General features: G+C 64.8%; 41 protein-coding genes and 2 tRNA genes. 30 read left to right on the forward strand and 13 right to left on the reverse strand.

Annotated elements, in window-relative coordinates; all coding sequences use genetic code 11:
• The 5 genes from OC184_RS10930 to OC184_RS10950 all read left to right on the forward strand — a co-directional run.
• Positions 1–221, forward strand: a 221-nt coding sequence (locus OC184_RS10930; RefSeq protein WP_265507233.1) for a hypothetical protein, incomplete at its 5' end; no start/stop codon positions are given.
• A 386-nt stretch (positions 222–607) separates the two neighbouring features.
• On the forward strand, positions 608–814 hold the full coding sequence (locus OC184_RS10935) for a cold-shock protein (protein WP_119887522.1): 207 nt from the start codon (positions 608–610) through the stop codon (positions 812–814).
• Between the two features lie 98 nt (positions 815–912).
• Positions 913–1,728, forward strand: a complete 816-nt coding sequence (locus OC184_RS10940; RefSeq protein WP_265507234.1) for a TIGR00282 family metallophosphoesterase — start codon at positions 913–915, stop codon at positions 1,726–1,728.
• Positions 1,729–1,834: 106 nt separating this feature from the next.
• Complete coding sequence (locus tag OC184_RS10945) at positions 1,835–3,619, forward strand: SLC13 family permease (RefSeq protein ID WP_265507235.1); 1,785 nt, start codon at positions 1,835–1,837, stop codon at positions 3,617–3,619.
• Positions 3,620–3,739: 120 nt separating this feature from the next.
• Positions 3,740–3,967 carry a hypothetical protein gene (locus OC184_RS10950; RefSeq protein WP_265507236.1) on the forward strand — a complete coding sequence of 76 codons (228 nt, stop codon included), beginning with the start codon at positions 3,740–3,742 and terminating at the stop codon, positions 3,965–3,967.
• A gap of 60 nt (positions 3,968–4,027) precedes the next feature.
• On the opposite strand, the gene OC184_RS10955 is transcribed toward OC184_RS10950, so the two are convergent.
• Positions 4,028–5,809, reverse strand: a complete 1,782-nt coding sequence (locus OC184_RS10955; protein WP_265507237.1) for an SLC13 family permease — start codon at positions 5,807–5,809, stop codon at positions 4,028–4,030.
• Between the two features lie 136 nt (positions 5,810–5,945).
• Here OC184_RS10955 and OC184_RS10960 point away from each other — a divergent pair, with 136 nt between their 5' ends.
• Together OC184_RS10960 and OC184_RS10965 are read left to right on the forward strand one after the other, a co-directional pair.
• Positions 5,946–6,689, forward strand: a complete 744-nt coding sequence (locus OC184_RS10960; RefSeq protein ID WP_265507238.1) for a YebC/PmpR family DNA-binding transcriptional regulator — start codon at positions 5,946–5,948, stop codon at positions 6,687–6,689.
• A 129-nt stretch (positions 6,690–6,818) separates the two neighbouring features.
• Complete coding sequence (locus OC184_RS10965; protein ID WP_265507239.1) at positions 6,819–7,727, forward strand: DMT family transporter; 909 nt, start codon at positions 6,819–6,821, stop codon at positions 7,725–7,727.
• Between the two features lie 4 nt (positions 7,728–7,731).
• Here the strand turns inward: OC184_RS10965 and OC184_RS10970 are convergent, their stop codons facing one another.
• Genes OC184_RS10970 through puuE form a run of 3 tightly spaced genes read right to left on the reverse strand, consistent with a single transcriptional unit; the run spans position 7,732 to position 10,558 of the window.
• Complete coding sequence (locus OC184_RS10970) at positions 7,732–8,220, reverse strand: hypothetical protein (RefSeq protein ID WP_265507240.1); 489 nt, start codon at positions 8,218–8,220, stop codon at positions 7,732–7,734.
• Between the two features lie 56 nt (positions 8,221–8,276).
• Complete coding sequence (locus OC184_RS10975) at positions 8,277–9,125, reverse strand: bifunctional allantoicase/(S)-ureidoglycine aminohydrolase (RefSeq protein ID WP_265507270.1); 849 nt, start codon at positions 9,123–9,125, stop codon at positions 8,277–8,279.
• 26 nt (positions 9,126–9,151) lie between these two features.
• A complete protein-coding gene (gene puuE / locus OC184_RS10980) occupies positions 9,152–10,558 on the reverse strand; it encodes an allantoinase PuuE (RefSeq protein WP_265507241.1) in 1,407 nt (468 codons plus the stop codon).
• A gap of 213 nt (positions 10,559–10,771) precedes the next feature.
• Here puuE and OC184_RS10985 point away from each other — a divergent pair, with 213 nt between their 5' ends.
• Positions 10,772–12,073, forward strand: coding sequence for an NCS2 family permease (locus OC184_RS10985; protein WP_265507242.1), 1,302 nt, complete (start codon positions 10,772–10,774; stop codon positions 12,071–12,073).
• A gap of 13 nt (positions 12,074–12,086) precedes the next feature.
• On the opposite strand, the gene bhcR is transcribed toward OC184_RS10985, so the two are convergent.
• The gene (gene bhcR, locus OC184_RS10990) at positions 12,087–12,899 is read right to left on the reverse strand and encodes an HTH-type transcriptional regulator BhcR (protein ID WP_265507243.1); all 813 of its coding nucleotides are present in this window, start codon (positions 12,897–12,899) and stop codon (positions 12,087–12,089) included.
• A gap of 212 nt (positions 12,900–13,111) precedes the next feature.
• On the opposite strand from bhcR, the gene uraH reads away from it, so the two are divergent.
• Together uraH and OC184_RS11000 are read left to right on the forward strand one after the other, a co-directional pair.
• Positions 13,112–13,465, forward strand: coding sequence for a hydroxyisourate hydrolase (uraH, locus tag OC184_RS10995; protein WP_265507244.1), 354 nt, complete (start codon positions 13,112–13,114; stop codon positions 13,463–13,465).
• A 1-nt stretch (position 13,466) separates the two neighbouring features.
• Positions 13,467–14,720, forward strand: coding sequence for a urate hydroxylase PuuD (locus OC184_RS11000; RefSeq protein WP_378927109.1), 1,254 nt, complete (start codon positions 13,467–13,469; stop codon positions 14,718–14,720).
• A gap of 129 nt (positions 14,721–14,849) precedes the next feature.
• On the opposite strand, the gene OC184_RS11005 is transcribed toward OC184_RS11000, so the two are convergent.
• Positions 14,850–15,743: a LysR family transcriptional regulator gene (locus OC184_RS11005; RefSeq protein WP_265507245.1), complete on the reverse strand. Its 894-nt coding sequence runs from the start codon at positions 15,741–15,743 to the stop codon at positions 14,850–14,852.
• Positions 15,744–15,849: 106 nt separating this feature from the next.
• Here OC184_RS11005 and xdhA point away from each other — a divergent pair, with 106 nt between their 5' ends.
• The 4 genes from xdhA to guaD are packed head-to-tail and all read left to right on the forward strand — an operon-like array spanning position 15,850 to position 21,625.
• Positions 15,850–17,298 (forward strand): xanthine dehydrogenase small subunit, encoded by a 1,449-nt coding sequence (gene xdhA, locus OC184_RS11010; RefSeq protein ID WP_265507246.1) that lies wholly within the window; start codon positions 15,850–15,852, stop codon positions 17,296–17,298.
• A 3-nt stretch (positions 17,299–17,301) separates the two neighbouring features.
• Positions 17,302–19,611, forward strand: coding sequence for a xanthine dehydrogenase molybdopterin binding subunit (xdhB, locus tag OC184_RS11015; protein WP_265507247.1), 2,310 nt, complete (start codon positions 17,302–17,304; stop codon positions 19,609–19,611).
• Positions 19,608–20,339, forward strand: coding sequence for a xanthine dehydrogenase accessory protein XdhC (gene xdhC / locus OC184_RS11020; RefSeq protein ID WP_265507248.1), 732 nt, complete (start codon positions 19,608–19,610; stop codon positions 20,337–20,339). Before xdhB ends, xdhC begins: the two co-directional genes overlap by 4 nt.
• Positions 20,327–21,625: a guanine deaminase gene (gene guaD / locus OC184_RS11025; RefSeq protein WP_265507249.1), complete on the forward strand. Its 1,299-nt coding sequence runs from the start codon at positions 20,327–20,329 to the stop codon at positions 21,623–21,625. Before xdhC ends, guaD begins: the two co-directional genes overlap by 13 nt.
• A 230-nt stretch (positions 21,626–21,855) precedes the next feature.
• Here guaD and OC184_RS11030 read toward each other — a convergent pair whose 3' ends face one another.
• On the reverse strand, positions 21,856–22,773 hold the full coding sequence (locus OC184_RS11030) for an NAD(P)/FAD-dependent oxidoreductase (protein WP_265507250.1): 918 nt from the start codon (positions 22,771–22,773) through the stop codon (positions 21,856–21,858).
• A 196-nt stretch (positions 22,774–22,969) separates the two neighbouring features.
• Here OC184_RS11030 and OC184_RS11035 point away from each other — a divergent pair, with 196 nt between their 5' ends.
• Genes OC184_RS11035 through malQ form a run of 4 tightly spaced genes read left to right on the forward strand, consistent with a single transcriptional unit; the run spans position 22,970 to position 32,247 of the window.
• Complete coding sequence (locus OC184_RS11035) at positions 22,970–24,961, forward strand: alpha-1,4-glucan--maltose-1-phosphate maltosyltransferase (protein WP_265507272.1); 1,992 nt, start codon at positions 22,970–22,972, stop codon at positions 24,959–24,961.
• Positions 24,961–28,248, forward strand: a complete 3,288-nt coding sequence (gene treS, locus OC184_RS11040; protein ID WP_265507251.1) for a maltose alpha-D-glucosyltransferase — start codon at positions 24,961–24,963, stop codon at positions 28,246–28,248. The genes OC184_RS11035 and treS overlap by 1 nt, the downstream gene beginning before the upstream one ends.
• A complete protein-coding gene (glgB, locus tag OC184_RS11045; protein WP_265507252.1) occupies positions 28,245–30,449 on the forward strand; it encodes a 1,4-alpha-glucan branching protein GlgB in 2,205 nt (734 codons plus the stop codon). Before treS ends, glgB begins: the two co-directional genes overlap by 4 nt.
• Positions 30,442–32,247, forward strand: a complete 1,806-nt coding sequence (gene malQ / locus OC184_RS11050) for a 4-alpha-glucanotransferase (RefSeq protein WP_265507253.1) — start codon at positions 30,442–30,444, stop codon at positions 32,245–32,247. Before glgB ends, malQ begins: the two co-directional genes overlap by 8 nt.
• 279 nt (positions 32,248–32,526) lie before the next feature.
• On the opposite strand, the gene OC184_RS11055 is transcribed toward malQ, so the two are convergent.
• The 5 genes from OC184_RS11055 to tyrS form a co-directional block, all read right to left on the reverse strand.
• The gene (locus tag OC184_RS11055; protein ID WP_265507254.1) at positions 32,527–32,793 is read right to left on the reverse strand and encodes a hypothetical protein; all 267 of its coding nucleotides are present in this window, start codon (positions 32,791–32,793) and stop codon (positions 32,527–32,529) included.
• A gap of 53 nt (positions 32,794–32,846) precedes the next feature.
• On the reverse strand, positions 32,847–33,323 hold the full coding sequence (locus OC184_RS11060) for a DUF421 domain-containing protein (RefSeq protein ID WP_265507255.1): 477 nt from the start codon (positions 33,321–33,323) through the stop codon (positions 32,847–32,849).
• 80 nt (positions 33,324–33,403) lie between these two features.
• Entirely contained in the window at positions 33,404–34,420 is a 1,017-nt protein-coding gene (gene rsgA, locus OC184_RS11065; RefSeq protein ID WP_265507256.1) for a ribosome small subunit-dependent GTPase A, read from the reverse strand.
• Positions 34,421–34,540: 120 nt separating this feature from the next.
• Positions 34,541–34,690, reverse strand: coding sequence for a hypothetical protein (locus OC184_RS11070; RefSeq protein ID WP_265507257.1), 150 nt, complete (start codon positions 34,688–34,690; stop codon positions 34,541–34,543).
• Between the two features lie 123 nt (positions 34,691–34,813).
• Complete coding sequence (tyrS, locus tag OC184_RS11075) at positions 34,814–36,064, reverse strand: tyrosine--tRNA ligase (protein ID WP_265507258.1); 1,251 nt, start codon at positions 36,062–36,064, stop codon at positions 34,814–34,816.
• Positions 36,065–36,123: 59 nt separating this feature from the next.
• Between tyrS and OC184_RS11080 the strand changes: the two genes are divergently transcribed.
• The 5 genes from OC184_RS11080 (at position 36,124) to OC184_RS11100 (ending at position 39,555) form a co-directional block, all read left to right on the forward strand.
• The gene (locus tag OC184_RS11080) at positions 36,124–37,230 is read left to right on the forward strand and encodes an anhydro-N-acetylmuramic acid kinase (protein ID WP_265507259.1); all 1,107 of its coding nucleotides are present in this window, start codon (positions 36,124–36,126) and stop codon (positions 37,228–37,230) included.
• 85 nt (positions 37,231–37,315) lie between these two features.
• Positions 37,316–37,825, forward strand: a complete 510-nt coding sequence (locus OC184_RS11085) for a PRC-barrel domain-containing protein (protein WP_265507260.1) — start codon at positions 37,316–37,318, stop codon at positions 37,823–37,825.
• 199 nt (positions 37,826–38,024) lie between these two features.
• Positions 38,025–38,101 (forward strand) — tRNA-Asp (locus OC184_RS11090).
• 24 nt (positions 38,102–38,125) lie between these two features.
• Positions 38,126–38,202: transfer RNA gene (locus OC184_RS11095), tRNA-Asp, on the forward strand.
• Between the two features lie 87 nt (positions 38,203–38,289).
• Entirely contained in the window at positions 38,290–39,555 is a 1,266-nt protein-coding gene (locus tag OC184_RS11100) for a glutamate-5-semialdehyde dehydrogenase (RefSeq protein ID WP_265507261.1), read from the forward strand.
• On the opposite strand, the gene OC184_RS11105 is transcribed toward OC184_RS11100, so the two are convergent.
• A complete protein-coding gene (locus OC184_RS11105) occupies positions 39,552–40,175 on the reverse strand; it encodes a histidine phosphotransferase family protein (RefSeq protein ID WP_265507262.1) in 624 nt (207 codons plus the stop codon). The genes OC184_RS11100 and OC184_RS11105 overlap by 4 nt on opposite strands.
• A gap of 37 nt (positions 40,176–40,212) precedes the next feature.
• On the opposite strand from OC184_RS11105, the gene OC184_RS11110 reads away from it, so the two are divergent.
• The 7 genes from OC184_RS11110 to OC184_RS11140 all read left to right on the forward strand — a co-directional run bounded on the left by OC184_RS11110 (position 40,213) and on the right by OC184_RS11140 (position 47,670).
• Complete coding sequence (locus tag OC184_RS11110) at positions 40,213–40,392, forward strand: DUF3553 domain-containing protein (protein ID WP_265507263.1); 180 nt, start codon at positions 40,213–40,215, stop codon at positions 40,390–40,392.
• Between the two features lie 142 nt (positions 40,393–40,534).
• Positions 40,535–41,320: a GNAT family N-acyltransferase gene (locus tag OC184_RS11115; protein ID WP_265507264.1), complete on the forward strand. Its 786-nt coding sequence runs from the start codon at positions 40,535–40,537 to the stop codon at positions 41,318–41,320.
• Positions 41,317–42,150 (forward strand): lysophospholipid acyltransferase family protein, encoded by an 834-nt coding sequence (locus OC184_RS11120; RefSeq protein WP_265507265.1) that lies wholly within the window; start codon positions 41,317–41,319, stop codon positions 42,148–42,150. The genes OC184_RS11115 and OC184_RS11120 overlap by 4 nt, the downstream gene beginning before the upstream one ends.
• Before the next feature lie 94 nt (positions 42,151–42,244).
• A complete protein-coding gene (locus tag OC184_RS11125) occupies positions 42,245–44,509 on the forward strand; it encodes an adenosylcobalamin-dependent ribonucleoside-diphosphate reductase (RefSeq protein ID WP_265507266.1) in 2,265 nt (754 codons plus the stop codon).
• A 452-nt stretch (positions 44,510–44,961) separates the two neighbouring features.
• Positions 44,962–46,047 (forward strand): nucleotidyltransferase family protein, encoded by a 1,086-nt coding sequence (locus tag OC184_RS11130; protein WP_265507267.1) that lies wholly within the window; start codon positions 44,962–44,964, stop codon positions 46,045–46,047.
• Complete coding sequence (locus OC184_RS11135; protein WP_265507268.1) at positions 46,044–46,541, forward strand: hypothetical protein; 498 nt, start codon at positions 46,044–46,046, stop codon at positions 46,539–46,541. The genes OC184_RS11130 and OC184_RS11135 overlap by 4 nt, the downstream gene beginning before the upstream one ends.
• Positions 46,525–47,670: an HNH endonuclease gene (locus tag OC184_RS11140; RefSeq protein ID WP_265507269.1), complete on the forward strand. Its 1,146-nt coding sequence runs from the start codon at positions 46,525–46,527 to the stop codon at positions 47,668–47,670. Before OC184_RS11135 ends, OC184_RS11140 begins: the two co-directional genes overlap by 17 nt.
• Positions 47,671–48,042 lie beyond the last annotated feature (372 nt).

Raw genomic sequence — 48,042 nt, forward strand, 5'->3', positions numbered from 1 at the left:
TCGTGCTCCTTCAGAATGCCGATGATCTGATCTTCAGTGAACCTGCTGCGCTTCATCTCTGGTCCTATCGGTTGGGCCAGAGTCTATCTCAAACTGGACTAGGCGGAGGGGGCAACGTCAGGCATGATCAACAGCAAGTTCCGGTTTCATTGCGTCCTGCAGCAAGCAAGCAAAGACCGATCCCGGGAAGTGTCTTGATCATGTTTTGGTTTAGACTGTGATGCAGGAGGTCTCAGCTACTAAGAACGGCGGTTCAATCGTCCCGCTGGGGGGCGACAGCTCGCTCAAGCCACGTGCGGCCTGCAGGGCGTGAACATGTATCCCGACACACATTCGTGCCACTGGCAATCCAAGAGCTTCAGGCCGCACGGGTTGAGCAATTACGGCGATCCAACCCGCATCTGCTTACGAAAGTAGGTAAGATAAGAGTTCAAATCCCTCAGCCGGCACCATCGCCCCTTGCATTAGGATTGACCTCGCCTTAGGTTAACGGGGCTACGTTATATTCTCTGCATCCTGTCTGCGTCTCGCTTCAGTCTGCTTTGTTAATCTGACTGCGCCAAGCCACTGCATCCCGCGGGTGGATTACTAGACAGGAGATCTCACGATGGCCAACGGCACCGTGAAATGGTTCAACAGCACCAAAGGCTTCGGCTTCATTCAACCGGAAGGCGGTCGTCAGGACGTGTTCCTGCACATCTCGGCGCTCGAGCGCGCGGGCCTTTCGGCCCCGGCCGACGGCCAGAAGGTGACCTATGAGCTGGAGCGCGGCCGCGACGGTCGCGAATCGGCCACGAACGTCCAGTTCGTCTGAGCCGACGCCTGATGCGTCTCGAAAGGGCTGCCCGAGCGGGCGGCCCTTTTTTCATGGTCGCGCTTGAGGCGCAGAAGGCAGTGGCGTAACAGAGCGGCATGAAGATCCTCTTTCTTGGCGACGTCATGGGTCGCGCCGGACGGCGCGCGATTACCGAACGGCTGGCCGCCCTCCGGGCGCGACTGAAGGCCGACCTCGTCATCGTGAATGCCGAAAACGCCAGCGGCGGGCGCGGTGCGACCGCCGGACATGCACAGCTTCTGCTGGAGTCCGGGGCCGACGCCCTGACCCTTGGTGACCATGCCTTCGACCAGAAGGACATGATCGCCTTCATCGACAAGGAGCCGCGAATCGTCCGCCCGCTGAATTTCGCGAAAGAGGCTCCGGGCCGCGGACATGCGATCGTCAGCGATGCACGCGGCCGCAAGGCCCTGATCACTCAGGCCTTGGGTCAGGTGTTCATGTCGCGACCCTACGACGACCCGTTCTCGGCGTTGGATGCGGTGCTGCGCGCGCATCCGCCGGGCGGCATGGTTCAGGCCGCCGTCGTCGACATCCATGCCGAGGCCACGAGCGAGAAGATGGCCGTCGGACATTTCTGCGACGGCCGCGCCAGCCTGGTGGTCGGGACCCATACCCACGTGCCGACCGGCGATGCACAGGTGCTTCCGCGTGGCACGGGCTATCTGTCTGACGCCGGCATGTGCGGCGACTATGACAGCGTCATCGGCATGGAGAAGGCCGAGCCGATGCGTCGCTTTATCACCGGCATGTCGCGCGACCGCTTCACCCCGGCCGAGGGCGAGGCGACCATCTGCGGCGTCCTGGTGCAGACGGACGACAGGACCGGCCTTGCGACCTTGATCGAGCCGGTCCGCGACGGCGGCCGTCTGGCGCAGACGCACCCGGCCTGAGATTGCCGCCGGATCGGAGGCGCGCGAACTCCGCTTGCGGCAGGGCGCTTTTCCGGCGCAGTATCCGCGCCAAGGGAACATCCCCCCGACCAAGATCGAGTGATGAATGTTCGGATTTGAATTGACCGGCATGACCGGTGCGGTGGTGACGATCTTCATCATCATCGCGATGCTGACGCTGTTCATCCGCGAGAGCTATCCCCCCGAAGTGACCGCGATCTTGGGTGCCGTGACGCTGCTGTCGCTTGGCATACTGGACGTGGACGCCATCGCGGGCGTGCTGTCGAACTCGGCCCCCTGGACCATCGCCTTCATGTTCATCATCGTCGGCGGGCTGGTCAGGACCGGGGCGCTGGATTGGATCGGCCAGCGCGCCGCACGCCACGCGGGCGATCATCCCGCGCTGACGCTGGCGACGGTATCCATCCTCGTTTGCGGGCTGTCGGCCTTCGTGAACAACACGCCGCTGGTCGTGGTGATGATGCCGATCTTCATGCAGCTGGCCAAGGAGATGGGAAAGTCGCCGTCTAAGCTGCTGATTCCGCTGTCCTACCTGTCAATTCTGGGCGGGACAATGACGCTGATCGGCACGTCGACCAACCTTCTGGTTGATGGCGTCGCCCGCGCTTCGGGGATGGAGCATTTCACCATCTTCGAGATCACCTGGATCGGTCTTCCAATGGCCATTGTCGGCGTGATGTATCTGCTGATCTTCGCGCCGCGACTGCTGCCCGACCGGGACTCGATGTCACAGTTGCTGACAGGTCGAAGCAAGATGAAGTTCTTTACTGAAGTCGCTATTCCTGAAGGATCTTCCCTGATCGGCAAGGGTCTTGATGAGGTCGATATCTTCGCCCGCGACAGCGCCCGCGTGATCGACGTCCTGCGTGGCGACGCCTCTCTTCGCCGCGACCTCGCCTCGGTCCAGCTCGAGGAGGGCGACCGCGTCGTCCTGCGAACCCCGATGTCCGAAGTTCTGGGCCTGCAGTCCCACAAAGAGCTGCGGATGGTGGACAAGCTGAGCTCCGTCCAGACATCAACGGTCGAGGTGCTGATCACGCCGGGATGCCATATGGTCGGGCGCTCCCTGGGATCGATGCGCCTGCGCCGCCGCTATGGCGTCTATGTGCTGGCCGCGCATCGCAAGAACCAGAACATCGGGCGGCAGCTGGACGACCTTGTCGTGCGTGTGGGCGACACGCTGCTGCTGGAGGGGGCGCCCGCTGACATTCAGCGCCTGGCCCGCGACATGGACATGGTCGAGGTGAACGCGCCATCCGACCGGGCTTATCGCCGCAAGCACGCGCCGATCGTCGTGGCGACGCTGCTGGGTGTGATCGTCCTGTCGGCATTTGAGATCGCGCCGATCCTGCTCCTGGCCTTCATCGGCGTCGCGGTCGTGCTGGGCACCCGCTGCATCGACGCCGACGAGGCGCTGTCCTTCGTCGATGGCCGCCTGATGGCGTTGATCTTTGCCATGCTGGCGGTCGGCGCCGGGCTGGACAACAGCGGCGCGGTGCAGCTGGTCGTGGACCAGGTCTCGCCCTGGATGATGTCTCTGCCCCCCTGGGCGCTGGTTCTGGCAGTCTATCTGCTGGCCACCACGCTGACCGAGACGGTGACGAACAACGCCGTCGCAGTCATCGTCACGCCGGTCGCGATCAGTCTAGGGACCTCGCTTGGTGTCGATCCGCGGCCATTGGTGATCGCCGTCATGATGGGCGCATCGGCCAGTTTCGCCACGCCGATCGGTTATCAGACGAATACGCTGGTCTATGGACCGGGAGGCTATCGCTTCAGCGACTTCATCAAGGTGGGCCTGCCGCTGAACCTGTTGATGGCCGTTGTGGCATCAGTGCTGATCCCGGTGGTCTGGCCCCTTAACCCTTGATTTACCTCGTTGCCGCAGATGCAATGCTGCCATGCAGCATCGGCGGTTGAGATCGGGACGCAGAGGAGCGATCTAGAGCGCAGGGGAGGAAACGACTTAGGATAACCAAGGAGTTTCCAAATGGCGACTATCGCAACTTCTCATCACAAGTCCGCCGGTTTTTCGATCGCCGCGCTGCTTGCTCCGTTCCGCGCCATCGGCCACTTCATGGTGGCGCTGGCCGAAGCCAGCCCGCAGATGCGCGCCCTGAACCGCCTGAGCACCGTGTCGGATGCCGAACTGGCCGCCCGCGGCCTGACCCGCGAGGGTGAAATCCGCCGCATCCTGGGCGCCTCGGCTGCCGTCTGATCTGCCCGCCGCTGCCTGCGACTGTCGCGGCCCCTGCCAGGGCCGCGCTTGTCGTTTCAGCTACAGAGGCCAGACGATCAGCAGGATGGGGACCGAGACCATCATCACGATGAATTCCAGCGGCAGGCCCATCCGCCAGTAGTCGCCAAAGCGATAGTTGCCGGGTCCCAGGATCAGGGTGTTGTTCTGGTGCCCGATGGGGGTCAGGAACGCGCAGGAAGCTGCGACGGCCACGCCCATCAGGAAGGCGTCCGGCTGGACCTGCAGCGCCTCGGCCAACCGGATGCTGACCGGGGCGGCGATGATCGTGGTCGCGTTGTTGTTCAGCACATCCGACAGCATCATTGTGGCGCCCATCAACACGACCAGCGCGGCCCAGGCGGGATAGCCCTGCGTCAACCGTGCCAGCCCTTGTGCAATCAGGGCAGAACCGCCGGTCTGGTCCAGCGCCAGCCCCAGCGGGATCATCGACCCCAGAAGCACGATCACCGGCCAGTCGACATGCTTGTAGAGGTCATGCACCGACAGCACGCCGACAAGGGTATAGGCCACGATCACGCAGCCAAGCGCGATGGGCATGGTCGTCACCTCGAACGCGGTCGCGATAACGGCCAAGACGAACAGCGCGACCGCGGACTTCATGTGCCGCTCTCGCTGGACGGGCAGGCTGCCGCCATCCAGCCGCAGAAGCCCGGTCGCCTGGATGGTCTCCTCGGTCCGGCTTTCGGGCATCAGCATCAGCAGCATGTCGCCCGGCTCCAACACCTGCAGTGGCAGGTTGCGCCGCAGCGCAACGCCACGGCGGCGCAACCCGATCAGGACGCCGTCATGGCGATTCATCATGCCGAACGACCTGACGGACCTGCCGGCCAGTTCCGACGCGGCCGGAACCAGACACTCAACCAAGTGCTGGCCCTCGCTGTCTTTTCTGGCGCGCGGCTCGTTCCGGCCGTCCGGAAATGACAGGTCGGATGTCGAGCGGAACTCGTCCAGAGCCGCCGGATCGGCGCGCAGGATCAGCACGTCCCCGTCTTCCAACAGTTGTTCGTCCAGCTTTCCGGTCATTTCCTGACCGCGGCGACTGACGCCGACAATACGCACCGAAGCGCGGGCCGCTTCCTCGCGCGCGTCAGAGACGCGGCGGGCGCTTTTCAGGCTGGCCTCGGTCACGACCAGCAGCGCAAAGTAGCGCCGTTGGGGGCCACCGGTATCGCCTGCCTCCTCGGATCTGTCGCGTCGGGGGATCAGCCGCCACCCGATCAGCGCGATGAACGCGATGCCCGCCACGGCCACAGCACCCCCCACAGGCAGGAAGTCGAACATGCGGTAAGGCTGGCCCAGGACCTCGCTGCGAAAGCCCGACACGATCAGATTCGGCGGCGTGCCAATCAGCGTCAGCATTCCGCCCAGGATCGTGGCGAAGGCCAGCGGCATCAGCGTGAGGCCCGGCGCCCGTCCGGTCTTGCGCGCGGTCTGGATGTCGACCGGCATCAACATCGCCAGCGCCGCGATGTTGTTCATGAAGCCGGACAGCAGTCCACCGACCGCCCCGAACAGACCGATGTGGGCGCTGGTCCCGCGCGACCGCGTCGCCATGACACGCGTCAGGCGTGACACGGCGCCGGATCGGGTCAGCCCCGCCGTCGCGATCAGCACCAGCGCGACGATCACAGTGGTCGGGTTGCCGAAGCCGTAGAACGCCTGTTCTTTCGGAACGAGGCCGATCAGAACCGCCACCATCAGGCCGGCAAACGCCACCAGGTCGTATCGCCACCGGCCCCAGAGCATCAGAACGATCATCGTGCCCAGAAGGCCGAACAGCAGGATTTGCGGTGTGGTCATCATGTCCCTGTTCGCGGCGCCCTGCCGCGTCAGTCCCGAACGCCTGACGACCCCTGAGGGTTCGTCTTGCGATGGTGGCCTTCAGTGGACTAAAAGCGCGCGATACCTTTACCGGAACTGCGAAGGACGACCGGACATGGCAGGTCATTCCAAATGGGCCAACATCCAGCATCGCAAGGGCAGGCAGGACGCCGCCCGGTCGAAGCTGTTTTCCAAGCTGGCGAAAGAGATCACCGTCGCCGCCAAGATGGGCGATCCCGATCCTGAAAAGAACCCGCGGCTGCGGCTGGCGGTCAAGGAGGCCAAGTCGAAGTCCGTCCCCAAGGACGTGATCGACCGCGCGATCAAGAAGTCCCTGGGGGGCGACGCCGAAACCTATGAGGAGATCCGTTATGAGGGCTATGGCCCGAACGGGATTGCCCTGGTGGTCGAGGCGATGACCGACAACCGCAACCGCACCGCGTCGAACGTGCGCAGCTATTTCACCAAGTCGGGCGGCGACATGGGGCAGACTGGGTCGGTCAGCTTCATGTTCGACCGGGTCGGAGAGATCATGTACCCGCTGTCGGCCGGCGACGCGGACACGGTGATGATGGCCGCCATCGAGGCCGGCGCCAGCGACGTCGAGACGGATGACGAGGGGCACTGGATCTATTGCGCCGACACCGACCTGAATGAGGTGTCGACCGCACTCGAGGCGAGCTTGGGCGAATCCGAGACGGCGAAGCTGATCTGGAAGCCGCAGGCGCCGACCGAAATCACCGACGTCGAGACTGCGCAGAAGCTGATGAAGCTGATTGACACACTGGAAGACGACGACGACGTCCAGAACGTCACCGGAAACTTCGACCTGACCGAGGAAGTTGCCGCAAACCTCTGACCAGCAGTGTAATTCTTTTTCCGTCCTTGAGCGCGAACAGTTGCGACCGGGCTGCAACACCTGCGGACCGGTTTCTTGCGGGCTGCAGGACGGCTTGCCCTGCCGGCGGAAACACGTCACTTGCAGATCATGCAGTTCGAGTCACAAACACGTCGGGATCTGGCCGGCATCGGGTGGATGCTGGCGACCGGCTTCTGCTTCGTGGGCGTCAACACCGTCGTCCGCGGGCTTGAAGGCGCAGTTCCGGCAGCGCAGGCGGCCTTCATCCGCTTCCTGTTCGGCCTTATCTTCCTGCTTCCGGTGGCCTGGCCGGCGTTGCGGCGCGGATTTCCAGTGCAAGTCTGGGGACTTTTCGCGCTGCGGGGCGCCCTTCACATCGTCGCGGTCGTGGCATGGTTCTACGCCATGTCCCGCATCACCATCGCCGAGGTGACCGCGATCGGGTTTCTCAATCCGATCATCGTCACGGTCGGGGCGGCGCTATTCCTGGGCGAAAAGCTGGCTGGCCGGCGGATCGCCGCCGTGTGCGTCGCCCTGATCGGGGCGTTGATCGTCCTTCGGCCGGGGCTGCGGCCGTTGGACCCAGGGCACCTGTCGCAGGTGCTGGCCGCTATCGCGTTCGGGTCATCCTACTTGGTCGCCGCACGGCTGTCGGGTCGCGCGCCTGCGGCGGTTGTCGTCGCGATGATGTCGCTGGTCGTCTCAATCGGCCTAGCCCCGCTGGCTTGGGCGCAGTGGGTACCGCCAACCGCCGGTCAAGTGGCCGCCCTGGGACTGGTGGCGGTCTTCGCCACCGCGGGCCACTACACGATGACGCGGGCCTTCGCGGCGGCCCCGCTGACCGTGACGCAGCCGATCACCTTCCTGCAGCTGGTCTGGGCAAGCCTCGTGGGCATGTTTGTGTTTTCCGAGCCTCTGGACGGATGGGTCATCATCGGCGGCGGCCTGATGATCGGGGCGATCACCTACATCACCTGGCGCGAGGCGCGGCAGCGCGCGCGGACGCAGACACCTGCGGTGACCGCCGCCAAGCTGTGAGGAGTCACTCGCTGCAGGTGCCCATCGCTTCGTCGAAGCTGTGGGTCGTTTCCTCCAACGTGCCTTCGGTGATCTGGATCGGCCGAAACGGCGGCAGCTCCTGCGCTGCGGGCTGGACCTGGCTCAGGCGATAGCAGCCCGCATAGACGGTGACGCCGTCGCCGGTAGTGGCCTCGATGGCCACGGGAACGGCCGAGTGGATCGTCCCGGCCGCACCTTCGGACAGAACCTCTCCGCTCCTCAGTCGCACGCTTTCGGTGTTGGCATAGCCGTCGCGGAAGGGCTCGAACTCGGGTGCGGCGTCTGAGGCATAATAGCTGTGGGCGCGCAGGTATTCCTTGCGGTCGATGGCGTTGTAGAGGGACGAGACCACCCGCTCGGGCGTCGAACGGTCGTCCAGATAAGGTGCGACCTGGGCCGCGTCATCCTGTGCATGGGCCATCGGCGGGACCAGCAAAAAGGCAAGGGCGGCGAGGGTGATCTGACGTGTCATAGGGGAGGCTCCGGAGGGTTCAGGATCAACCGTCCTCCGGGTTGGGGGTTCCCGCCTCAACGATTCGGCCAGAGCGGCGCGTGGCGGTTCACGTCCTTGTAGAGGAGGTAGCGGAACCGCCCCGGTCCGCCGGCATAGCAGGCCTGCGGGCAGAAGGCGCGCAACCACATATAGTCGCCCGGTCCGACCTCGACCCAGTCGCGGTTCAGGCGGTAGACGGCCTTTCCTTCCAGCACGAACAGGCCGTGCTCCATCACGTGCGTTTCCGCGAACGGGATCGAGCCGCCGGGTTGGAAGCTGACTACGGTGATATGCATGTCGTGGCGCAGGTCGGCCGGGTCCATGAAGCGCGTCGTGCCCCATGCGCCGTCCGTGTCGGGCATCATCGACGGCGCCATGTCCTGTTCCTGTGCGACGATGGGATCGGGCGTGTCCACGCCGGCCGCCGGCTGCCAGCGCTTGCGCCACCAGTGGAAACCTGCCGCGCCACCGCCGTGGTTGCGGACCTGCCATGGCATTCCTGCCGGGACATAGGCGAAACCACCCGGCGTCAGCTTGTGACGGTCTTTGCCGATCACAACTTCGAGGTCGCCGCCGGTGACGAAGATCGCGTGCTGAACCTCGGGGTCGTCGTCCGGGGCGTCGCTGCCGCCGCCCTCGGCCAGTTCCACGATGTACTGGCTGAAGGTTTCCGCGAATCCCGTCAGCGGACGCGCCAGCATCCACATGCGCATGCCGGTCCAGCCGGGCAGATACGATGTCACGATATCGCGCATCACCGTCCGCGGGATCACGGCGTAGGCCTCGGTGAAGACGGCGGTGTCGGTCGTCATGCCGGTCTGTGGTGGCAGGCCCGCCACGGGGCCGGCATAGGGGCCGGTGCGGGTGACGGGGATGTCGCCCATCGGCGCGTCGTGGGGCGGGCGGTCGGTCACTTCAGGGCCTCCTGCAGGCGAAGCTGGGCAATGCGGATGACCTGGGCCTCGGCGGTGGCACGCTCGGTCGCGGTATCGTTCTGCAGGCGCGTCTGCATGGCGGACATGATGCCCGCCTTGTCATGGTCGCGCACCGCGATGATGAAGGGAAAGCCGTGCTTGTCGACATAGGCGTCGTTCAGGCGCGTGAACTCGGCCCGCTCGGCATCCGTCAGGGCGTCGAGGCCCGCGCTGGTTTGCTCGGCCGTGCTGTCGGCCGTCAGCCGCCGCGCCTGTGCCAGCTTGCCCGCCAGATCCGGGTGTGCGCGCAGGACCTCCAGCCGTTCGCCATCGCCGGCAGCACGGAACATCTGCGCCATGCGGGCGGCAAGACCCGTCGCGCTGTCATGGACCGCGCCCATTTCCGCGTCCCACACCCGTTCGGCAATGAAGGGCGAATGTTCGAAGATGCCGCCGAAGCGGTCCACGAACTCGTCCCGCTCCATCTGCGAGGGACGCTGGCGCGGCTTGAACGGGTGGGTCGCGGCCCAGTGGCGCGCGATGTCCAGGCGGCTGGCAAACCACACGCCCTCATGCGCGCGGGCATGGTCCAGGAATCGCTGGATGGCCATCGCGCGGCCGGGCCGTCCGGCCAGGCGGCAATGCAGGCCGATGGACATCATCTTGGGCGCACCCGCCGCGCCTTCGGAATAGAGGACGTCGAAGCTGTCGCGGAGATAGTCGAAGAACTCGACCCCGGTCCCGAAACCCTGGCCGCTGGAAAAGCGCATGTCGTTGGCGTCCATCGTATAGGGCACCATCAGCTGCGGGCGGCCCTTGTGGACGTGCCAATAGGGCAGGTCGTCGGCGATGGTGTCGGCCAGGTATTCGAAGCCGCCTTCCTCGCAACCCAGCTCGACCGTGTTCATCGAGGTGCGCCCTTGGTAGAAGCCGCGCGGCCTGTCGCCGGTCAGCTGTCGGTGCAGTTCGATGGCACGGGCGATGTGTTCAGCCTCGACCTCGCGCGGGACGTCGCGATAGTCGATCCACTTCAGCCCGTGGGTCGCGATCTCCCATCGGGCGTCCTGCATGGCCGCGACCTGTTCAGGGCTACGCTCAAGTGCGGTGGCGACGCCATAGACGGTGACGGGGATGTCGCGCAGCAGGCGGTGCAACCGCCAGAAGCCCGACCGCGCGCCATAGTCATAGATGGATTCCATGTTCCAATGGCGCTTGCCGGGCCAGGGCTGGGCGCCGATGATTTCGGACAGGAACGCCTCGGAGGCGGTATCGCCATGCTCGATGCTGTTCTCGCCGCCCTCTTCGTAGTTGACGACGATCTGCACCGCGATCCGGGCGCCGCCGGGCCATTGCGGATCGGGTGTGGTTTCGCCATATCCTCGCAAATCGCGGCTGTAGCGCATGGAGCCCTCCTGTTGTCGCCGCGTCACCAAAGCCCCATACGGGCGCGCGGGCAAGCGGGCAGGCGCCGAATTCTGTATCAACGAATCGACAAATATCCGATGCCCTTTCAATGATGTGTTGAAAGACTTGTGGCCGGCCCGGCGGTTGCAGAGCGTGCAGGCTGCGCCCAACCTGCGCCGCAGGGCGGCTTGACGGCCGAGTGAGGGAACAGAATGAACAACTTCTTCAAGCTGTCCGAGAAGGGCAGCAGCATCAGGACCGAGCTGATCGCCGGCCTGACCACCTTCCTGACGATGGCCTACATCATCTTCGTGAACCCGGACATCCTCTCGACGACAGGCATGGACCGGGACGCGGTGTTCGTGGCCACGTGCCTGGCGGCTGCGGTCGGATCGCTGATCATGGGGCTTTGGGCCAACTGGCCCATCGGCATGGCGCCGGGGATGGGGCTGAACGCATTCTTCGCCTTCACCGTGGTCGGCGTGATGGGTTTCACCTGGCAGCAGGCCCTGGGCGCGGTTCTGATCAGCGGCCTGATCTTCCTGTTCCTGTCCGTAACCGGCATCCGCCGCTGGCTGATCGCCGGCATCCCGGCATCGATGCGCAGCGCCATTGCCGCGGGTATCGGGCTGTTCCTGGCGATCATCGCGCTGCAGGGATCGGGGATCGTGGTCGACAGCCCCGCAACGCTGGTGGCGCTTGGCGATCTGACGCAGACGGGCACGCTGCTGACCATCGGCGGGTTCTTCCTGATCGTGGCGCTGGACGCGCTGCGGGTAACGGGCGCAATCCTGATCGGCATCCTGGTCGTCACTGTGGTGGCAATCCTGCTGGGCGTCAGCAGCTTCGGCGGCCTCATGTCCATGCCGCCGTCCATCGCGCCGACCTTTCTGCAGCTGGACCTGGCGGGCGCGCTGACCGTCGGCATCTTCCAGGTGGTGCTGGTCATGGTCCTGGTTGAGGTCTTCGACGCCACCGGCACGCTGATTGGTGTGGCCAAGCGCGCGGGTCTGCTGACCGAGGGGCCGACGCATCGCAACCCGAACCTGGGCCGCGCGCTGATGGCCGATTCGACCGCCATCACGGCGGGCGCGCTGTTGGGGACGTCATCGACCACCGCCTATGTCGAAAGCGCCTCGGGCGTTCAGGCTGGAGGCCGCACGGGGCTGACGGCAGTCGTGGTGGGCCTTCTGTTCCTGGCGGCGATGTTCTTTGCGCCGCTGGCCGGGTCGGTGCCGGTCTATGCGACGGCGCCCGCGCTTCTCTACGTGGCGACGCTGATGGTGCGCGAGCTGTCCGAGGTCACTTGGGACGACGTGACCGAGGCTGCGCCATCAGTCCTGACCGCCATCGCGATGCCGCTGACCTATTCCATCGCGAACGGCCTGGCCTTCGGCTTCATCAGCTATGCCGTCATCAAGCTGCTGACGGGGCGCGCGTCCGAGGTCCATGCCGCAACCTGGCTGATCGCGGCGCTGTTCGTCACGAAATACGCGCTTTACGGCGCGCACTAGTCGGGGTGGGCGGTCAGTTGATCTGACCGCCCATCGCCTCGGTCAGGGCCGCGGCTGCCGCGACCACGACCGCGCCCAACGTCTTGACATGTTCTGGCGCGATGCGGTGCGACGGCCCACTGACCGAAATGCCGGCCACCGCTTCCCCGCCGATGTCGAAGACGGGGGCCGCGATGCAGCGCATGCCGCGGGTGCGTTCCTCGTCATCGAACGAAAAGCCGCGATGGCGGATGCGGGCAAGGTCGTCGCGCAGCGCGTGCGGATCGGCCAGTGTGCGGTCGGTGAACCGCTCCAGCGCGTTCCGGTCCAGCAGCGCATCCACCGCGGTGGCACGGCCAAAGGCCAAGAGCGCTTTGCCGATGCCCGAGGCATGCAGCGGCGACCGGGTCCCGGGCGGGAAGAAGGCGCGGATCGTCTCTTGTGTCTCGACCTGGCTCACGAACAGGACGGCGTCCCCCTGCAGGATGCCCAGGTTAGCGGTCTCGCCCGTATGCTCCATCAGCTGGCGCATGATCGGGCGGGCGCGTTCGATGATCCCCGATCGGCGCATGAAGGCCGACCCAAGCCGGAAGGCAGTCGGGCCGATGTTCCAGGCCTGCGTGGTCATATCGCTCTCGACCATGCCCCGTGTGGCCAGCGTATGCAGGACGCGATGGACGCTCGAGGCCGGCTGGCCGGTGCGTTCGGCCACCTCTGACAGGGTCAGGCCGGGCTGGGCCGCCAGCAGGTCCAGAAGATCCAGCGCGCGGTCCAGGGCCTGCACGGTACCGGGCGCGTCGGGCAGCGCCTTGCGTGGTCGGCCACGGCGGCGGGTCGGATCGGCCATGTTTCTCCCTCCGTTCTAGTTGCATCGTGTCTGCCGGTAAAATCAGCGGGCACAAGGAAAAAGATGCGGTGCGGACCACAAGGCGCAGGATGCATCTTCACTGCACCACTTGATTATGTACGAAATCTATAGACTGCCTTGCGGGCCTTTCGCCTCGCCCCTGCGCGCGGATCGGGTATCACAAGAAGCAAAGTGACAAGGAAGGAGCGACGATGCCGGGCTTTCTGACGACCCATGTTCTGGACACCGCCCGCGGCCGCCCGGCCGAGGGGATGGAGGTCGTTCTGCACCGCCTGTCGGGCGACGGCCGCAGCGAACTGGCCCGGATGGTCACGAACGCCGATGGCCGGACCGATCGTCAGATCCTGCCGGACACCGATTTCGCCACCGGAACGTATGAGCTGGAATTCCACGCCGGCGCCTGGATGGACGCCACCGGCATCGCGCCCGAAAGTCCGCGTTTCCTGGATGTGATCCCGATCCGCTTTGGGATATCGCAGGACGATCACTACCACGTCCCGCTGCTCGTCTCGCCCTTCGGCTATTCCACCTATCGGGGCAGCTGAGATGATTCCCGATACCGTCATCCTGTGGGAGTGGCTGGCCTTCGCCGTCCGCTGGACCCATGTCATCACTGCCATCGCCTGGATCGGGTCATCCTTCTACTTCATCGCGCTGGACCTGGGGCTGCAGAAGGCCGCGCATCTGCCGAAGGGTGCACACGGAGAGGAATGGCAGGTCCACGGCGGCGGGTTCTACCACATCCAGAAATACCTGGTTGCGCCGGAACGGATGCCCGAGCATCTGACCTGGTTCAAATGGGAAAGCTATTCGACCTGGCTGTCAGGGGCGGCGCTGCTGATGGTCACCTATTGGGCGGGCGCGAACCTGTTCCTGATCGACCCCGCCAAGGCTGATCTGGCGATCTGGCAGGCGATCATTGTCTCTGGCGGGTCGCTGGCCATCGGCTGGCTGATCTATGACGGGCTGTGCAAGTCGCCACTGGGCAACCGGCCCACGGTGCTGACGCTGCTGCTGTTCATGGCGCTGGTCGTGATGGGCTGGGGGTATGATCAGGTGTTCACGGGGCGTGCCGCGCTGCTGCACCTGGGGGCGTTCACGGCGACGATCATGACCGCCAATGTGTTCCTGATCATCATGCCGAACCAGCGCGTCGTCGTGGCTGATCTGAAAGCAGGCAGGGCGCCCGACCCGAAGTACGGCAAGATCGCCAAGCTCCGGTCGACACACAACAACTACCTGACGCTACCGGTCGTCTTCCTGATGTTGTCGAACCACTATCCGCTGGCCTTCGCCAGCCAGTGGAACTGGCTGATCGCGGCGCTAATCTTCCTGATGGGCGTGACGATCCGGCATTTCTTCAACACCATGCATGCCCGCAAGGGGCAGTTGTGGTGGACCTGGGCGGTGACGGTCCTGCTGTTCATCGGCATCATGTGGCTGTCGGCACTCGGGCTGAACCGCGACAGCTATGATCAGGCGATGGCCCGCCCGCTGACGCCGTCCGAGGCGCGTTTCGCCGAGGCCAAGGGTTTCGACGAGGTGTCGCGGACCGTCATCGGCCGCTGCTCGATGTGCCATGCCCGAGAGCCCGTATGGGACGGCATCCACCATGCCCCCAAGGGCGTCCTGCTGGAGACGCCTTCGGACATCGCCCGCGCCGCGCGCGAGATCTATGTCCAGGCGGGCCTGACCGACGCGATGCCCCCGGCCAACATCACCGGGATGGAGGACGGCGAGCGCGACCAGATCCTGCGCTGGTTCCGCCAGGTCGGCGCGTGGGGCATGGCCGGGCTGTGAAGTGTCAGGCGGCGCCACTGTAGCCTGAGCCCCTGCCGTGAGGAGACGGCACCAGGTTTCCCAAATTGCATCAAACTGAAGATCAGGCTGTACGCCGGAACTGCACGAGCCCTCCGTTGCGTTGCCCGGTTAGAACACCGGACGCAATTCGCGCACCGCATATTCCGCAAACATCCTCACCTTGGGGTCCTGCAGCCGGCGATGCGGCGTGAGGCAGCCGAACTGCGCTTCGAGCGGCGGGTGATCGGGAAGGACCTGCACAAGGCGGCCGTCAGCCAGTGCCTCGGCGACTTCGTAGCGTGGGCGGTTGGCGATGCCGTGTCCGGACATTGCCCATTCGGTCAGCACCTCTCCGTCATCGGTATCGAAGCGGCCCGACACCATCATCTTGCGCGGCCCATCAGGCGTCTGCAGCGTCCAGAAGTATTCTGGGCTGCGGGGATATCTCAACAGCAGGCAATTGTGCCGGGCCAGGTCGTCCGGCGTGCCGGGTGTTCCCGTCGCGGCCAGATAGGCGGGCGAGGCGACCAGCACACGGGGGCAGTCACCGATCTTGCGCCAAGTCAGGGCTGAGTCGGCCGGCTGGCCCAGGAAGAAGGCCAGGTCGATCGCATCCTCGACGATGTTGACGTTGCGGTCCGACAGGCGCAGTCGGATCTCGACGCCCAGGTTTTCCTTGCAGAATGGTGGGATCAGGGGTGCGATCAAGCGCCGGCCCAGCCCCAGAGGTGCGGTCAGGCGGATCACGCCCTGCGGCTTGCCGGAAAAGCTGCTGACCAGGGCCTCGGCCTCGTCCAGCGTCTCGATTACGCGGCGGGCGTGGTCATAGAAGGCGCGGCCGATCTCGGTTGTGGTCAGCTTGCGCGTGGTGCGGTTCAGCAGGCGCAGGCCGAAGCGATTTTCAAGATCCTTGATGCGATTCGAGGCAACTGCCGGCGAAAGGCGCAGATCCCTGCCTCCGGCGGTGATCGAGCCAAGTTCGACCACGCGCACGAAGACGCGCAGGCTTTCCAGATAGGACATGGTGATGGTCGGCTTTCAACGTTTCGTGTAAAGTCTTCTAGAACGCGGCCGATTTCGCAACCGCTATTTCGGGCCTAGCATCCGCTGACGGCCAGGAAGGACATTCATGACCCAGCTTCGGTTTCTGCTGAACGATACCGAGATCGCCCTGACCGAGGTCGGGGCCTCGGACACGCTTCTCGATCACCTGCGCCTGGCGCGTCGCCTGACGGGCACCAAGGAAGGTTGCGCCGAAGGCGACTGCGGCGCCTGCACCGTACTGGTCGGCCGGCTGACGACCGGGGGCTTGATTTATGAGCCGGTGAACGCCTGCATCCGCCTGCTGGCATCGTGCCACGCCACGCATGTGGTGACCATCGAGCATCTGCGCGGCCCGGACGGCGGCCTGCACCCGATCCAGACGGCCATGGTCGAACATCACGGAAGCCAATGCGGCTTCTGCACGCCGGGCATCGTCATGGCGCTCTATGGCCTGTGGATGGGCAATCCTTCGGCTGATGCCGAGGCCATCGAGACCGCGCTTCAAGGCAACATCTGCCGCTGCACGGGATACGAGCCGATTATCAAGGCCGCCTTGGCCGCCGGCGCCGCAGGAGGCCAGACGCAGGACGCGCTGACGCGCGAGCGTCAGGTGGTGGCCGCGCGCCTGGCCGGCATGCGGGGCGGCCGCGTTTCTCTTGCGCGCGGCGCCGACCGCGCGCTGATCCCCGCCGACGCCGACGACCTGGCGCGGCTTCTGGCCGAGGAGCCGGGCGCCACGCTGGTTGCCGGGGCGACCGATGTGGGTCTTTGGGTCACGAAGTTCATGCGTGACATCAGCCCCGCCGTCTTCATCGGGCATCTGATGAAGGACATGACGGTCGAGGGCGACATGATCCGCCTCGGCGCGGGCGTGACCTATTCAGAGGCCGCGCCGCTGATCGCCCGCCACATTCCTGCAGCGCAGGATTACTGGCTGCGGATCGGCGGATGGCAGGTCCGCAACATGGGCACGATCGGCGCGAACATCGCCAACGGCTCGCCCATCGGGGATACGCCGCCGCTGCTGATCGCGCTTGGTGCGCGGATCGTTCTGCGACGGGGCGACACGCGCCGCGAACTGTCGCTGGAGGATTTCTTCATCGACTACGGCAAGCAGGACCGCCAGCCCGGAGAATTCGTGGAGCAGGTCCTGATCCCGACGCGGCCGGAGGCGCGCATCGCGGCCTACAAGATCAGCAAGCGCCGCGACAGCGATATCAGCGCCGCCGCGGCGGGCTTTTGCGTAACCGTCGAGGGCGGCACGATTAGAGAGGCGCGCGTGGCGTTCGGCGGCATGGCCGCCACACTCCGCCGTGCCCGCGCCGCCGAGGCCGCACTGCAAGGCCGGCCCTTTGCCGAAGCCGCGTTCGAGGCAGCCGCCCGGGCCGTGGCCGACGACTTCCAGCCGCTGACGGACATGCGGGCCAGCGCCGAATACCGCGCGACCGTTGCGCGTAACCTGTTCCGCCGCTTCTGGCTGGAACAGTCGGAAACCGGCGTTCCCGTGCGATTGCGCCAGGCAGTGGGGGCTTAGGCGATGAAAGACGATGCAAACGCCATCGGGGGCCTGGCCCATCAGGACACGGCGCATGACAGCGCCATCAAGCACGTCACCGGGCGCGCGGATTATACCGACGACCTGGCAGCACCCTCGAATCTGGCCCACGCCTATTTGGGCCTGTCGCAATGCGCGCATGGCCGCATCACCGGCATGGACTTTGCCGACACCCTCGCCAGCCCAGGCGTGCTGGGCGTTCTGACGGCCGACGACATTCCGGGGGTGAACGACGTCTCGCCCAACGGAAAGAACGACGACCCGATCTTTGCCGACGGGCTGGTGCAGTTTTGGGGCCAGCCGATCTTCGCCGTCATAGCCGAAACCCGCGACCAGGCGCGCCGCGCGGCGCACAACGCGCGCATCGACTATGATCCGCTGCCCCATGCGCTAGACCCCATTGCCGCGCGGGATGCCGGCATGGGCTATGTCACCGACCCGCTGACCCTGCGGCGCGGCGATGCGCCCACCGCGATGGCCCGCGCGCCCCGCCGGATCGAGGGACGTTTCGTCATCGGCGGTCAGGACCACTTCTACCTGGAAGGGCAGATCGCCATGGCCCTGCCGGGCGAGGACGAGGATGTTGTCGTCAACGTCTCGACACAGCACCCGTCAGAGGTTCAGCACATGGTCGCCCATGTCCTGAAGGTGCCCAGCCATTCGGTCGTGGTGAACGTGCGGCGCATGGGTGGGGGCTTCGGCGGCAAGGAAACGCAGATGAACCTGTTCGCCTGCGTCGCCGCGCTGGCGGCCAAGCGCTGGAACCGGGCGGTCAAGATCCGCCCCGACCGCGACGACGACATGATCGCCACCGGAAAGCGTCACGATTTCGTGGTCGATTACGCGGTGGGCTTCGACGACGATGGCCGCATTCGGGCGGTCGAGGGCGACTGGTATGCCCGCTGCGGCTTCTCGGCTGACCTGTCGGGACCGGTGACGGACCGGGCGCTGTTTCACGCCGACAACGCCTATTTTTATCCCGACGTGCGCGTCAGCAGCCACCCGATGAAGACGAACACGGTCAGCAACACCGCCTTCCGGGGTTTCGGCGGACCGCAGGGCGTCATCGTGGCCGAACGGATGATCGAGGAGATCGCCTATGCCCTCGGCCTCGACCCGCTGGAGGTGCGGCGCCGCAACCTTTACGAAAACGGCCAGCTGACCCCCTACCACCAGGAGGTCAACGACCAGATCCTGCCGCGCATCCTGGATGAGCTGGAGGCCAGCAGCGACTACAAGGCCCGCAGGCAGGCCGTGCTGGACTGGAACGCTGAGGGCGGCGTGATCCGCAAGGGCATCGCGCTGACGCCGGTCAAGTTCGGGATCAGCTTCACCGCCACCTGGTTCAACCAGGCTGGGGCGCTGGTCCACATCTACTCCGACGGCTCGGTCATGCTGAACCATGGCGGGACCGAGATGGGGCAGGGGCTGAACACCAAGGTCGCCCAAGTCGTGGCCGAGGCGTTCCAGTGCGACATCAAGCGCATCAAGATCACCCGGACGACGACGGAGAAGGTGCCGAACACCTCAGCCACGGCGGCATCGTCGGGGACTGACCTGAACGGCATGGCGGCGCTGGACGCGGCCGAGCAGATCAAGGCCAGGCTGGTCGAATTCGTGGCCGAACGCTGGCAAGTGCCGCCCGACGCCGTGACCTTCGTGCCCGGCCATATCCGGGCGGGCGACCACCAGATCCCTTTCACCGAGGTCATCAAGGCCGCTTACATGGCGCGCATCCACCTCTCGGCAGCGGGCTTCTACAAGACGCCAAAGATCCATTGGGACCGCGCGACCGGCAAGGGTCGGCCGTTCTACTACTATGCCTACGGCGCGGCGGTGTCCGAGGTGACAGTCGACACGCTGACCGGCGAATACGTCATTGACCGGGCCGACGTCCTGCACGATGTGGGCCGCAGCCTCAACCCGGCCATCGACAAGGGCCAGGTCGAAGGCGCCTTCGTCCAGGGCACCGGCTGGCTGACGACCGAGGAACTTTGGTGGGACGCAGGGGGACGGCTGCGGACTCACGCGCCCTCGACCTACAAGGTGCCGCTGGCCAGCGACCGGCCGCGCATCTTCAACGTCAAGCTGACCGACTGGTCGGAGGCGGCCGAGCGCACCATCAAGCGGTCGAAAGCTGTCGGCGAACCGCCCTTCATGCTGGGCATCAGCGTGTTCGAGGCAATCAACATGGCGGTCGCCTCGGTCGCTGACTATCGCGAACCCGCGCGGCTGGACGCGCCCGCGACGCCGGAGCGCGTCCTGATGGCGATAGAGCGGCTGCGCGGATGATCCGCGTCAGGGTCATATCCGCGCGCGGCTCAACTCCGCGCGAAGCGGGGGCCGAGATGATCGTGACCCCGGACGGTACGCAGGGCACGATTGGCGGCGGGCAGCTGGAATACATGGCCATCGACCGCGCCCGCCAGATGCTGGCGCGCGGAGAAGCCGAGGCGCGGATGGACATCCCCCTCGGCCCCGAGATTGGCCAATGCTGCGGCGGGCGCGTGGTCCTGTCGCTGGACCGTCACGCGCCGATGCCGGATGCCAATCCCGACGTGCTGATCTTCGGGGCGGGCCATGTGGGCCGGGCGCTGGCCCGGGCCCTGCAGCCGTTGCCGGTGAACGCGCTGCTGATCGACAGCCGCCCCGAGGAACTGGCCCGCGCAACCGGCCCGACCCGCCTGACGGCATTGCCCGAGGCCGAGATCCGCGCCGCCCAGCCGGGCAGCAGCGTCGTCATCCTGACCCATGACCACGCCCTTGATTTCCTCTTGGCCGCCGAGGCGCTGAGCCGCACGGACCTCGCCTACATCGGCATGATCGGCAGCGCCACGAAACGAGCGCAGTTCACCCGCTTTGTGCGAGACCGAGGGATCGACCCGACGCCGCTGACCTGTCCCATCGGCGCGGGCTTTTCGCGTGACAAGCGCCCCGAGATCATCGCCGCCTTCACCGCTGCCGAACTTATGGCGCGCCTCACATCTTCTTCTTTGAAAAAATACCCATGCAACAGCTGATCCGGGGCCGCGTCCTCGACTTCTTCGCCGACCCGTCCGACACGGACCGGAGCCACCGCTATCACGAGAACGGCGCCGTCCTGATCGAGGACGGCCGCATCTTGGCCGTGGGCGATCATGCCGACCTGACGCGTGAGGGCCTGCAGGAAATCGACCACCGCCCGCACCTGATCATGCCGGGCTTCATCGACCCGCATATCCATTTTCCGCAGCTGCAGGTCATCGCCAGTTGGGGCTCGCAGTTGCTGGACTGGCTGAACACATACACGTTCCCGGCCGAGGCGGAGTTCGCTGACCCTGCTCATGCCACGCACATGGCGGGCCGCTTCCTCGACCAGCTGACCGCGCATGGAACGACGACGGCCGTCGCCTTCTGTTCAAGCCACAGAACCAGCGCCGAGGCACTTTTCAGCGCCGCCCATGCCCGCGATATGGCGATGGTGGCCGGCAAGGTGATGATGGACCGCAATGCCATTCCCGCGGTCCACGACACCCCGCAATCGTCCTATGACGACAGCAAAAAGCTGATCGCGTCATGGCATGGCACAGGCCGTCAGCGTTACGCGATCACGCCACGCTTCGCGATCACGTCCTCGCCCGAGCAGCTGGAGATGGCCGGAGCGCTGGTTCGTGAACATCCCGGCTGCCACCTTCAGACCCACCTGTCCGAGAACCGGGACGAGATCGACTATACGCTCAGCCTTTATCCCAAGGCGCGGGATTATCTGGATATCTACGACCATTACGGCCTTCTCGGTCCGCGTACGCTGCTGGGCCACTCGATCCACCTGGAGCCGCGCGAAATCGCCCGCATGGCAGAAACCGGCAGCCGCGCCGTCTTTTGTCCGACTTCAAACCTGTTCCTCGGGTCTGGGCTTTTCGATGGCGACGGGTTGAGGGCGGCGGGCATCACCAGTGGCATCGCGTCCGATGTCGGCGGCGGCACCAGCTGGTCGATGCTGCAGACCCTGAACGAGGGCTACAAGATCCTGCAGATGCGCGGTCAGAAGCTGCACCCGCTGGCAGCGTTCCACTGGGCCACGCGCGGCAACGCCTTGGCCTTGGGCATGGAGGCCGAGATCGGCACCCTCGCCCCCGGCAGCGCAGCCGATATGGTGGTGCTGGATGTCCATGCGACTCCCGCGATGGCACTTCGGGCCGAACGCGCCGAAACCTTGTCCGAGGAGCTGTTCATTCTGCAGATCATGGGCGATGACCGCGCGATCGCCCAAACCTACGTAGCGGGTCGCGCCCAGAAGAACGGTAGCAAACATACGAGCGGATGAAACTGAGCAGGGCTGCAGAGCCGTCAACCACCGCCAGCCTTGGCTAGGCGGATTGGCAACGGCGGCTCGTCCGCCGAAAAGACGTTGATCTGCCAAACACGCTTGATGCGATTGAAGCTTCGACCGTCCGGCGGGGAGGATCGTCAGGCGCTCGAAGGTGCCAGGAACAACCCGCGACGTCGCTGCCGGTTATAGACGGTGCGATAGGGCGGTCGGATTATCGTTGATTGCTAGAGTGGCCTTTTGGGGCTATGTCCGGACCTCCACCCTGCGGAGACCAGGTCATGGTGGATCTGTGAACCGGCCCAGGCTCCATCCGCCATTGCGAGGCTGATGGAGTGGTGACGGAGTGCCGCGTCCCCGCAAGCATAGGCGCCGGGGACGGTGGTCTCGCGGCGGTCGGTCGTCACGATGAACTGCTCGGTCGGCAGTTCCGACAACTGGCAGCCGAGCATCCGGGCCAGGTTTCCGCATGGCGCGGTTGCGGTGGTTGTGAAGATCCCCGCGAAAGGAAGGCTGCGGCCGTCTTGCAGGTGAACGCAACCGGGCGTCACATGGGAAACGCAGCTTTCCTCGATCGTGATCCCGGCTTTGACCAGGTCCGCCCTGACCGCTTGCCCAAGCGACAAGACCCGGTTGCAGAACACGGTGACCGGCCCCCAGTCCGTCAGAAGGTGCACCTGGTCCAGCGACCGCGCCCCGATAGCGACGACGGCCAGAGGCCCCTGATCAAGCTCGTATCCGTGGCAATAGGGGCAATGAAACACCGTCCGCCCCCACTCTTCTGCCATGCCGGGGATGGCGGGCAGGGTGTCCGAAACCCCGATCGCCAGCAGGACCCGCCGCCCCCTGTGCGCCACGCCGTCATCCGTGGTCACCTGGAAATCATCCTGCGCCCCGCGAACCTCGGTCGCTTCGCCTTCATGCCAACGGAGGGTCGGATAGCGGAAAAGCTGCTCTCGGGTTGCGGCATGAAGCGCCTCGCGGTCCATGCCGTCACCCCCCAGGACCGCATGCGCGTGGCTGGCCGAGAGGTTCCTGGGACGGCCGGCGTCGATGATCAGCACGTCGCGCCGCGCGCGCAGCAGTTGCAGTGCCGCCGACATGCCGGAATAGCTTCCGCCGATGATGATGACGTCGTGGTGCATGGCTTCTCCCAGTCAGCTGAATACCCGTTTTCACGGGTTGCCCGGAACCGCGGCAGACCCGCTTTGTTCCTCGTCAAGAGGCAAACGGCAGCGCGCGGGATGGAACAATTACCTTGGCGAGCGGTTCACCCAAGGCAATTTCGGGGAGCGTGAAATGGCAGAGCACTACGTCTCGGACAATGATGTCTCTCATGGTATGGGGGGTGAGGACGCGCTGAGGACGCTTGCGCGATCGCGCATCGCCATCGAAGGCGTCTCGATCGAGATCGACGGCGGGCGGTTTTCAGCAAAGGTCGTCGCGGGGCAGGTGACCACGGTCGAGGCCGACATCTTCTCGGATGGGCATGACAGCATCGACGCGGCGCTTTTGTTCAGGCGCGTGGGTTCGGACAGCTTTTCCGAAGCGCCGATGCGCTTCCTTGAAAACGACCGCTGGAAAGGCGATCTGGTTCTGGACGAGCCCGGCCAGTACGAGGTGACGATTCTGGCATGGCGGGACCTGTTCCTGACCTGGCGCAAGGAAGTGGCCAAGAAGCATGCCGCGGGCCAGTCCATCGCGCTGGAACTGCAGGAGGGGCGGAACCTCATGTCCGCTGCGCTGGAACCAGACAGCCGCGCAGACGAAGCCGGTCGCGGCGCTATCTCGGCACTTCTGGCCGAGGATGACGGTGCCGACGGCGGCGAGGGGCACGAGGGCCTGCGCTTCGGGCGCCTGGGCGCGCCCGAAGCAGTCGACCTGATGCGCCAGGTCGGTCCTCGGACCGACGCCACCCTCTATAAGCTGCTGCCGGTCTTCGCGGATCGCCGGGCCGCAGCCTTCAGCGCCTGGTACGAACTGATGCCGCGCTCGCAGTCGGGGGACGAACATCGCCATGGCACCTTCGACGATGTCATCGGCAAGCTGCCCTATGTGCGCGACCTGGGCTTCGACGTGCTGTATTTTCCCCCGATCCACCCGATCGGCCGCACCAATCGCAAGGGGCGCAACAACACGCTGACGCCGGGGCCGGACGATCCGGGCAGCCCCTATGCCATCGGCTCGGACGAAGGCGGCCATGACGCGATCCATCCCGAGCTGGGAAGCTTCGACGACTTCCGCCGGTTGGTGGAAGCGGCGCGGGACCATGGGCTGGAGATTGCTCTGGACTTCGCCATCCAGTGTTCGCCGGACCATCCCTGGATCAGGGAGCATCCGGAATGGTTTGACTGGCGTCCCGATGGCACGATCAAGTTCGCCGAGAACCCGCCGAAAAAGTATGAGGACATTGTCAACGTCCACTTCTATCGCAAGGCGCTGCCGGACCTGTGGTACGCGCTGCGCGACGTGGTGCTGTTCTGGGTCGAACACGGGGTCAAGATCTTCCGGGTGGACAACCCGCACACCAAGCCGTTCCCGTTCTGGGAGTGGATGATCGCGGAAGTGCGCGCCAAGCACCCCGATACGATCTTCCTGGCCGAGGCCTTCACCCGCCCCAAGGTCATGAAGCGCTTGGCGAAGGTTGGCTTTTCGCAGTCCTATTCCTATTTCACTTGGCGCAACACCAAGGACGAGCTGACGGATTATCTGGTCGAGCTGACGCAGACCGACTCGCGCGAGGTGATGCGTCCGAACTTCTTCGTCAACACGCCCGACATCAATCCTCGCTTCCTGCAGACCAGCGGGCGGCCTGGCTTCCGCACGCGGCTTGTGCTGGCGGCGACGCTTGGCGGCAACTATGGCGTCTATAACGGCTTCGAGATCTGTGACGCCGCGCCCGTGCCCGGCAAGGAAGAATACCTCGATTCCGAAAAGTACCAGATCCGCGTCTGGGACATGGACCAGCCCGGCAACATCCAGGACGACATTCGCCTGATGAACCGCCTGCGCCATGAGCACCCGGCGCTGCAGCATTTTACGAACCTCAAGTTCTATTACGCCGGCAATGACCAGGTGCTGGCCTATGGCAAGCGGGCGGGGGACGACTTTGTCCTGATTCACGTCAATCTGGACCCGCACAACGTGCAGTCCTTCCAGTTCGAGGTTCCGCTGTGGGAATTCGGGCTGCCGGACGACGCCTCGATCGAGGTACGGGACCTGGTCCACGGCAACAGCTTCACCTGGCACGGCAAGTACCAGTGGCTTGAACTTGATCCTCAGACACGACCCTATGTGGTGTGGCAACTACTGGCCCCGGGGGTGGCGCGCTGATGAATATCTCGACGAAGAACGACAAGGCCAGCTTTGCCGTGCGCGGCGGCATCGACCGGGATTGCGCTGATTGGTATAAGGATGCGGTCATCTATCAGCTGCACATCAAGGCGTTCCAAGATTCGAACGGCGACGGGATCGGCGACTTTACCGGCCTGATGCAGCGGCTGGACTATGTGCAGGAACTGGGCGTCACGGCGATCTGGGTGCTGCCCTTCTATCCGTCGCCGCTGCGCGATGATGGCTATGACATCTCGGACTATAAATCGATCAACCCGTCATACGGGTCGATGAAGGACTTCAAGGCCTTCGTGGCTGAGGCTCACAAGCGCGGCATCCGGGTCATCACCGAACTTGTCATCAACCACACCAGCGACCAGCATCCCTGGTTCCAGCGCGCCCGCCATGCCAAGCCCGGTTCGGCCGCGCGCGACTGGTACGTGTGGTCTGACACGGACGAAAAGTGGCCCGAGACACGGATCATTTTCCTGGACACAGAACGGTCGAACTGGACCTGGGACCCGGTGGCCGGGGCCTATTACTGGCATCGCTTCTATTCGCACCAGCCCGACCTAAACTTTGACAACCCCCGCGTCCTGCAAGAGGTGCTGAAGGTCATGCGCATGTGGCTGGACATGGGCGTGGACGGACTGCGATTGGACGCGATCCCTTATCTGGTGGAGCGCGACGGGACCAACAACGAGAACCTGCCCGAGACGCATGACGTCCTGAAGGCCATCCGCGCCGATCTGGACAAGCATTTCCCAGACCGGATGCTCCTGGCCGAGGCGAATCAGTGGCCCGAAGACACGCGCCCCTATTTCGGCGAGGGCGACGAATGCCATATGGGTTTCCACTTCCCGTTGATGCCGCGCATGTATATGGCGCTGGCGCAGGCCGACCGTCACCCGATCACCGACATTATCCGCCAGACGCCAGAAATCCCCGAAAACTGCCAGTGGGGCATCTTCCTGCGCAACCATGACGAGTTGACGCTGGAGATGGTTACGTCCGAGGAACGCGACTACCTCTGGAAAACCTACGCCGCCGACACGCGGGCGCGGATCAATCTGGGTATTCGACGCCGTCTGGCCCCGCTGATGCAGAACGACCGACGCAAGATCGAGCTGTTGAATTCGCTGCTGCTGTCGATGCCCGGCACGCCGATCATTTATTACGGCGACGAGATCGGGATGGGCGACAACTATTATTTGGGCGACCGCGACGGGGTCCGCACGCCCATGCAGTGGTCTGGTGACCGCAACGCCGGCTTTTCCACCGCCAAGCCGCAGCAGCTCTATCTGCCGGCGATCATCGACGCGGTCTATGGCCACCAAGTCATCAATGTCGAGTCGCAGGCCGACGATCCGTCCTCGCTGCTGAACTGGATGCGGCGGATGATCACCGTGCGGCGCCAGCACCCGGCCTTCGGGCGGGGCACGATGACGCTGCTCTATCCGCGCAACCGCAAGGTGCTGGCCTACATCCGCGAATACGAGGATCGCGCCTATCTGTGCGTCGCGAACCTGTCGGACGCCGCGCAGGCGGTCGAGCTGGATCTGGCGCGCCATCGTGACAAGGTGCCGGTCGAACTGACGGGACGCTCGGCCTTTCCGCCGGTGGGCGATCTGCCCTACATGCTGACGCTGCCAGCCTATGGCTTTTATTGGTTCGCGCTGGCCAGCGACGAGGAGACGCCCTCGTGGCACGAGCAGCTGCCCGACATCCTGCCCGAGTTCATGACGCTGACCACCCGCGACGGCCGCGTCCTGACGGCGCTGAAGGGTCGCGAAGGCCAGCAGTTCCAGAACGACGTCCTGCCGCAGTGGCTGCCGCTGCAGCGCTGGTTCGCCGCCAAGGACGAAAAGATCATGGCCGTCAGGATGACGCCGATGGGCGAGGTCGATCCCGATCACGCGCTGGTCTCGATCGACGTGACGCTAGGAGAAGAGCAGCACAGCTACTTCCTGCCCCTGTCCGCCCGGTGGGGAGAGGAGAACCTGCGCCCCGGTGCGCCGCGGCTGTCCTATACCCTGGCCAAGACTCGCCACACGGCACGCGTCGGCGCGCTGGTGGACGGCGCCTATGACGAACGCCTGCCGGTCCTGTTCCTGGAACAGATGAAGGCCGGCGCGACACGCGGCGACTTGCGCTTCAGCGGCACCAACGCGCTGCGCGAGATTACCGAGCCGGGCGATCCACGCCAGTTGGGAGTCGAGCAGTCGAACATCTCGATTGCTTTTACCGACCAGATCATCCTCAAGCTCTATCGCCGCTTGCGCGAGGGCGAGCAGCCCGATGTCGAGGTCGCGCGTTTCCTGACCGAGACCGCTGGGTATCCGCACACGCCTGCCTATCTGGGACAGGTGACGCATGAGGGCGATAGCCGCACCGTCTTGGCCGCAGCATTCGCCTTTGTCGCCAATCGCGGCGATGCCTGGACGGGCATCTTCGACGCGCTGATGCTGGAGTTCAACGAGCACGAAGCCTGGCCGACCGAGCAGGAGCCCGAGGTGACGGTGCCGTCCTTCGATTTCCCGCTGAGCATTGGCGCACTTCTGGGCGAACGCACGGCGCAACTGCACAAGGCCTTGGCGACGCCCACGGACGATTCGGCCTTCGCGACCGAGGACCTGACGGCCGATCACCTGGCGGAATGGACCCGCACCGCCGAAGAAGAAGCCGAGGCAATGCTGGCACGTCTTCAGCAGGCCGAGGCGCAACTGCCCAAGGACGCCGTCCCGCTGGCGCAGGAACTGCAGCAGCGCAAGGACGACCTGCTGGCGCGGATCCGCAAGGCTGCGCAGACTGCGCCGTCGGGACAGCTGTCGCGCATCCACGGCGATTATCACCTAGGGCAGGTCCTGCTGGCCCAGAACGACGTCGCGATCATCGACTTCGAGGGTGAACCCGCCCGCACGCTCGAGGAGCGGCGGGCCAAGTCCTCGCCCCTTCGCGACGTCGCGGGGATGCTGCGGTCCTTCGATTACGCGGCGCTGTCGGTCATCGCGCGTCATCGCCACGATCCCCCCGCGGGGGCCGAGCGTGCGACAGCACGGATCGAGGAATGGCGGCGGACGGTCGCGCGGGATTTCATGGCCGCCTATCGAAGCCATGGCGAGGGCGCGCCGAACCTGCCCGACAATGACGACGCCATGCAAGCGCTGCTGGACCTGTTCCTGCTGCAGAAGGCGATCTACGAAACCGGATACGAGCTGGGGAACCGTCCGACATGGGTCGGGCTGCCCCTGCGCGGTATCCTCGATCTTTTGGACGAGGCCCCATGAGCGAGACGGCAAACCTTCCCGAGACCCGCCCCGAAGGCCCGAGCGCAGCAGCGATCGAAGCCATCCTTCGCGGCAATCACCACGATCCGTTTTCCATCCTGGGGCGGCATGACGGCCAGTTGCGGGTCTTCGCCCCGCAGGCGGCCGAGGTCTGCGCCGTATCTTCCGGCGGCGCGACCCAGCTGTCCCGCGTGCATCCCGAAGGGTTCTTCTGCGGGCCCGCTCCGCAGGGCGACTATCGCCTGAAGATGTCCGCAGGCAGCCATGAGTGGGAGGTCGATGACCCTTACCGCTTCGGCCCCGTCCTGGGCGAGATGGACGAATACCTGATCGCCGAGGGCAGTCACCGCAAACTCTATGACAAGCTGGGCGCCCATCCGATGGTCCATGAGGGCGTCGAGGGGACGGCTTTCGCGGTCTGGGCGCCCAATGCGCGCCGCGTCAGCGTCGTGGGACACTTCAACGCCTGGGACGGCCGCCGCCACCCGATGCGCAAGCGTCTGGGACCGGGCATCTGGGAGCTGTTTATTCCCGGCATCGCCGCGGGAGAGATCTACAAGTACGAGATCATCAGCGCCCACGGCCACCGCATGCCGCTGAAGGCTGACCCGGTCGGGTTTGCGCACGAACTGCCGCCCGAGACCGCATCCGTCGTCGAGGGCCTGCCGCAGCACGACTGGCACGACAGCGGCTGGATGGCGGGACGCGCCGCCCGTCAGGATGCTCAGGCTCCGATCTCGATCTACGAAGTGCATCTGGGATCGTGGCGACGGGGCGGCGGCGACGAGATCCTCAGCTATGACGCCGTCGGCGATCTTCTGGTGCCCTATGTGATCGAGATGGGGTTCACCCATGTCGAGTTCCTGCCGGTCAGCGAACACCCGTTTTCGGGGTCCTGGGGTTATCAGCCGGTCGGCCTCTTTGCCCCGACCAGCCGCTTCGGCGACCCAGAAGCCTTTGCGCGGCTTGTCGACCGCCTGCATCAGGCCGGCATCGGTGTCATCCTGGACTGGGTGCCCGCGCATTTCCCATCGGACGCCCATGGCCTAGCGCAGTTCGACGGCACAGAGCTTTATGAACATGCCGACCCGCGGCAGGGCTTCCATCAGGACTGGAACACGCTGATCTACAACTTCGGGCGCCGCGAAGTCGCGAACTTCCTGCAGTCCAGCGCGCTTTACTGGATCGACCGCTTCCACGTCGATGCGCTGCGCGTCGATGCGGTCGCGTCGATGCTGTATCTGGATTACTCGCGTAAGGAAGGCGAATGGATCCCGAACCAGTATGGCGGCAATCAGAACCTCGAGGCGATCTCTTTCCTGCGTGGCGTCAACGAACGCGTGCAGCAGGACTATCCCGGCGCGATCACCATCGCCGAGGAATCGACCGCCTTCCCGAAGGTGAGCCGTCCCGTCGCCGAGGACGGTCTGGGGTTTGCGTTCAAATGGAACATGGGCTGGATGCACGACACGCTGGGGTTTTTCCGGCGCGATCCGATCCACCGGCGACACCACCAGCACGATCTGACCTTCGGCCTCGTCTATGCCTTTTCGGAGAACTTCGTCCTGCCACTGAGCCATGACGAGGTCGTGCACGGCAAGGGGTCGCTGATCGGTCAGATGGCGGGTGATCGCTGGCAGAAGTTCGCGAACCTGCGCGCCTATTTCGGCTTCATGTGGACGCACCCTGGGAAAAAGCTGCTGTTCATGGGCGGCGAATTCGCACAGGAACGCGAATGGAACCACGACCGGTCGCTGGACTGGCACCTGCTGGACGACCCTCTGCACAGCGGCATGCAAGCACTGGTCGCGGATCTGAACCGCCTCTATCGCGACCGGCCGGCGCTGCACCGGCTGGACTGCGCGCCCGAGGGCTTCGAGTGGATCGACGCCAGCGACGCCGAGCAGAGCGTGCTGGTCTTCATGCGCAAGTCAGATGATGGATCAGACCCTTGCGTAGTGGTCTGCAACCTGACGCCGGAACCGCGTTATGACTATCGCATCGGCGTGCCGAAGCCCGGCCTGTGGCACGAGGTTCTGAACAGCGACGATGCGCGCTATGGCGGGTCGAACCTGGGCAATCACGGCCTGGTGCAGGCCGATGACGAACCGTGGCACGGCCGCGACCAGTCGCTGCGACTGACCCTGCCGCCGCTGGCGACGATCGTTCTTGCGCCGGACCAGGGTGCGCCAGGTGAGTGACCTCAAGCAGCGGGCGTTGGAGCACGGCATCCAGCCCTCCTACGAGGGGATGGGCGGTGAAATCCATGAGGCGCCCGCCGCCACGCTGGAAAAGCTGCTGGCGGCCTTCGGCGCGGACCCTGATCGTCCGGGTCCGTTGACCTCGCCTCCGGAACTGCGGGCGCATCCCGGCACCCGTTGTTACCTGCCAGATCAGGGGCGGAGCTGGGGTGTGGCGCTGCAGCTTTATCAGCTTCGCTCTGCCCGCAACTGGGGCATCGGCGATTTCGGCGATCTTGCCGACATCGCCGATGTCCTTGGCAAGGCGGGCGCCGACTTCATCGGCCTGAACCCGCTTCATGCGCTGTTCCTGTCGAACCCGGACCATTGCAGCCCGTTTTCGCCATCGAACCGGCGCTTTCTGAACCCGCTCTATATCGCGGTGGATCGACTGCATGGGTTTCAGCCGCAGATGGTCGACATGGCCCGCGTCGAGGCTTCGCGGCAGGCGGACCTTGTCGATTACTCCGGTATCGCGGCCCTGAAGCTGCCGGTGCTGCGCCGGATCTGGGACAATGCCGGTCGTCCGGATGCCAACGAGGATCTACTGGCCGAAGGAGGCGCGGAACTCCGCCGGCATGCGCTGTTCGAGGCGCTGTCGGCGCGAATGGTGGCCGACGGCCATGGGGCAGGGTGGCGCGACTGGCCGGCCGAGTGGCAGGATGCCGAAGGCGATGCCATTGCGGCCTTTGCCGATGCCAATGGGGAAGAGCTCCGCTTTCACCGCTGGCTGCAGCAGGCGGCGCGACGTCAGTTGGCCGAGGCTGACGCCGCCTGCGACCGGGCCGGCATGACCATCGGCCTCTATCTCGATTTCGCGGTGGGCGAGGCGTCGGACGGGTCCGGCGCTTGGGGCAATCCGCTGGTCGTGCCGGGTGTTCGGATCGGCGCGCCGCCTGACTGGTTCAACGAGACCGGGCAGGATTGGGGCCTGGCGCCCCTTTCGCCGACTGAGATGGCGGCCCGCAAAGCCGAACCCTTCGCCGAACTGATGGAGCAGGCGACCCTTCAGGCGGGCGCGCTGCGCATCGATCACGCGATGGGCCTGTGGCAGCTGTTCCTGATTCCCGATGGCGATGGCCCGCCCGAGGGCACCTATGCCCGCTATCCCGTGGCCGACATGCTGGATGCGCTGGCGCGGGCTTCTCGCCAGAACCGCACGATCGTCATCGGCGAGGATCTGGGGAACGTCCCGGCAGGTTTCCGCGAAGTCATGGAGGAGGTCGGCATCCTCTCCTATCGCATCCTTCTGTTCGAACGCACCGATGACGGGTTCATCCGGCCTGAAGATTATCCGCGCGACGCGATGGCTTGCCTGTCCACCCACGATCTGCCGACCTTCCAAGGCTGGTGGCGCGGCGACGACATTGGCCTGCGCCTGAAGCACGGCCTGATCGGCCATCCGGCAGCGCAGGAGCAGGCGGAAGCGAGGGTCATCGAGCGGGCGCAACTGCTGGACGACTTGGCGGCAGCCGGCCTGTGGTCGGGCGCCGCGCCTGACACTGACGCCGCGCCCGAGGATCTGGTCGCCGCCGTCCACCTGTTCCTTGCCCGCTCGCCGTCGAGACTGCTGGCCGTCCGGTTGGAGGATATCACCGGCGAGGGCGATCCGGTGAACATCCCCAGCACGGTGAATGAACATCCGAACTGGCAGCGAAAGCTGTCCGTTCCGGTCGAGCGGATTTCTGACCTGCCACTGTTCGACAAGATCGGGCAGGGACTGCGAAGGCAGCGGCCGCGACAATCCGGCCGCTCGTAAACGACAGTCGGCGGCAACGTCTGCCGATGGCCAGTCGCGGGGGGGACGACTGGGCAGTCCACATCGAAAGCGCGGCGGCGGTTCGTTGGAAGTGCGTCAAGGCCCGCACGATGTGCGGGCCATTGTGGTGGATGGTGATACGAGCCGGTGATCCTGGCGAAAGCACAGCCGTGCTGAAGTCGTCAAATGCAACACGGGTCATTCCGCGCAGGTGGTCACCAGTGCATCTTCCACGTCAAACGACATTGCGCCGTCCGACCAATCAAGCCACCCTTCCTGTCAGCTTTCGCCCGACACAAACTTGTTGAACCTGCTGGTGCCGCCGTCCTTGGTCTTTTCCTGGTAAAGGAACTGCAGGTCGTTCTGGTCGAAGATCTCGAAGAATTCGTCCCAGTTGATCTGCGTCAGCGACTCCTCGGGTTCGCCGAAGTCGATGCGCAAAACACCGCCCTTGCCTCCGGTATCGACCTTGGCCGGATGGCCGTCGCGGGCTTCGGCCCATTTGCGGATCTTGTCATGGTCGCGGGTGGTGATGGATTCGGTCATGATGATCTCCTTTCCGCGTCTAACGCCCGGGTTCTGGCCTATGTTCCCGCCGATCAGCGGGGGATCACGGATAGCGACCCGTCCGTTTCCAGAACGACCTGGGCGACATTCGACATATCCGCCTGTCCATTCGCGCGGATTGCGGCGCCGATCTCGTCCCTCGTGACGCGCTGACGCCGCAGAGCGTCGTCCAGATATTGGCCGTTATGGACGAGCAGAGTAGGTTCGGCCTTGATCAGCGCCTGAAAGCGCGGCGATCTGACCGACGACCATGTGATCGCGTATTGCAGGAAGATCAGCAGGGCAAGCGCCGCGACCCCTTCGGCCAGAGGGATCGACTGGTTCAGCAGCACCGTCGCCAGCGTCGAGCCCAACGCGACTGTGACGACCAAATCAAAGGCGTTCATCTTGCTGAGCGTCCGCTTGCCTGAGACGCGCAGCATCGCGATCAGCACGACATAGGCGGCAAAGCCCACAAACAGCGTTCGGCCGATGCCGGTCCAGTCATCGAACAACATCGGCGGGTTCATGCCGGGCCTCGGCCGTGGCTTCCAGTGACAGGACTCTTCATACCCGCCAAACCGGCCAAAGGCGGCGATGTTCCAAAGCTTCAGCGACGGGGCCCGCGCCTGCCGCGGGGCCCGGTCGTGGCGGGCGTGTTCGCGCGGTTTTCCTGATCCAGCTTGCGCCACCGTTCCAGCCTGTCCGCGGACAGGCGGCCATCGGCAACCGCGGCCAAGACGGCGCAGCCGGGTTCGTGCGCATGGGTGCAGTCGCGGAAGCGGCAACGGGGCGCAAGTTCGGCGATCTCGGCGAACAGGGTCTGCAGGCCGCCTGCGGCTTCGCTGACGTGCAGGGTCCGCATTCCCGGCGTGTCGATGACCCACCCGCCCATGGCTGTCGCATGCAAGGAGCGGGCCGTCGTTGTATGCCGCCCCTTTGCGTCGCTTTCGCGGATGCCACCAGTCGCCTGCGCACCGTCGCCGGACTTGCCGGCCAGCGTATTGAGCAGCGTCGACTTTCCGACGCCCGACGACCCGATCAGGGCGACCGTCCGTCCCGGCCCGCACCAAGGGGCCAGAACCTGCGCCGCTGCCGGGTCCTTTGCGTTCAGCGTCAGGACCTGAAGATCGCGCTGCAGCGCGAGGGCCTGTCGGAGCCAGGGTTCGGGATCGGCGACTGCGTCGATCTTGGTCAGCACGATCACTGGTTCGGCCCCGGCCTCGTTGACGACGGCCAGATAACGCTCCAGCCGAGCCGGGTTGAAGTCATCGTTGCACGAGGTCACGATGAAGAGCGTGTCGACATTGGCAGCGATCAGCTGCCGGCCGGCCCGATCCTCGGTGCGGCGGCGCAGCACCGTCTTCCGGTCAAGCCGCCGCGCCACGGCGCCGGCCTCGGGATCGCTCAGCGCCCAGTCCCCGACGGCAAAATCCCGCGTTCCCGCCTGGGGCGGCGCGTCCAGCGTCACCTGTCCGCCGGTGGTCCTGACAACCAGGCGCGAGCGGTGGACGGATGCAATACGGACAGGTGTCAGATACCCCTCGCCGGGCGCAAGCTGCGCGGCGAAGAACTCCGACCAGCCCAAGGCCGCCAGATCGTGCGGATCATCGAAAATGTCACTCACGCGATCTAGGTGCGGGCGGGGCGGTCGGGATGCAAGGGGGAAATGACAGGGCGACGGCGTCGCGACAGGATGATGCCGAACCGCCACGACAGGGCGAGCCGGCAAAAGGCCTGCGGCGCCTTACGCCGCCTTCTGCGCGTCGAATTCGCCGACGACAGAACGACGAACCTCGTCACGGGTGAAATAACCAAACATCTGGTCCAGCACGGCGTCGGCTTCGATGCTGCGCTTGCGATCGGCAATGCTCAGCGGTTTCTGGTCTGCGGTCATCTTCGGTCTCCGGGTTCGGGTCGTGTCCCTCCCACGCGGGTCAGATATGGGCCTACCGGCAGAAATGCCACCGTCCTGACGCAAGGTCAGGACGGGTGCAGGGCAGCCATGCGCCGGGCGCAACTATCGCGCCGGGTCAAGTTGCAGCATGCGGTGCTTCTTTTTGCCGACCGAGATCTTGACGCCGGATGCCAGCGCGTCTGCATCCAGGGGCATCTGCGGATCGCTGACGGCGACGTTGTCCACGCGCAAGCCGTTCTCGGCCACCAGCCGCTTGACCTCCTTGCCGCTGGCAACAATGCCTGCCCGCACCAGCGCCTGCGCTACAGTCACGCCCTCGGCCTCGGACGCTGGCAGAAGCGCGATCTGCAGGTCACCGCCGGCCCCGCCTTCCTCGAACACCTTGCGGGCGGTCGTCTCGGCGCTGGCGGCGGCCTCGGCACCGTGCAGCAGGGTCGTCACCTCGTTGGCCAGACGCACCTTGGCGTCGTTGATCTCGGACCCCTGCAGCGCGCCCAGGCGGTCGCATTCCTCGAGCGGAAGCTCGGTATAGAGCTTGAGGAACCGGCCGACGTCCGCGTCCGTCGTATTGCGCCAGAACTGCCAGAACTCGTAGGGCGGCAGCATCTCTCCGTTCAGCCAGACGGCACCGCCCGCGGATTTCCCCATCTTGCGCCCGTCGCTGGTGGTCAGCAGCGGCGATGTCAGGCCCCAGATCACGCGGTCGTCCACCCGGCGCGTCAGGTCGATGCCGTTCACGATATTGCCCCACTGGTCCGACCCGCCCATCTGCAACTGGCAGCCATAGCGGCGGTTCAGCTCGAGGAAGTCGTAGGCCTGCAGGATCATGTAATTGAACTCAAGGAAGGACAGCGACTGTTCGCGGTCCAGCCGTGACTTGACGGATTCGAAGGACAGCATCCGGTTCACGCTGAAATGCCGCCCGATGTCGCGCAGGAAGGTCAGGTAGTTCAGCCCGTCCAGCCATTCGGCGTTGTTCAGCATCGTGGCGCCTTCGGGACCATAGTCCAGATAGCGCGCGAAGACCTTCTGCATGCCGTCAATGTTCGACTGGATGGCCGCATCGTCCAGCAGCGGGCGTTCGTCGCTGCGGAAGGACGGATCGCCTACCTTCGTGGTGCCGCCGCCCATCAGGGTGATCGGGCGGTTGCCGGTCTTCTGGAACCAGCGCAGCATCATGATGTTCAGCAGGTGCCCTACATGCAGGCTGGCCGCCGTCGCATCATAGCCGATATAGGCGGTGACAGGTCCTGCCAGCAGCGCCTTGTCCAGTCCTTCGAAATCGGTGCAGTCGGCTAGATAACCGCGCTCGGTCATGATGCGCAGGAAGTCGGACTGGGGCTGGTGGGTCATGGGCTTCATCCTTCTGATCGGCGGCGATATACAGGCTGCGGACATAAAGGAAAAGCGCGATGATCCGGGCACTGGGGATGATGTCGGGCACTTCTCTTGACGGGGTGGACGCGGCGCTGATCGACACCGACGGGGTGCGCATCGGCGGCTTCGGGCGCAGCGGCTTCCGGGCCTATGGCGACAACGAATCTGCGATCCTGCACGACGCCCTTGGCAGTTGGCGGGACGCCCCAGCCGTGCCCGAAGTCGCCAGGCTGATCGAGGCCAGCCACGCGGATCTTGCAACTGACTTCCCAGAGGCCGAGCTGATCGGTTTTCACGGTCAGACGCTGGCGCATGATCCGCGCGGGCGCGGCACGCATCAGGCGGGCGATGGCTTCAGGCTGGCCGCGGCAACCGGCCGTCCCGTCGTCTGGGACTTCCGATCCGAGGACGTCCGCAGAGGCGGCGAGGGGGCGCCGCTGGTGCCGTTCTTCCACTGGGCCTGCGCGGAATGGGCAGTCGGGCAGGGGGCCCTGCCGCCGGCGCCCGTCGCGTTTCTGAACCTGGGCGGCGTGGGGAACATCAGCTGGGTAGATCCGTCAGCGACCGCACCGGAGGCGCCGGGTGCCTGCCTGGCCTTTGACACCGGGCCCGCCAATGCGCCGCTGAACGACCTGATGCGCCGCCGCCGCCGGCAGGCGCGCGACGAAGGCGGCGCATTGGCCACCTCGGGTCAGGCCAATGCACAGGTGCTGGCGGATTTCCTGTCAAACCCCTGGTTCGACAGGCCCGCGCCGAAATCCCTTGACCGCGATCAGTTCGCGGACCTGCTGCCCTCGCTCGACAGGCTTGGGGACGCAGACGCTGCGGCGACGCTGGTGGCGGTTGCCGCATCTTCGGTCGCAAAGGGGTGGCGCTGGCTGCCCGCTCCTCCGTCGCAGGTCCTGATCTGTGGTGGTGGTCGCCGCAACGCCGCCCTGATGGCCGCACTGTCAGCCCATTTGGACGTCCCCGTGCAGCCGGTCGAGGAAATCGGCCTCGATGGCGACATGCTCGAGGCGCAGGCCTTCGGGTGGCTGGCGGTTCGGGTGATGCGCGGACTGCCGATCTCGGGGCCGACGACGACGGGCGTGCCGCAGCCTGTCTGCGGCGGCCGCATCAGCCATCCGCGCAAGAATGGATGAAGTCTACGGAACGGTCACGGCCAGCACGCGTTGAATCCTCGAAGACGGTCGAGCGGCCGTCGATGAAGAAACGCATGAGGCTGAGATGAAACATCTGATGATCACCGCTGCCGCGCTGGCCCTGACCGGTCCGGCATTCGCACAGATTGCCACCCCGACGACAGAAGCCGTCCCCGGCGTCGAGACGATGCCCGCGGAAGGCATGGGTGCGGGCATGATGTCGCCCGAAAACCCCGGCATCTCGGCATCCTGGTTCGAGGATCGCGCGATCTACACCACGAACCAGCCCTCGACGACCATGTGGGACGAAAATGCCGACTGGGGAACCGAGCGGCCCGCCGACTGGAACCAGATCGGCGAGGTCGATGACGTCGTTCTCTCGGCCGATGGCCAGGTCATGGGCTATACTGCCGATATCGGCGGCTTCCTCGGCCTTGGCGAGCGTACGGTGTTGCTCAGCCCCGAGGCTGTCCGACTGGTGGACTTTGACGAGGCAACCCTTTGGGGCGACACCGCTGTCTTCGCCACCAACTATACTCAGGAAGAGCTTGAGGCACTGCCCGAGTTTGACGACGACATGATCCTGGACGACTGATGGTCAGGGTCAGTTCTCTGAAAAGGCGCCCCAGTGGGCGCCTTTTTTTAATGTTTTGTTGATGAAATCTTCACCGTTTCAGCATTTTAAGCCGTTCATGACGATTTCGCGGCAAAATGCGCTGATGCGCCCTTGACGGGGCGTTGCGCCATGCGTAAACCGCCCTCACCCGGCGGGCGATCGACCGGGGATGAGTTGGGCGGTTGTAGCTCAGTTGGTTAGAGTACCGGCCTGTCACGCCGGGGGTCGCGGGTTCGAGCCCCGTCAACCGCGCCACAACTCATTCGCCCGAAGAAATGCGCGGTTGTAGCTCAGTTGGTTAGAGTACCGGCCTGTCACGCCGGGGGTCGCGGGTTCGAGCCCCGTCAACCGCGCCATTTCCTCGTCTGCCTTGTCATTCACCTCAGGATCGGCCAAATGCCGGATGAAGGTGCGCTGTTCGCGCCGATCCGCAGGAGGAAGCGATGAAGGACATGGCAGAAGCTGGGCAACTGATCGACAGTCTTGGCAAGGCGGCCCGCGCGGCGGCGGTCGAGCTGGCGCAGGCGCCATCGGCAGCCAAGTCCCTGGCGCTGAACGCGGCCGCCGATGCGGTGCTTGCGCGGAGTGACGATATCCTTGCTGCCAATGCCAAGGATCTGGATTTCGCACGCCAGAAAGGGCTGTCGGATGCCATGTTGGACCGACTGCGGCTGGATGGCGACCGTCTGTCGGGTATCGCAAAGGGTCTGAGAGAGGTTGCGGATCAGCCCGATCCTGTCGGGCAGGTGATCACGGAATGGGACCGGCCGACCGGGCTGCACATCCAGCGCGTCAGGACGCCCATCGGCGTGATCGGCGTGATTTACGAAAGTCGCCCCAACGTGACCGCGGATGCGGGCGCGCTCGCGCTGAAGTCCGGCAACGCGGTGATCCTGCGGGGCGGATCAGAGAGCCTGCATTCGGCAGGTGCGATCCACGCCTGCATGGTCGAAGGGTTGCGCACCGCGGGACTGCCCGAGGCCGCGATCCAGATGGTGCCGACCCGCGACCGCGCCGCCGTCAGCGCCATGCTGGGCGCGCAGGGCCTGATCGACGTGATCATCCCGCGCGGCGGCAAGGGCCTTGTCGGCCTTGTCCAGTCCGAGGCGCGGGTACCGGTGTTTGCCCATCTGGAAGGCATCTGCCACGTCTATGCCGACGGGGCCGCGGACCTCGCGAAGGCACGCCGGGTGGTGCTGAATGCCAAGACCCGCCGCACGGGCATTTGCGGCGCGGCCGAGTGCCTGCTGATCGACCGGGAGTTCCTTGCACGTCACGGCGACGTCCTGATCCGCGACCTGCTGGAGGCTGGCGTCGAGGTTCGGGCTGATGGCGAACTGGCGAACGTTTCCGGCACGACCAGAGCCACGCCTGAGGATTTCGGGCACGAATTCCTCGACATGATCATCGCCGCGAAACTGGTCGATGGTGTTGAGGGCGCGATTGCCCATATCCGGACCCATGGTAGCCAGCACACGGAGTCGATCCTGACCGAGGACGACGCCACCGCGGCACGCTTTTTCGCCGCGCTGGACAGCGCCATCCTGATGCGGAACGCCTCGACCCAGTTCGCTGATGGGGGTGAGTTCGGGATGGGCGCCGAAATTGGCATCGCCACCGGCAAGCTGCATGCGCGCGGCCCCGTGGGGGCCGAGCAGCTGACCAGCTTCAAGTACCTCGTGACAGGCGACGGAACGATCCGGGCCTAGAAGGCGATCTCTCCGCCGGTGGCGTCGAATTCATGGCGAATCCGGCGACCCTCGGCCGCGGCAGTTTCCGCCAGCAGCGGGAAATGCACCTCGGAAGGTGCGGGGGGGCGGCCATCCGCCCCGTCAAGCCATGCCCACAACGCGGGCTCGAGCTTGCTGCGTTCGCATTCTGCCACAAGGCGCCAGCCCGGCGTGTCGCGCAGCACCAGCACGCGTCCCCCCCATGGCATGACGGTTTCAAGGCACATCAGCGACAGCATCACCATCCGCACCTCTGCCCGTGCAAAATCGCCCTCGGCGTCCAGCGTGATGCGCAGCTTGCCCTGCGCCGACACCCCGTCCATCAACCGCTGCACCTCGGCCCGACTGACGCGCTGATCGCCCTGGGCGACCCCGAAGGCCATGCGGAACGCCTGGATGCGCCCGCGCGCGGCCGTGACCGCCTCGGCAATCAGCCGCATCTCGGGCGAGGAGGCGATGCCGGGGTAATCGGGCGACATCTCCAGCAGCTCGACGCCGTTGCCAATCGCGCCCAGGGGCGAGACAAGATCGTGGCAAAGCCGCGATCCCAGCAGAGAGGCCAACTCGCCTGGGGCGATGCGCGTTGAATCCAGCGTCATGAATACTTACCTTCCGTCATGTCCGAAGGAGATGCCCGTGAACGAGATACTGGAACCCGGCATGATCGTCCTCCACCCAAGCGCCCCGGAATGGGGCGAGGGGCAGGTGCAATCGCGCATCGGGGACCGCATCACCGTCAACTTCACCGAAGCAGGCAAGCAAGTCATCGACGGGCGCCGGGTGACCCTGCAGATCCTGCGCTTCAACGGCATGTAACTCCTGTGTTTCCGTTCGGCAATTTGCAACCATAGGTTGCGCTGCGCAAGCGGAACCTGCACCGGGACACCGCTGTCATGTTGCAATGACGGTCCCTGTTCCCTAGACAGGCGCCGAAGGACAGCACCAGACCCGAGGCCCCGTGGACCGCGCCGATCCCGCATTTTTCCAGATCAGGCTTGCGACAGATCCCCAAGATCTGGCGGCCGCGCAGCGCCTGCGCTATCGCGTCTTTGTCGAGGAACTGGGAGGCAACGGCCCGCTGGTCGATCATGACTCCCGACTGGAACGGGACGAGTTCGACCCGGTCGTGGACCACCTGTGCCTGGTCGACACCCGGCGCGATGCGCAGGCGCTGGATCACGTCGTCGGCGTTTATCGCCTTTTGCGTAGCGAGGTCGCGCAGCGCTTCGGCCGCTTCTACTGCGACAGCGAATACGACCTGACACCGTTGAGAGACAGCGACCGCCCGCTGCTGGAGCTTGGGCGGTCCTGCGTCGATCCCGCCCATCGTGGCGGCGCCGCGATGTTTCTCATGTGGAACGCGCTGGCCGACTACGTGCTGGACCACGGGATCCAGATCCTGTTCGGCGTCGCCAGTTTTCACGGCACCGATCCGCTGATGGTGGCGCCTTCGCTCAGCTGGCTGCACCATCGCCATCTGGCGCCGGAGGGCCTGCGCCCCCGTGCGCGTCCGGCAGGCTTTCAGCGGATGGACCTGATCCCCGAGGATCGACTGGATCGGCGCGAGGCGATGGTGGCCATGCCCGCGCTGATCAAGGCCTATCTGCGGCTTGGCGGCATGGTCGGAGAGGGTGCCTTCATCGACCGCGACTTCAACACGACCGACGTGTTCCTGCTGATGGACACGGCCGCCATGTCGGCCAAGCACAGGCAGTTCTACGAAAGTCGCTGGCAACCCACATGAGCCTGACCTGGCGCGAGGGCGAACCGCCGCCGCTGCCCGGACCGCAGGGCCTGCGGGAATGGCTGCGCGTGGCCTGCCGCGGTGTGCCTGCGGTCCTGGTCCTGCTGCTGGGCGTCATCTTGATCCTACCTTTGCGCGGGGTCGAGCGGCTGTTTCACGGCCGCCGCCGCCCGTGGACAGGACCGCATGTGCAGATCGTCTGCCGCCTGGTGCTGATCTGTCTGGGCATCGGCTGGCAGCGCCACGGCACGCCCATGCGCGGGCCGGGCGCGGTGGTCGCCAATCATTCAAGCTGGCTGGACATCCTGGTGCTGAACGCAGCGATGCCCGTCTTCTTCGTCAGCAAGTCTGAGGTCGCCACCTGGCCCGGCATCAACATCCTGACCCGCGTGACGGACACGCATTTCGTGACCCGCGATCCGCGACTGGCCCGCGCTCAGGCAGCCGAGTTCGCCGCCCGCATCAGGGCCGGGCACCGGCTGCTGTTCTTCCCAGAGGGAACATCGACCGACGGTCGTCGCGTGCTGCCGTTCAAGGCGACCCTCTTCGAGGGCTTTCTGAACCCCGACCTTCCTGCTGGCCTGGCCATTCAGCCAGTCAGCGCGCTCTATGAAGCACCCACAGGCCGTGACCCCCGATTCTATGGCTGGTGGTCGGACATGGACCTTGCGCCACACCTGCTGACCGTCCTGGCTGCAAAGCGTCAGGGCAGGGCCGTGGTGCGGCTGCATCAGCCGGTCCCCGTCGCCGGACAGAATCGCAAAAGCCTTTCTGCAGCCTGTCATTTGGCGATATCTTCTGACTTCAGGCGGCTGGATATGGGTCTTTAGAATCGGTGACATGGGCGGCTGTCAAGGCCTTGCCACTTCTCCGCCGCCGCTATATCTGGTGCCGAACTCCGAATTTGCCGCTAAGGAATGTGCGATGACCCGCTTTGCTGCCCCTATTGCCGAACAGATCTGGGACATGAAATACCGGATGAAGGACGCCGAGGGGCAACCGGTCGATGGCTCGGTCGAGGATAGCTGGCGCCGTGTTGCGCGCGATCTGGCCCGGGTCGAAGCCGATCCTGCGCAGTGGGAAGATAAGTTCTATTCCGCACTGGAGGACTTCAAGTACCTGCCCGCGGGCCGCATCCTGGCGGGGGCAGGGACGGGGCGTTCCGTGACGCTGTTCAACTGCTTCGTGATGGGTACCATCCCGGACAGCATGTTGGGGATCTTCGACATGCTGAAGGAGGCCGCCCTGACCATGCAGCAAGGCGGCGGCATCGGCTATGACTTCAGCACGATCCGCCCCCGCGGCGCGGCGGTCAAGGGAGTGGCCGCCGACGCATCCGGCCCGCTGTCCTTCATGGACGTGTGGGACGCGATGTGCCGCACGATCATGTCGGCAGGCTCGCGCCGCGGCGCGATGATGGCGACGATGCGCTGCGACCACCCCGACGTCGAACAGTTCATCGAGGCAAAGCAGGACAGCGCCCGCCTGCGCATGTTCAACCTGTCGGTCCTGGTCACCGACGATTTCATGGAGGCCGTGAAGGCCGACGGCCCGTGGGAGCTGACGTTCGAGGGCAAGGTCTTCCGCACCCTGCAGGCGCGCGACCTGTGGAACCGGATCATGAAGGCGACCTATGACTTCGCCGAGCCGGGCGTGATCTTCATTGACCGGATCAACAAGGCCAACAACCTGTCCTATGTCGAGACGATCGCGGCGACCAACCCTTGCGGTGAACAGCCCCTGCCGCCCTATGGCGCCTGTCTGCTGGGGTCGATCAACCTGGCGCGGCTGGTGACGAATCCGTTCACCGATGCCGCCGAATTGGACCCCGAGGCCTTGGACGATCTGGTCCGTACCGCAGTCCGCATGATGGACAACGTAGTCGATGCATCGAAATTCCCGCTGGAGGCGCAGGCCGAGGAGGCCCGCAACAAGCGCCGCATCGGCCTAGGTGTGACTGGTCTGGCCGACGCCCTCTTGATGCTGGGCCTGCGCTACGGCGCCGAAGACGCGGTTGCGCAGACCCGCGTCTGGATGAAGGCTATCGCGCGGTCCGCCTATTTGGCCTCGGTCGATCTGGCCAAGGACAAGGGGGCCTTCCCGCTGTTCGACGCCAAGAAGTACCTGGCCTCGGGCTTCATGTCCAAGATGGACAAGGACGTGCGCGACGCCATCGCCGAGCATGGCATCCGCAACGCGCTGCTGACCTCGATCGCGCCGACCGGCACCATCAGCCTCTATGCGGGGAACGTGTCCTCGGGGATCGAGCCTGTCTTTGCCTATGCCTATACCCGCAAGGTCCTGCAGAAGGACGGGTCGCGGACCGAGGAAGAGGTGGTCGACTACGCCGTCCAGATGTGGCGCGACCTCAAGGGCGATGCTGAGCTGCCTGATTATTTTGTGAACGCGCAGACGCTTGCTCCCAAGGATCACGTCGCCATGCAGGCGGCCGCGCAGGAATGGGTCGACAGCTCGATTTCGAAGACGATCAACTGCCCGGAGGACATCAGCTTCGAGGATTTCAAGGACGTCTACCTGGCCGCCTGGGATCTAGGCTGCAAGGGTTGCACGACCTATCGCCCCAACGAAGTCACCGGGTCCGTCCTGTCGGTCAGCGAAAAGACCGAAAAGGCACCCGAGGCTGACAAGGGCGCCGACGTGGTCTATCTGACCGAGCCGCTCGACCGTCCTGCCGCGCTTGAGGGCGCGACCTACAAGCTGAAATGGCCGGGATCCGAGCACGCGATCTACATCACGGTCAACGACATCATCCACGGCAACCACCGCCGGCCGTTCGAGATCTTCATCAACTCGAAGAACATGGAGCACTATGCCTGGACCGTTGCGCTGACGCGCATGGTTTCGGCCGTCTTCCGCCGCGGCGGCGACGTGTCCTTCGTGGTCGAAGAGTTGAAGGCGGTCTTCGACCCCCGCGGCGGGGCCTGGATGCAAGGGCGCTATGTCCCCTCGATCTTGGCAGCCATCGGCGGTGTCATCGAACGCCACCTGATCGAGACGGGCTTCCTTGCTGGCGAGGGCCTTGGCCTGAAGGCCGATCCCAAGGCCGAGGTCATGGCTGTCGGCGAAGCCCCGCGCGGCCCGTCCTGCCCCAGCTGCGGTCAGTTCGGCATGCGCATGGTCGAAGGCTGCATGACCTGTCCAAGCTGCGGACACTCCAAGTGCTCATGAGGCAAAGCTCATTGGCTTGTGTCTGAACCGACCACCATAACTTGGCCATCTGACCGGGTCAGATGGCCATTCGACAAGCAAATCGTGTCAACCACGGAGTCGCAGACGGCCGCACCTCGTGTTGCTCAACTTCCTCTGCCGAAAAAGGGCGTCACCCGCAAACCAACCGTGCGAGAACCTTCGGGGAACAAAAACTACCTGTAGCGTTTCCATGCCATCCGAAACCATATATATTGTGCCCCAGAGCAAGTTGGTTGAGGGAGGCATTCGGACGAGCTTAAAGGGAAGGAGTTCGACATGCCCTTGATGATACTGCACCTGGTCTCGACGCGCTGCTCCTTGGCACAGCGCTTGCACTCGAGCTCAGTGATCGAGACCACCGCGTTACCGAGAAGCGCTACCAGCTAATCCCGGAACACCTGCAACGGCCCGCCAGCCGACTTCGTCATTACATGGACGACGCTCTCGTCTACGCCCAGGGCTCACGAGCGATCGGCGCAACGATCATCGATGGAGCAACGGACGACCGGTTCGATCTCGATGCTATCCTCGAATTCAAGCGGCCCCACGGTTGGTCGATTTCGGATGTGCTGGACGAGTTGTTCACAGCGCTCCACGGCTTTCCCGATGTCCAGGAAATCGCGCGTTGCACACGATGTGTCCAGCTGAAGTTCGCCTTCATGCATCTGGATGTGACGCCGATGGACCCTCACAGGGAGCCTCGCCCGCTTCGGTCCGGCGTGATCTACCACAGTCCGGACGACAGGGGTGATCAGCTCTTCCCAGCCAACCCTTATGGGTTTGCCGACTGGTTCCGGAAGCAGGTTGCCCTCCCGAGCCGCGCATTCAGCGACCACGTGAAGGCGATGCGTGCGAAGATGGGGATCAGAGATCGCCTGGCTACCGGCTCGATCATGGCTGATGCGGACATCGATGCGCTGCCTGCTCGTCGGAATCCTCTTCGAGACGCGCCGCAGGTCATCGCCCTCAAGCTGATGAAGCGTTACCTGAACCTCCGCTACGCGAAGCGTAGCCTGAAGCGCCCCATCTCGATCTACCTGTCCAAGATCGCGGCTCTGGTTCCGCCGAACGAGAACGGACTGTGCGCGCATTTGGAGAGCTACGCGCTCGACCTCGAGCGCCGAGTCCACATGTCCATGGTCACCGGAATTCCGCTCGACGAGAAAAACCCTGCACCGCCGCACGAGAAGTTCAACGATCGCCGGCCGGCCTCGAACGAAGACCTGCGCGTCTTCCGTGATGATCTCCGGCATCTCGTCGCTGAGCTCGGGCGGGCCCGAGCTTCGAACTTCACCGATGTCCGCAAGATCTTCGACGATCTCTTCGGCGAGAGGGTTAGCGAAAAGGTTGTCCGCTGCTACCTCGACAGCCATCGCGGGCTTTCAATCCCGAGCGCCTTCGAGCCAGCGAAAGGCTTCGTGGCCGCCCCCGCCCTGCTGACGCCTGCCGCTGCGAAGGCAGCGCCTACGTCGAAAGCACCCGCGCATCATTTCCACTCCGGCCGCCTGCCGAAATGAAGGCCACCGCGCGACCAAAATCGCGCGAGGCACAGGCCGAGCGCATGCGGGAGGTTTGGCCCGGGCTGAAGCCGCTGACCGTGCTCGCGGACGGTCGGATCATCTGGATTGGGCCGGTCCGTGGCTTCCAAATGAGCTACAAGGTTTCGGTCGTCTGGAACCCAGAGAGGACGACTCCTCCACTGGTTTTCGTCCGGCAGCCAATGATAGCTCCGCGTCCCGGCACCGGCTGGATCGACATTCCGCATCTGCTCTACGACCCGGAGTCGCCCAAAGACTCCGCGCTCTGCCTGTTCGACCCGGACCAGAACGAGTGGTGCAGTTCGATGTGGATCTCCGACACGATCGTCCCATGGGCTTCGGAATGGTTGCATCACTACGAGCTCTGGCACTTCGACGGGGTATGGCGCGGTGCCAACGCCCCAGGACCCATCTCGATCGGAGCCGGGATGAACAGGTCTGAAAAGGAATTGCAGAATGTCGAGAGGGCGTGACGCCACTCAACCCACCCGGCTGGTTGTCTGGGGCCGTGCTGCCGGTCGCTGCCAGTATACCAACTGCGGCGAGGAGCTCGCGGGGGATCTGATAACGGGCGATTTGGCCAAGAACCATGCCTACCTGGCCCACATCATCGCGTCGAACCCCGATGGGCCGCGCGGTCATCCCGTCCTGTCGCACGAGAAGTCCGACGATCCTGACAACCTCATGCTGCTGTGCGACCGGCATCACCGCGAGATCGATGATAAGAGTAAGCTGGACATCTACACCGTCGACGTCCTCATCGAGATGAAACGACGTAACGAGGAACGGATCGCTCGAGCGCTCAAAGACCCTGATGCGCCGTTGGCGCACATCCTCAGAATCTCATCAGCCGTCGGTGACAACGAAACAGCCATTCCTCGGCGGGCCTGTGCTCGTGCGATGACACCGCAGTTTGTCATCGCGGATCGGCACCCGATCGACATCTCGATCCGCGGCATGGAGCACAAGGATTCCGATCCGGCCTATTACGATATCGAGATGGCCAACCTTCGCCGGGTCTACGACCGAGAAATCCGGGGGCGCTTCAGGGACGGCGACCTTGAGCATCTTGCTGTGTTCGGCTTTGCTTCCATCCCGGTGCTCATGGAACTTGGCCGGCTTCTCTCGGACCTCAGCGGCGTCACGGTCTTCGGTCGGCACCGCGAACCTCAGCCGGGCTGGGGCTGGCCGGACGACTCGCCGGATCTCTCATTTACAAGGCGGAAGGGTTCTCCCAAGCACAAGCGTGTGGCGCTGAAGCTTGCCGTATCGGCGGAGATCTCGGATAACCGCGTGAGGTCAGTGCTTGGCGATGACGTGTCGATCTGGGAGATCCGCAGTTCAGAGTTCGGCACTAACGTGCTGCGCAATCAGTCCGCGCTGAGCGATTACAGAAAGCTCGTTGGCCGAGTCTTCGACGAGATCAAGACGGAACACGGACCCGACGCCCGCCTGTCTGTCTTTCCCGCAGTGCCGACGACTTGCGCAATTGAATTCGGGCGTGTGTGGCAGGCCAAGGCGCATCCCGCTTTCGAAATCTACGATGAAACACCTTCCGGCTTTGTGCGGAGACATCGAATTTCGAGCAAGCCCCGGACTTAAAGCCAATGCGCACCGACAGATGGTTCATCATCATCGGCGACCAACAGATGATTTGAAAGCGGCTGCGTGGTTCTGGAATTTCCTTTTCTGTAGGGAGCCATGGTCTCTTCAAGGGCATAGGATTCTCCCTCTCTTGTAGTCACTTCAAGCTGAAAATAGTTGCCGTATGCCCAGCGCAAGCGAGAACCGGCGTTCTCGAACTCGCGCGAGATGAAATGATTTCGAACGTGACGAAGTTGATCGACTCCGGCATGGCGTTGTTGCGCAACTCATGCCTGAGGCGTGATGGCCCCTTTCCCCGTCGGCGTCATGCCACGCGGACGATCTCAGCGGTGCCGAGCGCATTGAAGCGGTTGATGAGGGCGATGCGGA

Origin of the sequence: Paracoccus rhizosphaerae (genome assembly GCF_026162645.1) — a bacterium.
GTDB lineage: Bacteria > Pseudomonadota > Alphaproteobacteria > Rhodobacterales > Rhodobacteraceae > Paracoccus > Paracoccus rhizosphaerae.

Coding starts and splice junctions, on each gene's coding strand:
- OC184_RS10935 (WP_119887522.1), top strand. CDS start 608: ATGGCCAACGGCACCGTGAAATGGTTCAACAGCACCAAAGGCTTCGGC.
- OC184_RS10940 (WP_265507234.1), top strand. CDS start 913: ATGAAGATCCTCTTTCTTGGCGACGTCATGGGTCGCGCCGGACGGCGC.
- OC184_RS10945 (WP_265507235.1), top strand. CDS start 1,835: ATGTTCGGATTTGAATTGACCGGCATGACCGGTGCGGTGGTGACGATC.
- OC184_RS10950 (WP_265507236.1), top strand. CDS start 3,740: ATGGCGACTATCGCAACTTCTCATCACAAGTCCGCCGGTTTTTCGATC.
- OC184_RS10955 (WP_265507237.1), bottom strand. CDS start 5,809: ATGACCACACCGCAAATCCTGCTGTTCGGCCTTCTGGGCACGATGATC.
- OC184_RS10960 (WP_265507238.1), top strand. CDS start 5,946: ATGGCAGGTCATTCCAAATGGGCCAACATCCAGCATCGCAAGGGCAGG.
- OC184_RS10965 (WP_265507239.1), top strand. CDS start 6,819: ATGCAGTTCGAGTCACAAACACGTCGGGATCTGGCCGGCATCGGGTGG.
- OC184_RS10970 (WP_265507240.1), bottom strand. CDS start 8,220: ATGACACGTCAGATCACCCTCGCCGCCCTTGCCTTTTTGCTGGTCCCG.
- OC184_RS10975 (WP_265507270.1), bottom strand. CDS start 9,125: ATGGGCGACATCCCCGTCACCCGCACCGGCCCCTATGCCGGCCCCGTG.
- puuE (WP_265507241.1), bottom strand. CDS start 10,558: ATGCGCTACAGCCGCGATTTGCGAGGATATGGCGAAACCACACCCGAT.
- OC184_RS10985 (WP_265507242.1), top strand. CDS start 10,772: ATGAACAACTTCTTCAAGCTGTCCGAGAAGGGCAGCAGCATCAGGACC.
- bhcR (WP_265507243.1), bottom strand. CDS start 12,899: ATGGCCGATCCGACCCGCCGCCGTGGCCGACCACGCAAGGCGCTGCCC.
- uraH (WP_265507244.1), top strand. CDS start 13,112: ATGCCGGGCTTTCTGACGACCCATGTTCTGGACACCGCCCGCGGCCGC.
- OC184_RS11000 (WP_378927109.1), top strand. CDS start 13,467: ATGATTCCCGATACCGTCATCCTGTGGGAGTGGCTGGCCTTCGCCGTC.
- OC184_RS11005 (WP_265507245.1), bottom strand. CDS start 15,743: ATGTCCTATCTGGAAAGCCTGCGCGTCTTCGTGCGCGTGGTCGAACTT.
- xdhA (WP_265507246.1), top strand. CDS start 15,850: ATGACCCAGCTTCGGTTTCTGCTGAACGATACCGAGATCGCCCTGACC.
- xdhB (WP_265507247.1), top strand. CDS start 17,302: ATGAAAGACGATGCAAACGCCATCGGGGGCCTGGCCCATCAGGACACG.
- xdhC (WP_265507248.1), top strand. CDS start 19,608: ATGATCCGCGTCAGGGTCATATCCGCGCGCGGCTCAACTCCGCGCGAA.
- guaD (WP_265507249.1), top strand. CDS start 20,327: ATGCAACAGCTGATCCGGGGCCGCGTCCTCGACTTCTTCGCCGACCCG.
- OC184_RS11030 (WP_265507250.1), bottom strand. CDS start 22,773: ATGCACCACGACGTCATCATCATCGGCGGAAGCTATTCCGGCATGTCG.
- OC184_RS11035 (WP_265507272.1), top strand. CDS start 22,970: ATGGGGGGTGAGGACGCGCTGAGGACGCTTGCGCGATCGCGCATCGCC.
- treS (WP_265507251.1), top strand. CDS start 24,961: ATGAATATCTCGACGAAGAACGACAAGGCCAGCTTTGCCGTGCGCGGC.
- glgB (WP_265507252.1), top strand. CDS start 28,245: ATGAGCGAGACGGCAAACCTTCCCGAGACCCGCCCCGAAGGCCCGAGC.
- OC184_RS11055 (WP_265507254.1), bottom strand. CDS start 32,793: ATGACCGAATCCATCACCACCCGCGACCATGACAAGATCCGCAAATGG.
- OC184_RS11060 (WP_265507255.1), bottom strand. CDS start 33,323: ATGAACCCGCCGATGTTGTTCGATGACTGGACCGGCATCGGCCGAACG.
- OC184_RS11070 (WP_265507257.1), bottom strand. CDS start 34,690: ATGACCGCAGACCAGAAACCGCTGAGCATTGCCGATCGCAAGCGCAGC.
- tyrS (WP_265507258.1), bottom strand. CDS start 36,064: ATGACCCACCAGCCCCAGTCCGACTTCCTGCGCATCATGACCGAGCGC.
- OC184_RS11080 (WP_265507259.1), top strand. CDS start 36,124: ATGATCCGGGCACTGGGGATGATGTCGGGCACTTCTCTTGACGGGGTG.
- OC184_RS11085 (WP_265507260.1), top strand. CDS start 37,316: ATGAAACATCTGATGATCACCGCTGCCGCGCTGGCCCTGACCGGTCCG.
- OC184_RS11100 (WP_265507261.1), top strand. CDS start 38,290: ATGAAGGACATGGCAGAAGCTGGGCAACTGATCGACAGTCTTGGCAAG.
- OC184_RS11105 (WP_265507262.1), bottom strand. CDS start 40,175: ATGACGCTGGATTCAACGCGCATCGCCCCAGGCGAGTTGGCCTCTCTG.
- OC184_RS11120 (WP_265507265.1), top strand. CDS start 41,317: ATGAGCCTGACCTGGCGCGAGGGCGAACCGCCGCCGCTGCCCGGACCG.
- OC184_RS11125 (WP_265507266.1), top strand. CDS start 42,245: ATGACCCGCTTTGCTGCCCCTATTGCCGAACAGATCTGGGACATGAAA.
- OC184_RS11130 (WP_265507267.1), top strand. CDS start 44,962: ATGGACGACGCTCTCGTCTACGCCCAGGGCTCACGAGCGATCGGCGCA.
- OC184_RS11135 (WP_265507268.1), top strand. CDS start 46,044: ATGAAGGCCACCGCGCGACCAAAATCGCGCGAGGCACAGGCCGAGCGC.
- OC184_RS11140 (WP_265507269.1), top strand. CDS start 46,525: ATGTCGAGAGGGCGTGACGCCACTCAACCCACCCGGCTGGTTGTCTGG.